The following is a 57,671-nucleotide window of genomic DNA, read 5'->3' as shown; positions in this document are numbered from 1 at the left end:
ATGACAACAATAGACTAAAGGATCAGGGAAATGGATGAAGACAGTGATGAAATGGAAACGAGTAGCTCCTAAACGAAAAGAACAAAGAGGTAAACGTAAAAAAAGTATCGGACCAGTGATTTTTGGAATCTTATTATTTATCGGATTATTGCCATTAGTCATTACTACAGTAAAATCATATCAACAAACACGTGATTTATTGATTCAACGAAATGATATCGCTAAAAGTGGTGCGCTACGTTCAGTACTACGCCAAAAAGAGATCTTACATGAAGATGCCGAGAAGAAGCTAAGCGCGATATTAAAATTACCTGCTTTTAGTGAAACAATCGATATCGATGCAATGCGCGAAGCTTTACAAAATGCTATCGCAGGTGACGGGATCATCGAGAATGTTACGGTTGGATTTGATGATGGGACACATTTAGCACTGAACCAGCTTCCAGCAGATTACGATCCTCGTACTAGACCTTGGTATAAAGGCGCGATCCAAAAGAAGAATACACCTTTTTGGACTGAACCTTATCAAACTGCTGGTGGTAAAAATGAATACGTCGTAACGATCGCTCAATCTAAAATGATCAATGGAAAAGATTTTGTGTTAAGTTTAGATGTTTCTTATAACAATGTAAATAAAGCATTGAGCTCTTTAAAAATAGGGCGTACTGGTTCAGCAATCTTAGTATCTTCTAAAGGGATTATCGTAGCTTCAAAAGAACAAATGGAAGTCGGAAAAGATATTAGCAAAAGCGAATACTTTAAAAAAATCAAAACTGCAGAAGCTGTTTCAGGATCAGTACGTTTAGAAGGTGGAAATAAGATCAATGATGTCGTTTATGATCGTGTGACTAACAGTAGCATTACTTGGGCTGTGGCTAGTACCGATGCAACAGAATTGGATACGGAATTACACGCACTGATCAAGATTTCATTGATCAACGGTTTGATCATCTTAGTCATTGTTATTGTTTTAGCATTTATCATTACCAAATTAGTACGTGAGATCATTTCAGTATTTAATCAGAATTTCGCTGAAGCAGGTGAGGGAAAGCTTGCTGCAATCTATCGACCAAAGAAAAAAGAAAAAGGTCGTTTTTCGATTCAGCAAGGAGCGAAGATTGTAGCCTCACCGAATGCGCAAGGACATGAAATTAACCAGATGGTGACAAACTATAATCAAATGTTGTCAAAAATCGGCACATTGATTGGTAGTGTCCAAAAAGAGAGTGATCGTGTAGCGAACATGTCTGAATCTCTGGTCGAATTATCGAAGCAAACAAGTATCGCAACAGAAGAAGTGTCAGAAACTATTACTGGTATTGCAGAAGTAACAGGAACACAAGCGCAAGAAACTGAGCAAAGTGTATCACAGTTGCAAAACTTGGCTGCCTCACTGCAAGAATTACGCGCAAATGCAATCGAAATGAATGAAAAATCAACGGAATCAACAGTAATCAATCAAGAAAACCTCACAATTATGAATCAAGTCGATGAGAACTGGACAAGTGTCATCGCGCAATTACAACAATTGATGGGGAATATGTCTGATATGGATGGTAATGTCCAAAATATTACAAAAATCATTAATGTAATCAATGATATTTCTTATCAGACAAATTTATTGGCACTAAATGCCTCGATCGAAGCTGCTAGTGCAGGTGAATTCGGAAAAGGCTTCGCAGTAGTAGCTGCAGAGATCCGTAAATTAGCTGAACAAAGTAAAACATCAACTAAAGAAATCGCAGAAATTATTGAAGAGATCCAGATTCAATCCAATCAAATGGTCGCTAGAACATCTGATTCTGTGGAATCGAGTGATAAACAAACGAAATTGATTACAGAAGCAATTCATTCATCAAACGAAGTGTTCACTCGTAGTAATTATATGATCGAGCGTATCCATCAGTTTGAGGAAACTATTGAAGTGATTGTCAAGATTCAAAATACTGTATTAGAAAATCTTGAAAATATCTCAGCTTCGACTGAAGAAAATGCTGCTGGAACACAAGAAGTTTCGGCAAATGCTGAAGAAGTCATGGCATCTATGGAAGAATTTACAAATCATGTTGAAGATCTTCGTGGAATCGCAAGTTCCTTGAAAGGTATGGCAAATCAATTTGATGTGACAGAAAAATAAAAACAACGCTAGGAAATATTTCCTAGCGTTGTTTTTATTTTACAAAAAGCAATAAGTAAACTAGACGAAAAAATAGTAATCCAATTACGATACTAAAAATTAATGGATTTTGTAGCCAAATCATAAGGTAACCAATCAATGGAATATGAAATGCAAAATGACCGATAACATCTTTTTTCTCTACTTGTTTCGTATCTTGGATTGGATTATTGTCGCCTTTGGTAGTAATTTTGTCTTGATCAATACTCACGATGCGATGCGTCACAAGCATATTTTGATCTTTAAACGTGATGATTTCTTTTGGAGCAAGTTTGCTCGTATCAACAGGTTTAATGACAATATATTCTCCCACTTTAAGCGTGGGATACATACTTTCACTAATGACTGTATACCCTCTAAATCCAAAAATCCCACTACGATCTGGACTGGAAAAAATATTTAGAATACTGATAGATAAGACAAAAGCTACGAATAATGTACCGATAAAACGCGATATTTTGGGGAACATAGACATTAGAATATCTCCTATCATGATGAGAGTGTACAATTTAAATAGACTGAAATTGATTAAAATAACGTTTATTTGAATTTTTATAGAAAGTTTTTCCATTAAAAAAGTCTTCAAATATATGTAAAGACAGTTAATTTAATAACTATAATTATATAAAAAAGCGTACAAGTTATCTAAGTAATTGCTAAGAAATAATGAATTTTAAAAAATGCTACGTGTGTTTTCTAAATTTTCATCGTATAATGAAATAAAATTAGGTGTAAGAGCCTAAAAAACGGAAATATTGAAAGAACCCGCATCAAGTGGGTGCTTTTTTTTGTGGCATTAGGAGGTTTGTAATGAAGAATCGAATGTTGATCGTTGCGTATGTCAATTTGTTTTTAGTCTTTTTGGGTGTTGGGTTAGTCATTCCAGTTTTACCGTTATTAAAAAATGAAATGAACTTTTCAGGAACCACGATGGGGATGATGGTCGCGATCTTTGCATTTGCTCAATTGATCATCTCACCGATTGCAGGACATTTATCTGACGTCTTTGGTCGAAAAAAAATGATTGTGCTTGGGATGTTGCTTTTTTCACTTTCTGAGCTGATCTTTGGTTGGGCACAATCAGTAGAGTGGTTTTATCTATCACGTGTGATCGGTGGTGCATCAGCTGCTTGTATCATGCCTTCTGTGACGGCATTTGTAGCAGATTTGACCACATTAGAAGAGCGACCAAAAGCAATGGGGTACGTTTCTGCTGCGATTAGTGGAGGCTTTATTATTGGGCCTGGTATCGGTGGATTATTAGCTGTTTTTGGGACGCGCGTTCCATTTTTTGCAGCTGCTTTTATGGCTTTACTAGGCTTCTTTTGTTCATTGTTGTTTTTAAAAGATACGCCAAGTGTCGTTGCGGAAGAAAAAGCGACAAGAGAGCACAAACCGGGAATGGATGTCTTTTTGGAAGTCCTTTTACATCCTTTGTTCCGTGCCTTTTTTGTGGTAATTCTGATTTCATCGTTTGGCTTGCAAGCATTTGAATCGATGTACAGTATTATGGCGACACAAAATTTTGCCTTTACAACTACTGAAATCTCATTGATGATCATGATCAGCGGAAGTCTGGCATTAGTCATTCAAATTTTCTTCTTCCATCGCATCGTACAATTGATGGGGGAGATTCGCTTGATGCAATTGACCTTTTTTACTAGTGGTATCTTTGTGTTAGTGATCGCCATGACGAGTCAACGTTGGCTAGTTGTGTTGTCTACATTTATTGTCTTTTTATCGTTTGATCTATTCCGCCCAGCAGTGACTACTTATCTATCACATCACGCTGGCAGCCGTCAAGGAGTGATCAATGGATTGAATTCTACATTTACAAGTGTTGGAAATATCTTAGGACCGGTCTTAGCAGGTATGTTGTTTGATATCAATCCATTCTCGCCATATTTCGTGGCAGGAATCATTTTGTTAGTTACGGGTGTTGTTTCTTTAAGCTTAAGTCGTAAATCAAGTATCATTACAGAATAAAAAAAGATGCTGTGACAAAAGTGGGCAGCTCCAAAAAATAAGCCGAATCATTACCAAAACCGGTGAAGCGAGTATCGGAATGATTCGGTTTATTTCGAAAGGAGTTACTTTTGGAACGCCGTTTATTTAGTTTTTAGGGAGGATGACAGAAATTTGTCATCCTCCCTTTTTTAGATATGCAGATGTTTTAAGAAATTAAAACCACTACTGATAAAACTGATCAATGCGATATACAGATAGACGACAAGATAAGGAGAGTCGCTACCGGCAATTGATAAGATGCCGGTTAAGATTGACCAAAAAATCAGTGCCGCAATACCTGTATTAAAACTGATAAAGCCAAATCTTGTCACGGCTCTTGGTGTTAGTTTGTTGAAAACTAGTAGCAAGAGCCCGCTGGCAAATGCGATCACCCAAGCGTAAGATAAAAAGACCGAAGTTACGCCATGACTAAAATAATTATAAAGTAATTGGAACAAATACAATAAAGCGGCAATGCCAAAATAAGGTGTTGCTCGATGTTGTGACATAAAAGACCTCCTAGTTATTTGAAATAAACAATATCGCTTACTGCGCGTTCAGAACTTTGTCCGCTACCACCAACTGTTTGGTTAACGACCTTACCATTGAAGTAAAGTGTAGTGGAACCGCCACCGTCTAGGTTATAGCCGGTTTGGACACCGTTATCTTGCATGACTTGTGCTAGTTGATACAACGATAACCCTTGACTATCGTCCGTGCGACCTTCAGAAACGACGATCAAATAGTGATTTGTACCAATTTGTCCGATGGCTGTTCGAGGATTACTTGCAGCTGATTGGCCTACTTCGCTATTTTCATCGACTACGATTGATCCACTTTCGACTAAGGCTGGACCAAAAGAGAGAACTTGTTGTGCATCGAGAGTATTTGCATCTGTAGTGGCTTCATTGACGATTGAAAAATCACCGTTTTTATCGATGACTAAGGCATCAGTATCTCCATTTGCACTGTCACGATAAAGCGTACCATTTCTTACAACGAATCCTGTACTTCTAAAGCCATAAAAATCACCATTGATCGCTAAGACAGCATCATTGGCTTTAGCAATCGTCGAAGTGGTTTCTTTGATATTTCGCCCATAGCTATTATCGGCTAGAGCAGTCAGTAAATGACTAGGATCATCTGTTTGTACATCGACCAAATAAACAGTCGTGTCATCTATTCGTTGTTCCGTAAGTGAAATGGTCAAGCCATTTCCGCTATAACTGGTATCTGTTTGGACGACTTCTTCACTTTCTGTAGTCGATGTGTCCGTAGTTGTAGTAGTTGTTTGAGTTGTTTGGATCGTCGTAGCAACGATTTGACGATCCGGTAAAATAAATGCTTTTAATAAAATAAAACTAGTGCTTGCAAGTAAAAAAATACTGTAAACAATAGCCCAACGAAAGGGACGTTTGAAAAATTTTTTCATAATTATTTTTCCTTTCTAAGAATGATGATTGAAGATAAAGTATTTTTGAATCTGGAAACTAAAGAAAAATAAACTTAGATCAACGACTAATTTGATGATCAATAGTGAAGAAAAAATTGTAGACAAAGCAGAAACGCTAACACCGCTGATCACTAATTGAGCAATAAAAAGTACAATATATTTCCAGCTTGATTTTTTGATCGGAGCGTCATCGGAAAAGACAAAATGTTTATTCAAGTAATAATTGCACATACCTGCTGTAATGCGAGCAACGAGTGTGGCTAGAAAAATCATTTCGCCAGCTTTACCTAAAACTAAGGAAAGTAACATAAAAAATCCAATATCGACAAATGAAGAAGTCAATGAAGAAAGTAAAAAGCGTAAGAATGGAAAATACACCAAAATCGAATCTTTGATCGGTCGAAAATGTGTTTGTTCATTATTATCTTCATAGATCGTTTCGATTGGAAATGTTTCTAATTGCCACTCTTGATCTTGTAAAGCGAGTAAGACGTTCATTTCATATTCAAAACGATTGCCTTTGATCGCAACTAGTGTCGGAATTTGTGAAAAGGCAAAAATTCTTAATCCTGTCTGCGTATCTTCTAATTTTAATTTAGTCGCTAAACGAAACAGTTGACTTGTCAGACGATTTCCATAGTAGCTTTTTTTAGGTGTTTTTTCTTTTGTAAAGGAGCGAACACCTAAAATCACTTCGTCGTCCTCAATAAAGCGAGCTTTTTGTAAGGCTGTTGTGATATCTGCAATCGTATGTTGGCCGTCACTATCCGCTGTGACAAAGCCAGGAGCATCAGGAAAATGCTTTTCAATATACCGAATTCCATAACGTAATGCGAATCCTTTTCCTTGATTGATTGGATAGCTTAGAAAACTGACATGATCATATTGGATAAATCGATCGAAATAAGGTTGATAGTCTGAGCCGCTGCCGTCATCAACGATTACGATCGGTGTGGTAATCATTTGTGCTAATTGATTCATAAACGTTACTGTTTTTTCAGATGGTTCATAGATTGGAATCGATAAAATTGGTTTCATTTCGTTCACCTCAATGTAGTTGTTGGCATCATGATAAAATATGTGACTTAAAAAAAGCTTAACGAGTCAATAGAAAAAAAATCTCTAACTTAAGTTTGATTTAAGTTTGTTTTTTTAAGATGGAGCCAACGACAAAACAGAAAGGATGAAACAAAGATGGGGATTAAAAAAGTCTTTGAACGTAAAGAAACTAAATATATTTTAACGAATGAACAATTCGCTGCTTTTTTTGAAGACCTCCAACAGTATATGAAAGTCGACCAGTATGGCTTGCATACGATTCAGTCACTTTATTTTGATACAAAACAAGATGAATTCATTCGTCATTCTATTCAAAAACCAGAATATAAAGAAAAATTTCGGGTTCGTAGTTATGGAATCGCAAAAGAAGACGGGTTAGTCTTTTTAGAGATTAAAAAGAAAGTGAAGGGAATCGTCTATAAAAGAAGATTACCCATGACGTATGCCGAATTTTTGAATTGGCAAGAAACGAATGAGCTGCCAGAATCGATCTTACAATCTCAAATTGGATTAGAGATCCAATGGTTATTTAAAAAACATAATGATCTGGTACCAAGAGTATGTATTGCATATGATCGCTATTCGATGTTTTATGAAGAAGACGATCAGTTTCGTGTGACGTTTGATCAAAATATTCGGTTTTCTGCGCAAGAGATGTGTTTGCATGAACCAAAAAATGAACAATTAGTCGCACCAGAGATGAGTGTCTTGATGGAAATCAAAGCAATGGGTGCATATCCATTGTGGTTCGTCGAGTTACTCAATCGTCATGGTGTTCGTAAGAGCAGCTTTTCAAAATATGCTCAAACCTATCAACGTCATCTATTTATAAAGGAGGATACAGCACATGTTATCTAGTCTCTTAACAGACACGCAACCCGCTGTTTCAATTTCAGGAATTTTTATTTGTTTAGTGATTTCATTAGGATTAGGGATGCTAGTCGCACGCGTCCATATGGTGCGCAATGTGTATACGAAAAACTTCGTGATCACATTAGCAGTTTTACCTGTTTTAGTACAATCGGTTATCTTATTGGTGAACGGAAATCTCGGAACAGGAGTCGCGATCCTAGGAGCTTTTAGTTTGATTCGTTTTCGTTCAGTTGCCGGTGGTTCACGAGAAATCGCTAGTGTATTTTGGTCGATGGGAATCGGATTAGCTACAGGAATGGGCTATGCCGTCTATAGTATTGTATTTTCGATCATTGTTGCTGCCTTTTTAGTACTACTTTATACGACTAATTTTGGTTCTAAACCAATCGTGGCAGAACGCGAATTAAAAGTTACGATTCCGGAGGATCTAGATTATCCAGGATTATTTGATGATTTGTTTCAAAAGTATGCTTATCAAAATCGGCTACAATCTGTACGTACGACAACGATGGGGAGTTTATATGAACTACGTTACGTCGTATTATTAAAAGAAGAGGAAAGCGAAAAAGCGTTAATCGATGAAGTCCGGATCCGTAATGGCAATTTACCGGTAATACTAGGAAAAGTGACAAGTAACAAAGACGAATTATAATCAGATGCTGACTTGTAACAGGAGGCTACGATCATTCGTAGTCACAAGTCGCATATGTGACAGAAGTGGGTAGCTCAAAGAAACTACTTCTGAAATACCAGTGATTCATCTTTTTAGGATGTGGCAAACTTTTGTCACATCTTTTTTTAGTTTATTTGTTAAAAAAAGTAACATGAAGATTTAGTTTTAACTAATAATCTATTGTTTCAATTGTAAAAAAGCTTATTTTCATCTGAATTTCAATGGAAGCGCTCCAATTCAACTCGAATTATGAAAAAATAGCTAGTTTTTTCTCATTTTTAATGTTAGGATATCTTACATGAAAGAGAAAAGTTAGAGAGGGGAATGAAATATGGAAGCAGGAAATATTGCATTTATCATGATTTGTACCGCATTGGTGTTTTTAATGACACCCGCATTAGCCTTTTTTTACGGAGGATTGGAACGTCGCAAAAATATTTTGAATACAATGATGATGTCGATCGGCACGATGGGATTAGCGTCAATTATCTGGATCGCAGTAGGCTATAGTTTGTCGTTTAGTGGAGATGGTTCATTTGTTGGGAACTTGAATCATATTTTCTTCCAAGGCGTTTCGATGACAGAAGGCGATGGAATTCCTGAAGGATTGTTCGCTTTATTTCAAATGATGTTTTCTTTAATTACAGCAGCGATCTTAACGGGATCAGTTGTTGGAAGAATGCGATTTCCTGCTATTTTATTATTTTTAGCTTTTTGGTTAGTCATCGTATATGCACCAATGGCTCACATGGTTTGGGGCGGTGGCTTGATTGCAAGTTTAGGTGCCATTGATTTTGCTGGAGGAACAGTAGTCCATATCAGTTCAGGGATTTCTGGTTTGATTTTATGTATCGTATTAGGTCAACGTCGTGAATTTAAGCAAGCAGAATATCGTCCACATAATATTCCATTTGTGGTATTGGGTATGGGATTATTATGGTTTGGTTGGTTTGGATTTAATGCAGGCTCAGCTTTAGCTGCTGATGGTCTAGCGATCCAAGCATTCTTGACAACGAATACTGCAGCGAGTGCGGGAATGTTATCTTGGATGTTGGTAGAGCGGATGTCTACAGGTAAACCAACAGTTGTTGGAGCATGTACGGGAGCAGTTGTGGGATTAGTTGCGATTACACCTGGAGCAGGATTTGTTTCTATTTGGGCATCGATCGTCATCGGTGCATTAGTTAGTCCATTTTGTTATTATAGTATTTCGATCATCAAACAAAAATTTGGTTTCGACGATTCATTAGATGCTTTTGGCTGTCACGGTATGGGTGGAATTTTTGGATCGATTGTTACGGGAATTTTTGCTGATCCAGCAGTAAACGGGAGTGCTGGATTATTATACGGTGGTTTCGATCTTTTCTGGGCACAAATCGAAGCGACAGTGATTACGATTGTATTTGCTGGTGTTGCAAGTTTGGTCATCATTTACATCGTCAAAGCAATTATGCCGATTCGTGTATCTGCTAAAAATGAAGCATTAGGTTTGGATCATAGTGAACACTCAGAAAATGCCTATCCAACATTTGTTGGGTTAGATTCTTAAAAAGGAGCCTAGGACCAATGAAAAAGATTGAAGCGATTATTCGTCAAGAAAAATTAGAAGACATAAAGGAAGCGATCCAACAAAAATTTGACGAGCAGCCGACAGGAATGACAGTCAGCCAAGTGTTAGGTTTTGGCCATCAAAAAGGGATGAAGGACTACGTTCGTGGACAAGCAGTGATCCCAGCTTTTGTTTCCAAAGTGATGATCAGTTTTTTAGTAGAAGATCAACAAGTCGATCCGATTTGTCAATTGATTGTAGACATCTGTCAGACAGGTATAGTCGGTGATGGGAAAATCTTTATTTATCCAGTAGAAGAAGCGATCCGTATTCGTACAGGGGAACGTGGAGCAGCTGCGATTTAAAACGAAGCTTTAATAGAATTAGATAGCTCTAAAAAATAAGCCGAATCATTATCGAAATAGGTAATCCTATTATCGGAATGGTTCGGCTTATTTTTGACGAAGTTACTTCTGGAGTATCAATTATTCGTTTTTTTACGTAATCTTCATCGAGAATTAATATTGGCATGCTACCCTAAAATTACCAAACGATTTAGGAGGTTAGGGATCATGACAAAGATTTTTGCCCATCGTGGTAGTAAAGGAACGCACCCGGAAAATACTTTAGCTGCATTCCAACGTAGTGTTGAACTAGGTGTCGATGGTATCGAATTAGATGTTCACTTAACTAAAGATCAACAGCTAGTCGTCATACATGATGAAAGATTAGAACGTACAACAAATGGGACAGGCTTTATCTATGAATACACTTTGGCTGAATTGAAGCAGTTGGATGCTAGTAGTTGGTTTTCAATCTATGATGATGTTCAGAGAATTCCGACACTACAAGAAGTTATTACACTTTGCAATCGTTTGGGATTTACTGGAATAGTGAATATCGAAGTCAAAACAGATCAGATTCATTATCCATTGATCGAAGAACGACTTGTTGAGCTGTTACAACAAAAAAAGACCTTTATACCGATGTACTCGAGTTTCAATTTACTAACTTTAGAACGACTTTATGAATTAGATAAGACGACAAACAAAGCTTGGATTATGGAGGGCACTGCGAGTACCGTCGATTTTGCAAGTTATTTTCAAGCGATTGACAGTATCCATCCCAATTTTGAATGGGTGATCAAAGCGCAAGAAGAGTTGTTTGAGTTTACGAAATTGATCCGACCTTGGACGGTCAATCAAGAATCTGAAATGTGGATGTGTTTTGAGAAGCAGTTTGAAGCTTTTCACACCGATTATCCAGAAAAAGCATTAGCAATAAAAGAACGTTATCAACAATCGCGACTGGTGACTCAATGATTATGGCGAATTTGACATTTATTTCTCTTTATGTTTTAATATTTTTAACATTTAAAGCAAATAAAAACGTTGAAGAGAAAAGTACGAATCAAGTTGCGGATCATAGAGAGCTTTGGAAATGGTGGAACAAAGTAGCGTAGCGATTGGGAAAATGGTCTCGGAGTTGTTTTTTCGATAAGTAGAAAAAAACGTATGCGCCCGTTATCGCGCTGATGCATGATCGTGCAAAAGAGTTGTCGTTAAGACAATAAAGGTGGTACCGCGGAGTAGAGACTTCGTCCTTATTATAAGGATGGAGTCTCTTTTTTTATTAAGCTTAAATGAAAAAAAGGGGGAAAAGGCGTGAAAAAATGGATAAACAGCGCAATTATAGTAGGAATCGGGTTAGTTTTAAGTGGATGTTACGGAGCAAAGGCACAAGAAACCGCAAAAGAAGAAACAGCACAAAAAATTGCAATCAGTTTACCAGCACCGTTATCTACGTTAGACACGACACAAATGACGGATAAAAATACATTTACAATCGCGCAAAATATTTTTGAAGGATTGTATCGTTTAGACGAAAGCGCAACACCAAAATCAGGATTAGCAAAAGATGTTACGATTTCTGAGGATGGAAAAACGTATACGTTTACATTGAGAGATGATCTTAAATGGAGCGATGGAACTAAACTGACTGCTGCTGATTTTCTGTATGCTTGGACACGTCTAGTCGATCCAAAAACTCAAGGACCGAATGCTTATTTGCTTGATAGTGTAGTGAATAGTTATGATATTCGTACAGACAAAAAAGATATCTCGACGATCGGATTATCGGCACCTGATGACCAAACGTTTATCGTTCAATTAGCTCAAGCGCAACCATCGTTTTTATCTGTGGTATCGATTGCTTGGTTAGCGCCACAAAAACAAAGTTACATTGAAGAACAAGGAGAAAATTATGCACAAACGAGCGAAAAATTACTATACTCAGGTCCATTTATCGTCAAAAATTGGTCACAAACAAGTGATACATGGACATTATTACCCAATAAGGAATACTATGACCACGACAAAGTGGAATTAGAAGAAATTGATGGTAGTACAATCAAAGAAGAAACAACAGGAATTAACTTATATCAAGATAAGCAACTCGATTTAGTGAGAATCAGTGGTCAAAACGTTCAACAGTACAATCAAGATCCAGGATTTGTTTCGCATAATGACATTGCAAACTATTTTTTAGACTTTAATAAAAAAGAAGGTACACCATTAGCTAATGTTCATTTACGACAAGCGATCGCGCATTCAATTAATAAAGAAGATCTAGCAGAACAAGTACTAAACGATGGCTCTAAACCGTTAAATGGATTGATCCCAGAAAATCTCTATCAAAATCCAGAGACCAAACAAGATTTTCGCGAGTATAGTGGTGACTATTTGGTCTACGATCAAACACAAGCACAAAAAGAGTGGACGTTAGCGCAACAAGAATTGGGATCCAATGTAACAGTTGATTTGTTGGTATCAGATGATGATAATGGTAAGAAGATTTCAGAATATATCCAAGCTCAAATCCAAGACACTTTACCCGGTGTGAAAATCGTGATTACACCACAGCCAAAAAATAATCTTAATCAAGCACGTCGCGACAAAAATTACGAGCTGTCGTTATCGGGATGGATCGCGGGAAGTAGTGATTTAGATTCGTATTTTAATTTATATCAAACGGATTCAGCGTATAACTATGGTGGATATGAAAATGACACCTATCGTACATTGGTTGAAGCCGCAAAAACGACAGATGCTAATGATCCAGATAAGCAATTTTTAGATTACAAACAGGCTGAAACACAATTATTAGAAAAAGATGCCGCGCAAGTGCCACTTTACCAAAGTGCTTCAAATTATTTGATCCGAGATACGATCAAAGGAATTCAGTATCCTTTATATGGTACTTATTTTGACTTAAAAACAGCGAAAATTACAGAAGGTGAAAAATAAGATGACTTATGATATATTAACGAATTTTTTAGGCTATGTTCGATTGAATACACGATCAGATGCCACGTCGACTACTGTACCAACAACGATTGGACAAGTTGAATTTGCAAAGATTCTTGAAAAACAGTTGCATGAATTGGGATTGGATGAGATTCATTATGAAGAGCGCAATGGATTTTTAACAGCTGTACTAAAAGGTGATCCGACAAAGACAGCGATTGGGTTTATCGCACATTTAGACACAGCAGATTTTCCAGCTGAAAATATCAATCCACAAGTTCATGTTGAGTATAACGGACAAGATGTACTGTTAAATCAAGAAAAAGGAATCGTATTACGGACAGCTGAGTTTCCAAATTTGAAAGACTATCAAGGGCAGACGTTGATTACAACAGATGGGACGACCTTACTGGGTGCAGATGACAAAGCCGGGATCGTTGAGATTTTTAGTTTATTAGATCAAATCAAAGATTGGGATAAAAAGACTCGTGGAGATGTTTATGTTGCATTTGGTCCAGATGAAGAAATCGGTCGGGGAGCAGATTTGTTTGATGTTACACGTTTTCCAGTTGCGTTTGCGTATACGATCGATAGTGGTCGCTTAGGTCATTTTGAATACGAAACATTCAATGCAGCACAAGCAAAGATTCAAATCGAAGGAACTAGTGTCCATCCAGGAACTGCTTACAAACGCTTGGTTAATGCTTTAAAGATTGCTCAAAAGATCGACCAAGCACTTCCTCAAGATGAAGTACCCGAAGAAACACGCGACCGTGAAGGGTTTTATTTATTACATGATATTTCTGGAACGATTGCAAAAGCTGAGATGACGTATATTATTCGCGATCATGATCGTATAAAATTTACGGAACGTAAACAAAATTTGTATGAAATCATCAAAAAACTAAATCAAGAATTTGATTATGAGCGAATCACTTTGACACTTGAAGATCAGTACTACAATATGCGTGAAATTATAGATCAACACCCACAAAGTGTAGAGTTAGCACTAGCTGCGATTGAAGCAGTAGGATTAAAGCCAATCGTTACGCCATTTCGTGGTGGAACAGATGGGTCCAAAATTTCTTACTTGGGGATTCCAACACCGAATATTTTTACTGGTGGCGAAAATTTTCATGGTCAATATGAATTTATTACCAAAGAAGCGATGGAAAAAACTGCGGAAACACTTGTTAAAATCGTTGAATTAGCAGCTAAATAAAGCCGTTGTGACAGATTTCTGTCACAACCTCTAAAAAAATCGAATAAACGGTATTTCAGAAGTAGCGCCTTCAAAAATAAGCCACATAATTATCGAAATAGATCAATCTATTATCGAAATTATGTGGCTTATTTCTTAGAGCTGCCCACTTCTGTTACAACCTCTTTTATGTATTAAGTTAAATCAGTCAATCGTGCTAGGTACAGTTTGTGTTCTAGTTGATTGTTATGTATGATTTCGACCACTGCAGTATTTGTGAGTACAGTGACGATTTTTACCCGGTATCGTCCTTTTAAGCCAATAATTTTTGTTTGGTAAGTTTCATTTGTCGCGATCGTCAAAAAAATTCCCCCAGTAAATGAATTTGATAAAACGTTTAGTGAATGTGCTTTTTTTCACTAAATTTTGATATGAAATAGCAAACAGGCCAGATCAATAAAGGATTATAATGAAATTAAAATGATTATAACACGATATGAAAAGTTTTCAATACTTTTTCAGAAAATAAATTTTTGTTTGATTGAAGAAATTACTCTAAATAGAATCTACTAGATATGAAGAAATCCAAAATGATTAAATAAATGATAAAAAAATTCAATAAATACATATGTTATGCATATCATGTCTCATTTCATTCCATTTTTTTGTTATACTAGGAGCAACACAAAAAGAGAGGTTGACAATTTTGACAATAAAAGCAATTGTAGTAGATATGGATGGTACTTTTTTAAACGAGGAAAAGACGTATGATCGTGAACGTTTTTTACGCTTAAAAAAGATGATGAATGAACGTGGTATGCATTTTGTAGTTGCATCTGGTAATCAGTATGATCGGTTGATCGAGTATTTTCCAGATTTTGGGGAAAACTTGTTTTATATTGCCGATAATGGTGCCGATATTCGCTACCATGGAGAAACACTCGCCGCTCAGACGCTACCAAAAGAATTGTATCCTGTCCTAATTGCCTACATTAAAACGCATTTTAAACAAGCACATATGATTTTGACTGGAAAAAATGGGGTTTACGCTGCAAAAGACGAACAAGCTCAATTTTTGGAAATGGCGTATTTTTTCTATCCTAAGATCGATTTGATCGATTTTTCAGAACCGATCGAAGACGATATTTTTAAATTTGGATTGAATTTTCCAGCTGAGATCGTACATGAAGCAGTGGCTGAATTGCAACAGGTATTTGGGGATCGTGTCCAAATCGTAGCTAGTGGTCATGGAGCGATTGATGTTGTTTCCAAAGAAGCTGGAAAAGAAGTTGGCATTCAAAAAATGCTTGAGTTCTTTGATTTAAAACCAGAAGAAATCGCAGTTTTCGGTGATAACTATAATGATATCGGTATGTTTAAACAAACGAAAAATAGTTTCGCACCGTCAAATGCAGTACGTGATATCAAAATATTAGCTAAAGAGATCATCGGTTCTAATGAACAACAAGCCGTATTAGAGAAAATGGAAACCTTGATCAACTTAGTCCCAGTATATGCGTAAAATACCGCTATTGTTTTCTACAAAGAAAGCAATAGCGGTATTTTTTTAAAGGATGTGGGTGATAAAATTTTGTGTAATTGGAAAATCTTTTGGTTGTTCCAATGAAAGAAGTTCTTCTGTGAGTGTTAATTGATAGGTTTCAGATTGTGTATAGGATCTAAAGAAATAACTTCTTTTTTTCGTGTCATAAAATGCTTTGTATTGCGTGTAGTCAATGCTACCGTCATTTTTGACATTGACACCTTTAGGAATTGTTATGGTCTCTAGTAAAGACAACGTATTTGTCAGTAATGCATCATATCCTTGATTTTTTTGGATATTTGCACGTAAAAAAGCCATACGGACAAAGCGTTCCGGTCCAGTAAATCCTCCAGGTAAGCCGAATGTACCAGAACCTTGGCCAAATGGATGTGCAGTGAACTCATTGAATGCACTATTTGAGAAATTTTGAGTTTGTAAGCCAATATAATTATTTAGATTTTTTAAATGCCATTCCATTTCGGGGCTATTCGTCATAACGCGAACAGGATTTTCTTTTAAATGTAAGCCACTAGCAGAGCTTTCCAAAACGATCGTGTCCCCAGTTTCATCAGAAACAATAAAATGTAATGGCAATACGACTTGTAATATCGGATTTTTTAAAGCGACTAGCTGGATCTGATCCAGTTTTTGACGTAAGGTGGCAACAGAATCAATCGTACCCAATACCCACATCAAAAATTCATGAGGTGCTAGGTTCGTTTTTTGTGGATCGGGTTGATCAGCATAAATTGCTTCATTTGGAAAATAAAGCTCCATCACCGTTACACCATGTTCATTAATCCCATCTGCGAGTAAATCCCCCATTTTAGGATTTCCTGTTCCCATAAAGCCATAGGGAAACGAGATCTCATGACCAAGTTGTGTATGAAAAAGATAGTTTTTCGGAAATACAACAGGTCGGCCATCTAGTTCAAAGCCAAAGTCCATTGTACGTGCAACAATCGTTGTATCAGCATCTTGTAAAGTAAAACTTGTACACATGTAGCATTCCTCATTTCTATTCGATTCATTTCACCGTAAGTGTACCACTTTTTGAGAAATACCGATCAAAATGTAGTGGGATGTCTTCTAGCAAAATCATAAAAACGAAATTTATCCACGCGATGGCGACTTTCTGTATATTGAAATTGTTGGGCATTGGCTAAAAAAACTCGACTTTGAATCGACACGATATTGACGTCATTATGGTTTAAATCGAGATATAGTCGATCCGTTTCTTGTAAGTGATCGATTCGGATTTCTTTTTCGGCAAATGAAATATTAAGATGCAGTTCTTGTTCAAAGTATTTATAAATCGAATCACTCGCAATCGATTCATCTAAATGCTTCACGTAACGACATGCGATATAGTCTTTATCTAAAATTACTTTTTGATGATCGATTTCACGTGTACGTAACAAGACCCAAACCTTTTCGCCGATATCAAAACCAGTTGTGAGACTAGTGGCTTCATTGATCGTATCTTCAGTCAATAACACCACTTTAGTATGACCACTATACCCATAAGAGTTTTGAAGTTCTTTATAGCTAGTTAGTCCAGAAATCGGGAAACGAAGCTGTTCGCGTTTTAAAACGATGGAACCTTTCCCTTGGATTTTTTGGATATACCCATTTGCCATCAAACGAGCTAATGCCTTACGCACAGTATCACGAGATACATTGTATTGTTGACTGAGTTGGTTCTCACTTGGTAAGTATTCTCCAGGTGCAAATTCTTCTTTTAAAATATGGTTTTCTAAAAGTTGATAGATCATTTCATAGGCTTTCATTATTATGACTCCTAACTTGTACGTATTTCTTCAATACAAGTATAAAATAAATCAAAAAAATCTACAACGAATAAAAAGATTAGAAAAATTTAATAAAAATAATAGAATATATGCTACTTGTGGGATGAATTACCAACAACAATCTGTTAAATAATGGATTTTCTTAAGAAATAGACAATAAAATGAGAAAAATTTAGTAAATGAGAAAAATAAGCGCTGTTGTTATTTTGCAAGCGCTTTACAAACGGTTTTTATTTTCGTATAGTGGACTTAAGATGACTTGTACCTACAAGTGGAAGGAGAACAGATCATGGGGAAATTTGAAAAAGATGCAACTAAGTTACTAGAGTATGTTGGTGGTCGTGATAATGTTTCGGCGATTACACATTGTGCGACGCGGATGCGGTTTGTATTGGTTGATCCTAAAAAGGCAGACGAGAAAAAAATCGAGGATCTTGATTCCGTTCGTGGGATCTTTACCAACGCAGGACAATTCCAAGTCATCATCGGGAACGAGGTCCCGACGTTTTACCAAGAATTTGTGTCGATTGCTAAATTAGAGGGCGGTTCAAAAGATGATGTGAAATCAGCCGCTAAACAAAATCAAAACCCCGTACAACGTGCAGTCACTTTATTAGCAGAGATTTTCACGCCATTATTACCTGCAATTATCGTCGGTGGTTTGATTTTAGGATTCCGTAATGTTTTAGAAACTGTTCCAATGGGCTTTTTGGATGGCAAAACAATTACCGAAAGTTCCGTTTTCTGGAATGGTGTCAATAGCTTCTTATGGCTTCCTGGTGAAGCAATCTTCCACTTCTTACCAGTTGGGATCACTTGGAGTATCACGCGTAAGATGAAGGCGACTGAGATTTTGGGGATCGTATTAGGGATCACCTTAGTTTCACCACAATTATTAAATGCGTATGCGGTAAATAGTACTAGTGCAGCAGATATCGCACAAAACTGGACATGGGACTTTGGATTTTTTACAATGGAAAAAATCGGATACCAAGCACAAGTTATTCCAGCGATGTTAGCCGGTTTCCTATTAGTTTACTTAGAACGCTTCTTTCGTAAACACATTCCAGAAGCAGTCTCAATGATTTTTGTCCCATTCTTCTCATTGATTCCAACGATTTTAGCAGCTCATTTGATTTTAGGTCCAATTGGTTGGAAAATCGGTTCAGCGATCTCAACTGTTGTAAATGCTGGTTTGACGTCATCATTTAGCTGGTTGTTCGGTGGGATTTTTGGAGCCCTCTATGCACCACTGGTAATTACTGGTTTGCACCATACAACACTTGCGATCGATACTCAATTGATTGCTGACTTTAGTTCAACGAATTTATGGCCAATGATCTGTCTATCAAATATTGCGCAAGGTGCGGCCGTATTAGCAGTCGTAGTTGCGCACCGTGGCAACAAAAAAGAAGAACAAGTATCTGTTCCATCAGTAATTTCTGCCTGGTTAGGGGTTACGGAACCTGCGATGTTTGGGATCAACTTAAAATATGTGTATCCATTTGTTGCAGCCATGATCGGTAGTGGGATCGCGGGAATGTTTGTTACGATCTTCGGCGTACGTGCATTATCAATTGGAGTCGGTGGACTTCCAGGAATTTTAGCAATCAAAGCCAATTACTATGGCGTTTTTGCAATCGCGATGTTGATTGCCATTACGGTACCATTCTTCTTAACATTATTCTTTAGAAGAGCAGGCATCTTTAATAAAATCGATCGTGTCGGGGAAGCATTAGATCCAATCGATCCAAGTTTAGAAACACCAGTGACACCAGTTAGTACCGTCAAAGAAACGACTTTATTTTCACCATTAAACGGTCAATTGTTCCCACTTAGTCATTCAGTAGATCCAGTATTTGCACAAGGTGCGATGGGACAAGGGGTTGTGATCGAACCAAGTGAAGGAAAACTCTATGCTCCACTAGATGGGACGATCAGTTTATTGTTCCCAAGTAAACACGCGATTGGCTTAGTTGATGAAATGGGAATCGAATTGTTGATGCATGTAGGATTAGATACCGTACAACTAAATGGTGATCATTTCACGGCACATGTCAAACAGGGCGATGCAGTGAAAAAAGGTCAATTGTTATTAACGTTTGATAAAGCAGCGATCGAACAAGCGGGCTATCAAACACAAACACCGATTATTATTACCAATCCAAGTAACTATCAAGTCGATCCCTTGATGCAAGAAGGATCAGTTAAAGTGAATGACGCGATCATTCATGTGACTTCACTTTAAGGATCGAAAAAAAGAAAGAAGGCTACGTATGAAAAATACCGTAATCTATCAAGTGTATCCAAAATCATTTTACGATACGACAGGCGATGGAGTCGGCGATCTAAATGGTGTCAAAGAAAAATTACCTTATCTACGTGAATTAGGTATCGATATGATTTGGTTAAATCCTTTTTATCCAAGTCCACAACGAGATAATGGTTATGATATTTCAGACTATTGCGCCATTGATCCTCGTTTTGGTACGATGGCTGACTTTGAAGCATTAGTCAAACAAGCAAAAGCACTTCATATCGAGATCATGTTGGACATGGTATTAAACCATGTCTCAACGGATCACGAATGGTTCCAAAAAGCTTTAGCTGGCGAGAAAAAATATCAAGACTATTTTATCTTGCGTGATACACCAACCAACTGGCAATCTAAATTTGGTGGCAATGCTTGGGCGAAGTTTGGCGATACGGATCGCTATTATCTACATTTATATGACCCAACGCAAGCAGATTTAAATTGGCATAATCCGGAAGTCCGCGAAGAATTATTTAATGTAGTTCGTTTTTGGATGGAAAAAGGTGTAAAGGGTTTTCGTTTCGACGTGATCAATGTTATCGGCAAAGATGTTGTCTTAAAAGATGCTGCTGATCAAGAAGGTAAATTTGAATATACGGATCGCCCGATCGCACATGACTTTATCCATGAGTTGAATCGTCAGACCTTTGGCGCGGATCCTACGATCATTACAGTTGGTGAAATGAGCTCAACAACGGTACCAAATGGGATTTTATACACCCGTCCTGATCGTGAAGAGTTAACGATGATCTTCAATTTCCATCATTTAAAAGTCGACTATGAAAATGGTCAAAAATGGACCGATTATCCTTTCGACTTTAAACAACTGACCTCGATTTTACATGAATGGGGCGAAGGAATGAGCGAAGGCGATGGTTGGAATGCCTTATTCTGGAATAACCACGATCAACCACGTGCGTTAAATCGCTTTGTCGATGTCGAAAATTATCGCATCCGTGGAGCGCAAATGTTGGCAGCGACCATGCATTTAAATCGCGGTACACCATTTATTTACATGGGTGAAGAGATCGGGATGGTCGATCCGGACTATCGTTCGATCGATGATTTTGAAGATATCGAATCAAAGAATGCGTATCAAATGCTGATGGATCAAGGGAAAACAGCTGAAGAAGCTTTGCATATTGTGAGCTTGAAGTCACGTGATAATGCACGGACGCCGATGCAATGGGACAGCAGTACACATGCTGGATTTAGTAAAGGACAACCTTGGTTAAAAGTTGGCAATCATGCTGATATTACGGTGGAACATGAGCTGAATGATCCAAAAATCTTTGGTTTTTATCAAGAGTTGATTCGTTTGCGTAAGACATATGAAGTGATTGCTGAAGGGGATTATGAAGCATATGCTAAAGATCATGATCAAGTGTTTGCTTACGTGCGCCAGACAGAAGATGCTGAGCTATTAGTCCTGAATAATTATTATGGCGATCAAACGACGATCGAGATACCAGAACGTTTTGTAGCTGGTGAGATCTTATTGACGAATGTTGACAAGACGACACTTGAATCAAATCAGCGCTTAGAACCGTATCAAACATTAGCGATTTTAGTGAAAAAATAAAAAGATCCCCTCATCAAATAGGTGAGGGGATTTTTGGTTTAGCTAGGAACTTATTGGATTGGAAAATGATTTAATAGAAAAAGTAATAAAAATGGTGCTAAAGCTGTACCGAATATTAAGCCATATAAAAAATAGAATCACTTTTTTGAGTAAAAAATACCTAACACAATAGTAATCAAACTATAGAGGGCTGCGATACTAAAATAGATGAGCGTACCATAGCCGTTGAAATCATAGCTTGACTGTATTCATTAGATAGATTCCTTTCATCTATTTTTGATATCAGTATCCGATGTGTTGTAAATTCTTTATAATGCAAATCTGTAATCTAGTTTATCGATCTAGACAGTATAAGAGCATAAAAAAAACTCACTAGCGAGGACTAGTGAGTCAGGGAGAAAGAAATGAAAATCATTGGTTTGTTTGGGTATGCTTAGACTGTACAGGGGATAACTTAAATCAGGCTTAAATGAAACTATTTTTGTACATTTACGATCGTCCGACCTAAATGACGTCCTTCTTTTAGTTGTGCGAGTACTTCAGGTAATCCTTCTAATGTCGTTTCATTCACCAAAGTAGTACCGGTGGTGTTCCAGTCTGTCGCCATTTTCTCCCACATTGCAACCCGGCGTTCATTGGAAATATTCACAGAATCGATTCCTAAAAGGTTAATCCCACGTAAAATAAACGGCAATACCGTTGTCGTCAATTTGATCCCACCAGCATTTCCACATAGCGAAACGCTACCGTCGTAAAAGACGTATGGCAGTAAATCCGAAACGAGTTCGCCACCGACTGTATCTAAAATATAATGGAATTGTTGCTTGGCCAATGGTTTTTTCTCAAAGTTGAACTCGCTTAACAAGAGAACATCAGTAGCACCCAATTTTTTTGCGACTTCGACCTGATGTTCTTTACGCACTAAAGCTATGATCTGTGTATAGCCAGCTTTTGCGAGCATTTGTACGGCTAGGCTACCGACACCACCTGTTGCACCAGTGACTAAAATCGTTTGTTCTTTTTTAGCATTTAGCCCATTTTTTTCTAAAGCGTCGATCGATAATGCTGCAGTTAAACCAGCTGTGCCTAAGATCATTGCTTCTTTTGGCGTTAAGCTTTCGGGTAAAGGAATGACCCATTCACTGGGTACCCGTGCAAATTCAGAAAATCCACCAGTATGGCTCATCCCCATTTGATATCCAGTCACTAAAACGTTTTGTCCTTTAGTAAAATGAGGATCTGTTGATTCAACAATTTCACCGCTTAGATCGATTCCCGGAATCATTGGATAGTTGCGGATCACACCGCCATTTTTTTGAACAGCCAACATATCTTTATAGTTTGTTGAAGAGTAGTGGACTTTGATAATCACCTCTCCAGCAGAAAGATCGTCAAGTGTAAGTGTATCTTCAACCGTATACTGAATCTGATTTTGTTCTTCTTTTACCACTAGGGCTTTAAATGGGTTCATAAATAATTTCTCCTTTAAAATAGTTTTGTAACAAAAATATTCTCAAAGCGAATTTAGCATGTTATGATACGTTTGTCAATTATAGTAAAAGGAGCTTGTTATGTTAAACGATTGTATGAACTTTTTGTTGAGTGTATCCCAGCATAAAGTATTTAAATATTATAGTAAACTTTTAGAAGAAGCCGACTTGACTCCAGCCCAAGCTGGAATTTTGAATTGTGTGTTTGAACAAGAAAAAATTACGCCAAAAGAAATCGGACAATTACTCGTATTGGAGGCACCTACTGTATCTGGTATTTTAAATAAAATGCAAGCACAAGGGTTGATCACGCGAATGACAGATGAAACCAATCGACGAATCGTTTGGGTCGAAGCGACAACGCAAGGAAAGTCATTGCAACATGAAATAGAAAAAGCAATGACTACATTAAATCAAGAAGTATTAAAAGAATTCACACCTATTGAGCAGAAAACGATCAAAGTGCTATTAGCTAAATTAATTCAAGCAGATTTTTAAAGACTATGATGGTGCTCTAAAAAAGACATAGAATGCTGCAATAAGATAAATAAATGTACTGAATAGCTTTTTTTATAAGGGGGCTTACTAAAATGAGTATTGATCGCTTTTTTAAAGAAAAGAAATTATTAACAATCCCTAGAAAAAATAAAGATAAAAAATTGATTTTTGACTATCTTAGTGCGCAATTTTTAGAAGATAAACTGTATACCGAAAAAGAAGTAAACGACGTGTTAAAAGCGTTCTATCCAGATTATGCGATTTTATGACGCTTCTTAGTCGATCATCATTATTTGATCCGCGATGCTTATGGTACGGTTTATCAAAAAAATACAGCTAAAGCAATTTAGTCAGGAGCGTGTCGACAGATGAGGATTACGTATTATGTAAAGGTATCTGATGAACTTATAGCGCAACCAAGAATTTTTAGGATTCCAAGCACTTCATGAAGATACTATCTTTAAAAAACAGTATGAATAGCTAAAAGGAAAATCCTTGATTACAAATCTATTTTTCGTAGAAACCGATGCCGATTTACCAGAAACATTCACTTTGGAACAGTTACATGTTGTGGAAGTAGATCACGAGATCATCAAGATGAATGGATTGCTCACTTTAGATGAAGTATCAGAGTTATTGGATATCGTGATATCACTTCAGTTTGAGAATAAATTATAAGGAGTACAAAAGATGCGAAAAGTTTGTTTTTATGGAGCTATTAGTCTAGATGGTTATTTAGCTGATGAACACGATAGTTTGCAATGGCTATTTGATACTCCAACTGGCGAAAAAACCACATATGAAGAGTTTGACGCACAAGTAGACACGACGATCATGGGGCGTGTCACGTATGAAGAAGTTAAAAAAGAAGGAATCGAATTTGGAATCTGTCCTGCGCCGTTAGGTAGGAATTTTACTGAATAAAAGACAGGTTGACAAGAAAAATAAGTTTCGTTAAAATAAATCAACATTAAAAATAAATGAAAAAACGATGAACAGTAGAGATGAAGAAATGACAGCTATAGCGAGTCTAAGAATGGTGGAACTTAGATGCTGGTTCTTTATTAGATGAACTGGGAGTTTTTTGAACGATTCAAACGTGTTGCTACGTTAACAGCTTGAGCCCAAATAAAAGGTGGTACCGTGAATTTATTCGCCCTTTTCGCAATTGCGAGAAGGGCTTTTTTGTATTCTAAAGGAGGAAATATATGAGACAAAATGTAGTGTTAATACAAATGGATATTGTGTTTGGTGAGCCTGATAAAAATTATCAAAACGTGAAGACATTGTTTGCTAAAGCAGATTTACACCAAGGAGACCTTGTTGTCTTGCCGGAGATGTGGAATACCGGCTATGACTTGACTCGTTTAGCTGAAATTGCAGATGTCGAAGGTCAACAAACACAAGCTTGTTTAACAGCTTTAGCTAAACAGTATCACGTGACGATTTTTGGTGGATCGGTCGCAGTACGAGTGGCCGATCAGTATGTCAACCGTGCTTATATCGTGGATTCGAATGGAACAGTCATCACGTATTACGACAAAGTTCATCTATTTGGACTGATGCATGAAGAAAAATATTTAAGTGCAGGCAATCAAACTGGGCACTACCAGCAAGATGGATTTAATTATGCTGCACTTATCTGCTACGATCTAAGGTTTCCAGAATGGTTCAAAGTACAAGCAAGTTTAGGAAGTAATGTATTTATCCTATGTGCACAATGGCCAAAACCTCGAATCGAACAATGGAAAAAATTACTAGTAGCACGTGCAATCGAAAATCAAGCCTACATCATTGCCGTCAATCGTGTGGGCTGTGATCCAGAAAATGAGTATAACGGACATTCTTTAGTCGTTGACCCCACTGGTGAGATCATACTTGAACTGACCGATAATGAGCAAATTGCTCAGGTGGAGTTAGAGTTAGACAAAATTCAACAAGCTCGTCAAGCGATGTCTGTATTAAGTGATACGCGTCCAGATTTTTATGAACAAATTCGCAAAGGAGGAAACAACGATGCCAATTAAATTCTCAAAAACCGTCGAAGCTTTACCGACACAATTTTTTGCCACACTTGTTGCCAAGGTCAATCAAAAAATCGCTTCTGGTGCAGATGTGATCAATTTAGGTCAAGGAAATCCTGATCAACCCACGCCCGATACGGTTGTAAATGCTACGATTGCAGCATTAAAACACGCTGAAAACCATAAATATTCACAATTTCGTGGCGGTATTTCGTTTAAACAAGCCGCAGCAGATTTTTACAAAAAAAAGTACGGGGTGACATTGGATCCGGAAACAGAGATCGCCGTGCTAGCTGGAAGTAAGATCGGATTAGTCGAATTGCCATTAGCGCTATTAAATCCTGGTGATACCTTAGTTTTACCAGATCCGGGCTATCCTGATTACTTATCTGGTGTGACGCTAGCAGACGTAAAACAAGAATTGATTCCACTAAAAGCAGAAAACGGATATTTGCCAGATTATCGTACATGGTCGGCCGAGTTAAGACAAGCGGCTAAATTACTCTACTTAAACTATCCCAACAATCCCACTGGTGCTCAGGCTACTCCAGCATTTTTTGATGAAACTGTGGCTTTTGCAAAAGAACATGATTTGGCAGTGGTACATGATTTTGCCTATGGTGCTTTAGGTGATGGTATCGATGCACCAGTTAGCTTCATGCAATCAGAAGGCGCAAAAGAAGTTGGTGTTGAACTGTATACTTTTTCAAAAACTTACAATATGGCTGGTTGGCGTATTGGGTTTGCAGTAGGAAATCCCACGATCATTGAAGCGATCAATCGCTTGCAGGATCATTTATTTGTCGGGATCTTTCCGGCTCTTCAAGAAGCTGGAATCGCAGCTTTACAAGACGAAGTGCAGTTAGCTGTAATTGCTAAACAATACGCAACACGCAGAAAAGCATTTATCACAGCAGCTGCTAAAATCAATTGGCAAGCATATCCTTCTGATGGCGCATTTTATTGCTGGATGCCAGTACCAAAAGCGATGACTAGTCAAGAATTTAGTGATCTATTATTAAACAAAGTAGCTGTGGCGACAGCACCGGGGATAGGCTTTGGAATAGAAGGAGAGGGATATGTTCGTATTGGTTTGACTGTTTCAAGCGAACGTTTAGTTGAAGCGGTCGAACGAATCGGAACATTGAATTTATTTTAAACATGAGTTTAGAAAGCCTCTGATAGTTTAGGAGGCTTTTTTTTATCAAAAAACCTCACTAGCGGGGACTAGTGGGGTAGGGAGAAAGAAATGAAAAAAATTGTTTGGGTTTGTTTGGGTATGGATAAAGAATACAATGTCTAGCTTAATTGAAACTTAAAACCATAAATTAATTGTACGACCAAAATCATTTACAAAATTTGGCTCTTGCAGCATAGTGAACAGTTCAAGGCCTTCTTTAGAGATCTGCTGTTTTACGGCAAGTAATCTAAGGTTAGCGCATAATTCAGAAAGAACCTTAGTTTCGTCTTGCTTTAGTTCTAGCTGATGTAAGGCGTGATCAATTAACTGGTTTTCCTTACTCGAAGTAAAGGTCAAAGATTGTAAATACGATGCCACAGTTTTTGATGTTTTCATAAAAAATTCCCCCAAGATATTTAATTTAAAATCCATGATGAAACATTTTGTTTTAGTTCTTGTTGAATTTTTAGATTAGATGACCAAACATCTGCAAAACGATCATCATAAATTGTAAGCAGTGTATCTGTTTGGTTATTATAGAAAATAATTGGAATCTCAACAGTTAATTTTCCATATTTTGGAAAATCTTGATAGCAGATACCTTCAATTAATTTAGTTAATCTAAGGTTGTTGATGGAGGTTTCAACGACAAGCACAGTAACAGGCTTGTCGTAATATTCTTGCCATGAATCCGTACAAAAACTATCGATAATAGTAAATGTATAACGACGTAATAATTTTTTTAGAATATTTTTTTTGAAATTATCTGGCAATATCATGATCAGTTGTAATTTCTGATTTTCTGGAAAAATCGTATCAACTAATTTTTTTGCACGTTCAATACTCGTTGTGATGCGTAATGTTTCATTGTCTTCATCATCTGAAGATAAGTGAAATGATATAGTTTCATGAAGTGTTACGGTATGATGATGTTTTTTATAAATCTTGCGTTGCGTATTGTCGAGGTCATATTTCCATCCTCCTTTAACATCTAGTATACACCAAAAAAACTCACTAGCGGGGACTAGTGAGGTAGGGAGAAAGAAATGAAAAAATTAGTTTGTTTGGGTTTGTTTGAGTATGAATAAAGAATACAACGTCTAACTTAAATGAAGCTTGAACGAAAGCAGAAAAATCAAAAAACGTGCTGATTTTATTTCAGCACGTCTCTTTTTTAGATTTTCGCAAGTTTTGCTAAAGTTTCTTCTTGTTCTTTTTGGATTTTAGCGAGAACTTCTGGTTTTTCTAATAGTTCTAGAATCGTGAAAGATAATCCTTTGGCTGCATCGATCAGTCCTTGTTTACCTTCAGGAGAAATCGTCGCATTGGCCATTTCAATCGTATGCGCACCGACTTCTTCACCAGCGATTTTGATGAATCCTTGAATCGTCGGACATTTATAACTTACAGCACCTACATCGGTCGATCCTGTTGCAATCTCATCGACAGGAGCAATATCAGTCAATCCAATTTCTTGATATTTCTCTGTTAATAATTCCGCTAGACCGTAGTTGATGACTGTATCGTCATAAGGGCATTCATAGACAGAGGTCTTCATTGTTACGTCATTTGCTAGACAAATTCCTTCAACGGCTTTAACTGCACGATCTTTCAAATAAGTCGCATAGGCCATCGTAGGTGCTCTAAAGTAATATTCTAATGAAGCGTAGCCTGGAATGACATTTGCTGCTTCACCGCCATCTTTAATGATACCGTGGATGTAGCTATTTGGTGCTGCATATTGGCGCAATAGATTGATTTGAACATAACTCATAACCGCAGCATCAAGTGCAGAACGGCCAAGATCTGGATGGCAACCGTGAGCTGTTTGGCCAAAGAATTCAAATTTCAATGGATATAAGGCACTTGAACGACTTCCCACACCGTGATTTGTTGCCGGATGGACCATCAACGCAACATCAACATCATCAAAGACGCCCGCATCAGCCATGCTGACTTTTCCACCAAAGTTTTCTTCTGCAGGTGTTCCGACAACCAATAATTTTCCACCGTAATTGTCGATAACTTTTTTCACGGCTTCACCAGTTGCGATACCGATTGCAGCAATCAAGTTATGCCCGCAGCCATGACCAACTTCAGGTAGCGCGTCATATTCACACATCACAGCGATTGTTGGACCAGGTTTGTTGGTATCGTACGTTGCTAGAAATCCAGTAGGTACGACATAAGCCGATTGTGTCTCAAAACCAGCTTTTGTCAAATAGTCAACAAGTAGTGCCATTGTTTCAAATTCTTCGTTTCCGATTTCAGGATTGTTGTACATGGTTTGAACTAGATCCATATAGGCATCGATATTGGATTCGATCGAGTGGGTTAGGGTTTCTTTGACTGTCATTTAAGTTCCTTCTTTCTCATTTACTATTCAGTAATGGCTTTTTTCGCTTGTTCAGTGGCTTCGGTTTTCCATTTTTCTAAATTGCCGTTCTCTTTATTTTCTTTGATGACTTCATTGATGAGTTTAATAAATGAAGCATTGTTGTCATTTTTAGGAATCCCGATGACGTTTGTAGCGTATTTATCTTCAGGGTCTAAGTTAAAGCTATCTTTTGGCAAGATCGTCAAATCTGGGAATGAAGCCAGTAATGGTTCCACAGATGAAGTCGAAACAGTTACCGCATCGATATCACCAGAATTTAAAGCCAATACTGCTGCATCCATCGTACCATATTGTTTGATATTTGCGTCTTTCGTTATTGTACTAGCGAGTTCAAATTGAATCGCACCGGATTGTGCACCAACTTTAAGATCCGCTTTTTTCAATGCTGCTAAATCTTTGTATTTTTCTGCGATTTGTTTTGTTGTCAAGATCCCTTGGTAGCCGTCCGAAACTTCTTGAGCATATCCATCAGAGAAGTCCATGATTTTTTCTCTTTCTTTTGTACCGACAAATCCAGAAATCCCCATATCCACACTACCTGTTTGGATATTCGCTAATACACCGTTAAAGTCAGTCGCTTTGATATCGAGTTTTACACCAATCTTATCGGCGATCGCTTTCGCTAAACTAATGTCACTTCCGACGATTTCTCTTTCACCTTTATCATTTAAAATATAAAATTCTGATGGTGGAAAGTCAGGAGAAGTCCCAACAACTAATTTTCCTGATACTTTGATTTTATCTAGGGTATCTTTATCACTTGAACTTGCATTAGTTGAAGAACATGCTGCAAGTGATAATGTAGTCAATGTAGTGAGGGCGAATGTTAACGCGAATTTGAATGATTTTTTCATAATAAAAGCTCCCTTTTTTAAAATGTAATTTTATCTAGAAATAGTTTTGTCCGTTCTTCTTTTGGATAATCAAAAATTTCTTCTGGTGTGCCTTCTTCAATAATTTGACCATGATCGATAAACAATACGCGCGAAGCTACTTTTTTCGCAAAATTCATTTCATGCGTCACGATAACGGTAGTCATATGACTTTTCGCTAAATCTTGAATTACAAGTAACACTTCTTTGACCATTTCTGGATCCAGTGCTGACGTCGGTTCGTCAAACAACATCATCTCAGGTTCCATGGCTAATGCTCTAGCGATTGCGACCCGCTGTTTTTGACCGCCAGATAATTGATTTGGATAGGCGTCTTTTTTGTCTAGTAAACCAACTTTTTTTAGTAATTCTTCAGCTTTTAGTAAGGCCTCGGCAGGAGTGGCTTTTTTTCGCATCACTGGTGCAAGACAGATATTTTCCATAACCGTTTTATTAGGAAAAAGATTGAAATGTTGGAATACCATGCCGATATCTTCACGGATCACATCGATCTGTGCTTCTTTTAATTTTGGATCAGTCAGGAGCGTGTCTTTGAATAAAACTTCACCACTTGTTGGAGTTTCCATTAAATTGAGACAACGTAAAAAGGTCGACTTTCCCGATCCAGAAGGGCCAATGACAGCAACAACTTCACCTTTATTGATTTGTGTTGTGATTCCTTTTAATACTTCTAAGTCATCGTAAGCTTTTTTTAGCTTAGTTGTTTTAATCATAGACATGCATCCTCTTTTCTAATAGATTCATTAAAGCAGTCAAAGCGGAGGTCAGTAGGAAATAGATGATCCCCACGACGATCAACGGTTCAAAAATTGAATAAGTTGAAGCTTTGACGATATTGTAGGTATACATGACATCAAATACACCGACGACTGATACGATCGAAGATTCTTTGATCATCATGATAAATTCATTTCCAAGTCCAGGCAATACGACCCGGACGGCTTGAGGGATAATGATAGCACGCATTGTTTGCGCACGACTTAATCCAAGTGAACGACCAGCTTCCATTTGTCCTTTATCGATTGATTGTAATCCACCGCGAAGTAATTCACAGATGTAAGCACCTGAGTTGATCGATAAGGCTACGACTGCGGTCAAAAATTCACGTGAACCTAAGATATCTCCTAAAAAAGGTAAGGCTGGTAAGCTAATGCCGATGATCGGAAAACCATATAACCATAAAAATAATTGCAAAAGCAACGGGGTGCCACGTACGACTTGGGTATACGCTTTTGCGATGAAGCGTAAAAGTTTAAAGCGTGATTGTTTCATTAAAGTAGCAATCAGGCCGATAATCGAACCTAAAACAACCGTCATCAAAGCTAAGGCGATCGTCACGAGTGTACCTTGCCAAAATGTTGGCAACCATTTGAAGATCTTACTAAAATCAAGTGCAACTCCTAATGTATAATTCATAAAAAACCCTCGCATAATTCATTTATTTTTGTATTTAAATTCAATTTATATACAGTATGATACAAAATAAAAGGTATAAAGTAAAGAGTTTTTATGAATAAAAATACGATTCGTTGAGAAATAATTGAATTTTATTCCAAAAATATAGATTTGATAACAAAAAACCGAGACGATTAGTCGCTAATTTAGGTGAAATAACGTAAGCTATCTAAAGATCAAAAAGAAAAGAGTGAACACCATGATATTAGATGATTATTTTGCACGTTTCGATGAAGCAAGAAAGGGGACTGCCCAAAAAGAAGCACTCCACGAATTATTCAGTGAAAAGCTCGTTTTTGTATTAAATGGCCGTAAAATCAAAGGTAAAGAAAATTGGCGTGCGTTTATCGAGAAAGTCTATGAAACGAATGAACAATTAGTGCATATGTACAATGGTTGGGAACAACAAGCAGATGGAACGTATCAAACACACTGGGCTATCTGTGGCAAACGTTTTGAAACGGGCGTCTATACTGAAGAAGGTATGGACATTGCGCGTTTAGATGAACAAGGCAAAATTGTATATTTAGAAAATGTTCCTGATAATACAAGTTTTTTTAATTAATATGCAAAAATAGAAGATGAATAAAAACCTGTACTCTTCTGAATGGAAGGATACAGGTTTTTTGTTTAAATAATATACTGTATATACAAGAAAGAGGTGGGTTTATGGGAGACAAGGAACGTAAATTAAGAAAAGTATTGTACATTTTCCACTGACGAAGGGATTGAAATTGTGTTAAGCATTACGGGTTGTGATGACAATCAGTTCGATTATCTGAAATTAGAAATTTCTCAAATCATTGCATAGAAACTAAACACTTTGTCCTAAACTATACATGGTATCAAAAGCCAATCGTTTGACATATTGTTATTATATTTTTTTGATAACGGTTACATAATGAGTGTAATGTTGGTCTACATAATTTCAGCTGTGCCTAGTTAGAAGGAGCAAATGTAGAATATTGCTATTTATAGGTATTATAGTGTTGTCTGGTTTTGCATGGTGGTGTTTTGAGTCTTTAGGAAAGCAAACTAAAAAGAAATAATAGAAAAGAGAATATGAGGTGAGGAGATGCATAAATTAGTCGGTGTGATCCATTTTGTAATATTCGTCGTATTACTTGCAGCTATCCTATTATTGATGTCTTCTGTGTTTATCTACCACAAGGATCGATTATTTATTATCAGCAATGGACTATTGATTTTAGCGGTACTATATAATTGGTATTTGTTCTCACGCTTAGCTAAAAAAATCAAATGACAGGAAACTCAATCAATAGTTAGTGTGATGGATTTTCATATCATAAGGAGAGGATTCAGATGCTACTACTTTTATTCATTTTAGCTATGACGGGATTTGCTCTATGGGGATTTACGTTGCGGGCAAAATGGTTGGAAGATCAAATCAAGAAGAAATAAGAATATTTAGTAAAAGATATCTTAGGCTGATTGCTAGGATATCTTTTTTTATGTGCTGCTAATGTGTACAATGGATGAAAGAAATCCATAAAGGAGATAGAAAATGAAAAAATTTTTGATTGCACTATCGATCTTCTTTTTAGGTAGTATAGCCGTACTCATGCCTGTCGTTTCCTATACTTCTTGGAAACAACAACAAGAATTTTCAAATGGAGAGAAAGTAAAGACTGAAGCATTGATAAAAGTAGACGATGGGGTAAAAACATATAACTACAAAGAAAATAATTATGGTGTAGATGCCTCCAAATCTTCATTTGAGGCTGGTGATACTGTGCCGGTCTATTTTTTGAACAATAAGCCATATATCGTAGCTGAAAATCCTTATGTGTATCAGTCCAAAGCAGACATTTTCCTGCCACTATTCTGGTTTGTATTCTTAGGATGGGCAACTATAAATCTGGTTCGGATGAACTATTTACCTTTATCCAAAAATAAGCAAGAATAGTACTGAGAACATAACGATGGTAAATATCAACAAGCGTAAAGAACTTTCGAAAAATCGTGAATGATTTTTGAAGAATATGCCGGGAGCTTTTTTGGAGAACGTACGAAATTTTCTAGGAGCAGAATATCCGTTAAATGTTTCAACACACAATAAATAAAAAGGGAACATATTTTCAGATCCACGAATCAAAAAAGCCCCAATTACTACAACGATCCAAGTAATCAGATCGATAGCTGTTACGATATAATATCTTTTTAGGTCTTTATCCATTTTTGAATTATTTGGCATATACATTCTCCTATCCATTTATATCGTTAGTCTAATTTCTGAGCTAAATTTGTTTTACCAGTGTGTGTGGCTCCAGCAATCAGTATACTCATAACCTTTTTCTCCCTTGGTAATGGATTATCGCACTGCAATAGTCACATCGTTTCAATAAGTATACTCTATCTTAACTATTTTGGTTCATTCACGAGTAAAAAATCCAATGGCTGGTGTGAAGGCTTTTATCTAACTGTTTCTTACTGTCATCGTACAACGTCCAACTGCGATTTTTTGTTGCTGTTCATCATAGATTACTGCTTGCCACACGTGCATCGTGCGTCCGATGTGATCAGGTGTCGCACGAACGGTCAAGTTGCCAGTTGTGACGCTTCTTAAGTGATTGACATTTAGATCGACTCCGACAGCAAATCCTGTGTCTAATTGTTCATTGGCGCCCATACTACAAGCTGTTTCGATCAAGACTCCATTGATCCCACCATGCATGATGCCAAAGGGTTGTTGATGGTCTTCTTTGATCTCCATGGTCAGTTCGACGGCTTCTTTTGTGAGGATTTTCGTTTGAATATGAAATAATTCTAATAAATTCATCTGATTTGCTCCTAAATCTTGAGATTTTCTTACTTCACAAACGGGTTTTTTGGGAAAAACCTAGTGATTGTGTATAATAGTAACGTAAATAATCAAAGGAGGTCAATTCTGTGAGAGAATGGCAAACGATTAAAGAATATGATGAAATTTTATTTGAACAACATGGTAAAGTAGCAAAAATTACAATCAACCGTCCGGAAGTGCATAATGCCTTTACCCCAAAAACGGTTTTTGAAATGATCGACGCGTTTTCAATTAGTCGCGATAAACAAGATGTTGGTGTAATCATTTTAACTGGACAAGGCGACAAAGCATTTTGTTCTGGTGGTGACCAAAAAGTACGTGGCCATGGTGGATATGTAGGGACTGATGACGTTCCACGTCTAAATGTATTAGACTTACAACGTTTGATCCGTGTGATTCCAAAACCAGTTATTGCGATGGTTAAAGGATGGTCGATCGGTGGCGGAAATATTTTACAATTAGTATGTGATATCACGATCGCAGCAGATAACGCTAAATTTGGCCAAACAGGACCGAATGTGGGTAGTTTCGATGGTGGATATGGTTCTGGTTACCTAGCACGTGTTGTTGGGCATAAAAAAGCCAAAGAAGTTTGGTTTATGACAAAACAATATACTGCCCAAGAAGCTTTAGATATGAACTGGATCAATACTGTCGTTCCTTTGGATCAAGTAGAAGATGTGACGATGGAATGGGCAGCAGAAATGCTAACGAAAAGCCCTCTTGCTTTACGTATGATCAAAGCGGCATTAAATGCAGATACTGATGGTCTTGCTGGAATCCAACAATTAGCTGGAGATGCGACATTACTATATTATACAATGGACGAAGCCAAAGAAGGTCGTGATGCGTTCAAAGAAAAACGCCAACCAGACTTTGACCAATTCCCTAAATTCCCGTAATGAATCAAGCGAGTTGGCTTCAACGTCAAGCGTTGCTTCATCCAAAACGACCAGCTTTTTTGAACTCAAAAGAAAGCTGGTCGTTTTCTTTGTTAGCGCAATATGCTCAAAATACTGCCGCATATTATCATGAGCGATTGCCCAAGCATACGACGCGTGTGGCTATCTATAGCCAAAATAAAACAGATCTCTATTTAACGATTTTAGGTTTATGGGAATTAGGGATCGAGATCCAATTTTTAAACCGTAGACTTACCAAAAGCGAGATAGAATTTCAGTTGCAAGATGCGAAGACTTCATTAGTAGTAACCGATGATCCTGAGTTGGTACTTGAACAAGCTGAAGTATTTTTATTGCCAGATTGCCAGCAACTACCCGAGACAAAATTACAATTTGATTTAGGCTATCAACCTTCTCAGATTGCATCGATCATGTATACATCAGGTACAACCGGTAATCCTAAAGGTGTACCACAAAGATTTTCAAATCATTGGGCGAGTGCAAAAGCTACCCAGATCAATATGCAAGTAACTGAAAAAGATACGTGGGGCTTAGTGTTGCCATTGTTTCATATTAGTGGGTTATCCGTGCTGTTACGCTCGGTTGCATTAGGAATGACGGTGCGTTTTTATGATGAGTACGACATTACAACGATTTTAGATGATGTAAATGCACAAAATGTGACGATCTTATCGTTTGTCACCAAAATGCTCAATGATTTTGTGACAAAGACAACAAAACCCTATCCAACACTAAAAGCGATCTTATTAGGTGGTGGACCGGTGAGTAAACAATTATTGGAGCAAGCAAAAGACAAACAAATTCCTGTATTGCAATCGTTTGGCATGACAGAAACTTGCTCACAGATCGTCGCTTTACCTTTTGATCAAGCGACTAAAAAACTTGGTTCAGCTGGATATCCATTGGAAAATGTCACGATCCAGATTCATCAACCAGATGCGAACGGCATTGGTGAACTTTATGTCAATGGACCTTCTGTTGTAAAAGAATACTTGAATGGTCGGGCTAGGGAAAGCTGGACGACAAACGGCGAATTAAAGACAGGGGACTTAGCTTATTTAGATCAAGATGGCGCTTTATATTTAGTTAGTCGACTCAGCGAGTTGATTATTTCCGGTGGCGAAAATATCTATCCGGCTGAAGTCGAGCATGCACTGTTACAAATTCCGGCGATCATTGAAGCAGCTGTTGTGGGGATGGCTGATTCTAAATGGGGGCAAGTGCCTGTTGCGTATTTAGTTTTAAACGAGCAAACGAGTGTCGCTCAGATCGAAGCGCAGTTGACAACACAGTTAGCGAAATATAAACTACCTAAAGCGTATTACATTGTACGAGAGATTCCAAAAACAGCGAATGGGAAGCCGTTAAAACGCTTGTTTTTGACGAAAGAAAGAGTGAACACTATTGAGTATCAACTTACCTAATACTTATCAAAAAATCGAGACCCAGCATATGATTAGTTACGACTATCCGATCACAATCGAAGCAGGTACTTCTTTATTTGCCTATCTGCCACAAGAAGAGACGCGCTTTTTCTGGCAAACACCAGATCAATCAGTAACGTATTATGCGAGTGGCAGCTGTCTGGATCTACCTATCAGTGAAGAATTACCTGAACAACTAGCGAATGCTCGTAAACATTATCAGTATCATCATACGCCAACTAAAGTGATGGGAGCGTATCCTTTTGATTTAGAAGATGCGCGAGAATCAAAAGAATTTGGTACATTAGCGACTGGTGGCTTTTTTATCCCAAAATATTTGATCGAACAAACAGCTGAGCAGACGACAGTGATCTTAACGACGACCAACCAGTCATCGCTTGAATCACTAACAGCTACGTTTGAGCAAATGGCGCAACAAGTGTGTCTAAGAACAACTAAATCCAAAGCCAATCAACTGATGTTAAAACAAGAGATCGGCGTGCGTGCTTGGAAAGAAACCGTCCAAGAGGCAGTCGATGCGATCGTCAGACAAGATTCACCAATCAAAAAAATCGTCTTAGCCAGACAAATGCAGATCTTGATGTATGAACCGATCCATGCGCAAAGCGTATTGACACGTTTACATCAGCAACAACCCAATACCTATTTGTTTTTCTATGAGCGACAAGGATATAGTTTTTTAGGTGCAACACCAGAACGTTTGCTTTCGGCAACAACAGAGGTCGTCTACACCGCTGCAGTTGCCGGTTCGATCGCACGTGGTGAGACCAAGGAAACTGATGAACAACTCGGTCAAAGTTTATTGGATTCTGCAAAAAATACGCATGAACATCAAATCGTGGTCGACCGGATCACCCGTGAAATGACACCTTTTGTCAAAGAAGTAAAAGTCCATGAGCGGACGTTATTAAAAAATCGTGATATCCAACATTTATATGCGATCATCGAAGGCCAACGATTACCAGAGTTGTCTTTTTTAGAGATGATCAAACAATTACATCCGACACCAGCATTAGGTGGAGAGCCAAAAGCTTTAGCTGTCAAATGGATCCGTGAACATGAAGTCATCAATCGCGGACTATATGGTGCACCAATTGGCTGGATGTCACTCGTGGCAGATGAAGGCGAATTTGCCGTAGGGATCCGTTCTGCGGTGATGCACAAAAACCAAGCGATTTTATACGCCGGTTGTGGGATCGTGGCAGATTCGATTCCTGAAGAAGAACGTCAAGAAACGCAAATTAAATTTCAACCAATGATAAGGGGGATTTTAGGCGATGACACATCAAGAAACCATGACTGATTATATTTTGTCCTTGATCGAAGGATTTGTAGCCGCTGGAATCAAAAAAGCAGTCATCAGTCCGGGCTCACGCTCGACACCAGTTTCATTACTTATTCATCGCGATGCACGAATCGACACCCAGATTGCAATCGATGAACGTTCGGCGGCTTTTTTGGCTTTAGGTTTAGCTAAAGTTGACTTAGAACCAGTTTTACTTGTCTGCACGTCTGGTACGGCAGCGGCCAATTACTATCCAGCGATCTGTGAAGCAAAAGCAAGTCAGATCCCATTAGTGGTATTGACGACAGATCGCCCACCAGAATTACGCGATGTTGGAGCGCCCCAAGCGATGAACCAGCAAGATCTATATGGCAAACAAGTCAAAGGCTTTACCGAATTGTCTGTGCCAGAAAATACGCCAAATATGTTGCAGTATGTTCAATTTCAAGCAAGCCAACAAACGCGTTTAGCCAAAGCTGCGCCAAAAGGACCGGTCCATCTTAATGTGCCATTACGTGAACCGTTATTACCTGATTTTTCACGAACGGTAACAACTACGACTCAGATCATCAGCGAACCTAAGATCGATCGAACTAGTCACCAAGATTGGGAGGCTTATTTTTCGAAAAAAGGGATCGTTGTAGTAGGTGAGGAACGTACCGTTGAAGAAGCACAGCAATTACTGCATTTAGCAGACGCTTTGGGTTGGCCGATCGTTGGCGATCCGTTGACGAACTTAGCGAATGCGGGTGTCGAGAGTTCGATCTACATCCGACATGCTGATTTGATTTTTTCAGCAGGTGTTTCAGTCGATTTCCAACCTGAAGTCGTCTTGCGCTTTGGCCGCTTACCGGTCACAAAATCGGTGATGCAATGGTTGATGGCTTTGCCAACAGAAACGATATGGCTCTTTGTCGATGAAGGACAACAATGGCATGATCAATTGCAAAATGCACAAGTCTTTTTACCTTATCGGGTGACGGATTTTGTGCAGGCAAGTCTACCGATTGCGACGTTAGCGACTCCAGCTTGGACGAAGCAATGGCAAACACGACAAGCACAAGCAGCAGATCAGATTGCGACTTTAGCTGGCCTAGCAACATTAAATGAAACCAGCGCAGTCTATGAAGCACATCGATTATTGGTTGAAGAGGAGCAATTATTCGTATCCAATAGTAATGCGATTCGCTTATTGGATCGCTACATCCAAATGAAACCAAAACAAGCGAAAGTCTTTGGGAATCGTGGAGTCAACGGCATCGATGGCATTACCTCAACGGCAGTGGGCGTGGCGATGAGTGGACCGACAACGCTTATTACCGGAGATCTAGCCTTCTTCCATGATATGAATGGGTTACAGTTAGCTAAAGCCTTAAATGTGCCGCTAACGATCTTATTGTTGAATAACAATGGCGGGGGGATCTTCTCCTTTTTAAGTCAACGTACATTAGACAAAACTGATTTTGATCCGTTATTTGCGACACCGACTGATTTAGATTTTGAAAAAGTAGCTGCATTGTATCAGATGCCCTACCACGTGCCAGATACGTTAGAAGCGTTACGTGATGTGTTGAGCCAAACGACAACTGGACCGAGAATCATCGAGGTCAAAGGGCAATTTGCGGACCCAGTCACGTTATGGGAAGATTTGGTCGCTGAGTTTAAAGAAGTGGTTGCCGATGAATAACTATCACTACGAATGGTTGAATGGCTTTGATAAAACCCGAGAAACGTTGGTGTGTTTACATGGTTTTACTGGAACGTTACAGACATTTGCGTTCTTACGTAATGAAACATCTTATAATCTTTTAGGAATCGATCTAATGGGGCATGGAAAAACCCATAGTTCAAATCCCGATGATTATGATATGATTCAAGTCGTTAATGATCTATCGGCACTGAAAACAAAACTTGTACCCGATCAAAAAGTGGCGGTAGTAGGGTATTCAATGGGCGCACGCGTGGCGTTAGCGTGGGCGATCACGTATCCAGATATGCTATCAAAATTGATTTTGGAAAGCGGATCCCCGGGGTTAAAAACCGATTTGGAACGAGAAACACGCCGGATACACGATGCAACATTGGCTGAGCGTTTGCGTAAAAAATCGTTAGTCGAGTTTGTTGATTTTTGGCAAGCATTGCCTTTGTTTGCCACACAAAAATCTTTGCCACAAGATGTCCAAAATACGATTCGACAAGAACGACTAGCCCAAGATCCTAATGAACTTGCCAATAGCTTAGTCTATATGGGAACTGGAAGCCAGCCAGAATACTGGTCGCACCTTGAGACTTTAAGTGTGCCGACATTGTACCTAGCTGGGAAACAAGATCCTAAATTTTGTGAGATTGGTCGCAAGATGTGTGAACAAGCACCTAAGATGACGTATCAAGAAATCGATGCCGGACACTGCATTCATCTTGAGCGACCAGTTGAGTGCCAACAAGCAATCAAGACATTTTTAGAAAGTCGGTGACGCAGTGAAGATCGTAAAGGTCCAATACAAAAGAGGCGAATTGCCGTTTTTAGAACCGTTTCAAACGAGCTATGGCATCACCAAAACAAAACCATTTGCGATCGTCACGGTCGAAGATGAACATGGTCAGATCGGTATTGGTGAACTGGACGCTTTGGCAACACCAGATTATATTGAAGAGACGTTTGACACATCATTGATGGCGTTAGAAAAATGGCTGATCCCAAGTTTAGTCGATCAAAAATGGCAACACCCTAAAGAAGTCTTTGCCTTACTTGCCCAGACACAAGGCTTTTTCATGGCAAAATCGGCTTTAGAAACGGCTTGTTGGGATCTTTTTGCCAAAACACAACAAGTGAATGTTGCCAGTTTGATCAAAGGACAAGCAGTAACGAAAAAGTCGATCGAAGTCGGTGTGAGCATTGGGATCATTCCAGATCTACATGAGTTAATCGAAAAAGTGGGAACATATGTCGCACAAGGCTATCGACGTGTCAAACTAAAGATCAAACCAGGCTATGACTATGCACCATTACACGCTATTCGCCAAGCTTTTCCTGATTTGCTCTTGATGGCAGATGCCAATTCAGCCTATGCTGACCTAGAAGATTGGGCGCTTTTTCAACAACTCGATACATTAGATCTTGCGATGATCGAGCAACCTTTAGCGAAACACGACTTTGTCGAACATGCGACATTGCAACAACAACTGACAACCAGGATTTGTTTAGACGAAAATATTCGCTCGCTTGATGATGCGAAAACAGCGATCGCATTAGGTAGTTGTCGTGCAGTAAACTTAAAAATCCCGCGTGTGGGTGGCATCACACCAGCACTTGAAATCTTAGCGTATCTGCAACAACACGATTGTTTAGTGTGGCTTGGCGGGATGTATGAAGCTGGAGTTGGGCGCGCATTAAATCTCCAATTTTCAGCCAGTACAGACTTATCATTTCCAGGTGATCTATCTGCTTCGGACCGTTATTTTGCTGAAGATGTCGTCACCGCTAAAGCCATGATCCAAAATGGCACATTATCTATTCCGCAAGGATTTGGTATTGGTGTGGTATTGGATCATGCGATGTTAGAAAAATATCGATCACAATAAAAAAACAGCGATGACTGAAAAAGTCATCGCTATTTTTTATAACGCATGGATTCCGGTTTTTAATTGATCAATGATCTCGGCACAGCGTAATGAATCGCTTAGGGGCATCACGGGACTTTCATATAAGCCGTTTTCATAACAGGTCATGACATGGGTGATCTCGCCATAAAAATCATCGACCGTATACGGACAATCGATCGTTTCGACGTCCAGATCGTCACGTTTGATTTCAAATCGTGTTGGACGGTGAAAATCCGGGATCGTGATCGTACCGGTAGTGCCATGAAAAATCGCTTTTGCATCTTTAAATACATCAAATCCAGATTCGATCGTGACAGTGATTGTATCGTTTGCTAAAGTCGCCTCGACTGCCGTTTCGATCCCATTTTCGTGTACCGTAGCACTTAGTTCTTCTAGAGATAATGGTGTCTTGATAAAATCTTCGATCAAACTGACGTTGTAGATCCCCATATCTAATAAGCAGCCACCTTGAACAGGTAAATAATGATAGGTCGTGCCTTCTTCGGGCATATGGCGGCGTAAAGAAGTTTCGATTTTTTGTAGTTCACCAATTTCACCAGCTAAAATTGCTTGTCGTGCTTGTTCGTAGGCAGGTGTAAAGCGGCTTTTCATTGCTTCCATAAAAAAGATCGGTTCTCGCGTCCAAACGGCATGTAGTTCTTTCAGTTCGTCAGCAGTCAGCACTAGTGGCTTTTCGCATAAGATAGCCTTTTTGGCATGGATCGCTTGTAAGATCCATTCAAAATGATAACGATGTGGCAAAGCGATATACACGAAATCGACCTTGGGATCATCTAATAATGCTTGATAATCTGAATAAGCGATTTCTGCCTGATGTTTGGCTTTGAAGGCTTCTGCTTTTTCTTGTGTACGGTTAGCTACGGCATATAAACTTGCTTGTTCTACTTGAGCAAGACTTTCTGCAAAGCGATGTGAGATTGTTCCAGCTCCAATTATTCCCCAACGAATCATGATCGTCCTCATTTCTCTTTTTTTGTTTAGTATAACAAAGAATAACCGTTTACACGATAAAAACCGATAAGATCAAAGATCATTATCGGTTTTAGGTAAGATATAGGCTACGTAAGCGACTAGGATCAGTGACGATACGCACAAACTATTTTTGACGGTTTCCATCAATAAAATCGTTTTAGTCGCGGTCGCATCATAATCGGTCAATCCAAAAAACGTATCGAGTGGCAAACGATAGATCAAAATAAACGCTAAAATCAAGATCATCGATAAAAATTGATGTGTCATACTCCCTTTATTTTGCGTTGCGAATTTAATGGCAATTCTACGATCGCTTGGAAGCTCTTTGGTGTCGTAGTATCGTTGATTTAGCCAAGAGCTTGTACCATTTCGGAAAAAACTCAATATCAATAAAGTGAATGGAAGATAGATGGGTAATAAAAAGGCTATAAAACCTAAAGCGAGTCCAGCTAGTTGGACATATAGTGGATTTAGTCTAGGCAATAGACGATGGACTTTTTTAGTTAGAAACATTGCTAAAAATAAGCCAAGAACATAAGGTAAGTACAGATAAAGTGTGACTTTATCCCCACCATAAACGGCCTTGATGTAAAGCGAACAAAATAAAAAGAGCAGATTTCCAAACATGCCATTTAGGAAAGTGAGGAGATTAAGCCAAAGTGGCAATTTCCAGTAGCGCTTGGATTGACTTAATGACCAAATGCTGATCATAAACAATAAAGTGATCCCAATCAACGTAAGCAACAAGACATCTTGATTGACCAATAAACGACTACTGCGTAACAGTAATAATAAAACAAAAAAGCCAACAAACAGACTGAGTTCTTTCTTAGCAATAAGTGCATGTTCAGTTTTTTTCATCGGAAATTTCTGATGTGGGTAATGTCTGATCGGTCGATAGGCAAGGATAAACAAGAGTGTATAGACACCTAGTGTTAGTGGAATCTTTAATCCACCATTCGTACTCATAGGAACCAACAGAGCGATCAAAAAGATCAATACCCATAAATAATTTGGATTGGAGTATCCTTTTAGCTGTTGTGCTTTGTGTTGATAGCTCATTGTTAGGTACGCTGGAGTGAACCATGCGGCACTAAAACCAAGAAAAGCCCCCGATAAGGTATAAAATAATGGATTGAGACTTCCGAGTACGCCTAAAAAAGCACCTAGACCTCCAAGACCTAAGGAAAACACTAAAATCGTATAGTTGTTTAAAGTCGTTTGCAAACCGCGAACTAAAAAAATGGCGGTCATGCGAAACGTATAAAATAAAACGAATGGTAAAATCGTATAAATGTGCTCGCCGTCACTTAAACTAAGATATAAGATAAATGGCACAATGATCAATGTATTGCTGAGTAAAAAAGGGATAGAACGATCGAATCCTTTAAAAAGCGTTGCGATAGTTTTCATATGCATACTCCTTGATTATGGTATAACTTAGTCTATCACTAAATAAACAAGTTGCAAAAATATTCTCTAAAAAAAGCGAGCAATCATGAATCCGCCTTCATTTTAAAATCTGAACGTTCGTGAAATAAAATTATAAAATGTTCATATTTTTGTTTTTATTTATACTTCTTTACCGTATTATAAAGAAGTAATTATTTATTTTACGAATAACAAAACATATTTTGAGGAAGAATCGGAGGGGTTTTAGTGAAACATCAGCGTTATATTGTCGCAACAGCAGGAATCTTATTACATTTGATGATTGGATCGGTCTATGCATTTAGTGTATTTTCAGTACCAATCGCGATGAAAACAAACTGGTCGGAATCTTCTATTTCATTTACGTTTAGTTTAGCTATTTTCTTTTTAGGGATGTCGGCTGCATTTATGGGAAGATTAGTCGAGCGCTTTGGTCCAACTGCTACGGGGACATTATCTGGGATTTGTTATGGTCTAGGAACGATTTTAACTGGTGTGGCAATTTATACGAATGAATTATGGTTGCTGTATCTAGGTTATGGAATTATTGGAGGTCTTGGGTTAGGTGCAGGGTATGTAACCCCAGTATCTACGATCATCAAATGGTTCCCAGATAAACGAGGATTAGCTACGGGTCTAGCAATTATGGGATTTGGTTTTGCGGCTTTACTTACAGGGCCCATCGCACAACAGTTGATGGAAAGTATTGGCTTAGTCAATACGTTTTATGTCTTAGGTGTGGTTTATGGGATCGTGATCATCGCTGCCGCTCAATTTATCAAACAACCGCAAACGAAAGCTGTCGATCAAAAGAATGCTTCACACGAAATGACCGCCAATCAAGCAGTACGTACACCAGCATTCATTTATCTATGGTTAATGTTGTTTATCAATATCAGTTGTGGTATCGGCTTAGTATCTGCCGCGTCACCAATGGCTCAAGAAATGACGGCGATGTCACCGACTGTTGCTGCTTTTATGGTTGGGATTTTAGGGTTGTTTAACGGCTTTGGCCGCTTGATCTGGGCGACATTATCAGATTACATTGGTCGTCCGATGACATTTACTGTGATGTTTATTGTCAATATCGCAATGTTCTTTAGTATTTTGACATTAGGAAATATGTATCTATTTGTGCTTGCATTTTGTTTACTACTTTCTTGTTATGGTGCAGGATTCTCAGTTATTCCAGCGTACTTAGGGGATGTTTTTGGTACGAGAGAATTAGGCGCGATCCACGGCTACATTCTGACCGCTTGGGCAATGGCTGGTTTAGCAGGTCCGATCTTACTCTCTTATATGCATGAAAAAACAGGTAGTTATCTGAGCTCACTAGCTATCTTTATTGGTCTAAATTTGATTGCAGTGACGCTTTCGATCGTGATTCGTCGTTATTTACCAGAAACGACAAAAACAGTATCTAAAAAAATGATTTCTACAAACGATTTGTAAGCAAAAACGCATGATTTAGTGTACACTAGGTCATGTGTATTTTTTTGAGTAAATTTAGCTGAAAAGTAGTAAAAGGGTTTCATCACACAGATTATTTTACTAGAATAAGTTTATAAAGCTTGAATGCCTCTATACTCTAATGAAAGGATGTTAACCAATGAATAGTCAAAAACGAATTTTAACGATTTTTTTCGATTTATTAGAAGGAAAAACATTAACGAAAAGTGAGTTAAAAGAAACCTATGAAACAGGGGATTCGACTATTCAGCGCGATATCCGTTTGATCAATGAGGTACTAAACGACCAGACGTATACAGAGGTAGATGAGATCTCTGTCACTCAACTAGAACGTGGTCGATATCAATTAAGTGAAGGGCTCAAATTTCATAAATTATGTTTTACTGATAATGAACTATTAGCGATCTTGGCAATCTTATTATCTAGTCGCGCTTTAGGTCGAGAAGAGATGAAGCCGATCGTAGACAAGTTGATCAAATCAGCGAATGATTCCAAGCGTTTAGAAGAACTATTAAAAAATGAAAAAATTTTTTATGAAGGTGTCCCTAAAGAACCGATCTTAGAAAAAATTGCCTTTATTGCTGATTGTGTGATCGAAGGCAATGAAATCGAATTTAGTTATACTAAAAATAGGCAAACAGAAACATTAAGACGTGTACCAAAAGCAATCTATTTTTCTGATCTATATTTTTATATGATCAGTGCCAAAGAGACCGCACAAGATGATAATGATCTATTGGCATTAAATAAATTTCGGATCAACAATATGGTCGATCCGCAAATCGTCGAATTGCAGTATCCAGGTTATGAAAATTGGAATGAACGGTTTGAAGGGAGTATTTTACGTCGTCGAACCAATTATCCTTTTTTTGGAAAACCAATCAAACTGGTCATCGAGTTTTATCATGATCCAACCTACGTATTGGATCGTTTCCCAGATTCAAAAATCGTCGAACAAAAACCAGGTATGTGCAAGATCGAAATGGATGTCAACGATGGCTACGGAATGCGCATGTGGTTGATGAGTCAAGGGCAAATGGTGAAGATCATTCATCCACTTTATATGCGACAGTATCTATTAGATGAGATGAAAGCTGCATTAGCCCATTACGATCGTGCTATCGTTGAACAGCACAAAACAGAAAATTTGCGACTACTTTAAGTGAAAGAAGAGAATCTAGATGATCAAACGGTATTTTTGGTATTGGCTACTGGGTTTTGTAGCAGTAGATTTTTTGACACCATATGTTTTAGCATTTTTTTATCCTGGGTATCAGCCCTTACGACAAGTTATCAGCGACCTAGGTGAAAATGGTAGTCCGGTCGAAGCAACGTTTGGTTGGCTATCGGTTGTCGCAGGTATTTTATTATTGCTAAGTTTACCTGGACTGACGACTTATCTAAAGCGCTTTGCTTCGACTAAAATCAGCATATTGATCAGTTTGTCCTTAGCTATTTTTTCAGTTGGACAATGTCTGTTATCGGGTATTTTTAGTGTCGATCGCGATGCGCAAACCCTACAGTTTTCAATGGTCGTCCATCAAGTCGGATCAGCCTTAGGAAATGTGGGGATGCTTGGCTTTCCTTTACTTGTCGCAATCGTTGCATTTAAGTTTAATCGCCAACGCGCGTACTGGTTTATTGCTTTATTTGTTTTTTCAATCGCCTGTGCTTCATTAAATGGTTATGCCCAAGCACAAGGGTTGATCTATAAAGGAGTTTATCAGCGCTTGTCGATGATCGCGATGTATTTGCCAATCGTACTGGTGCTAGTCGATACGTATACTAGTCGTACCACTTTTATAAAAAAATAAAACTGTGACAGCAATGAGCAGCACAAAAAAATAAGCCAACTCATTCCGATAATAGGTTCATCTATTTCGGGAATGAGTTGGCTTATTTAGCTATTTCTGGAACATCGTTTATTCATTTTTCAAAGATTAAAATAACACTTCAGTCGCGGTAAATGGACTAACCAAGCGACAAGTAAACAAGAGATGACTTTATCTAGTCCATTTTCTAAAACAGAAGACCAGTATGTAGCCATAAACATATTTTCACCTGATTGATGCAATAATGAAACGACTAAATTTGTCATCGTGCGTGAAAAAGAATAGCCACCATAAATCATTAAACGTAAAATCGTACTCACAAATGAGGCTAAAACCGCTGCGACTAATCCAGTAATGATCGCCCTAGGATAAGTAAATTCTTTTTTTGCAAACCAAGAAACGACAATGGCAACTACTGCACTAAATAAAGCAAAAGGGATCACTGCTGGTCCAAAAAAGATCCCAGCGACTAAATTCGTTACAACACCAGTCAAAATCCCATAGCGCATCCCTAAAGTTACAGAAATAAATACGGTCCCAATACAATCTAAAAATACTAAAGGTAACTGCAAGGCAACGGTCGTTAAACTAAGAACGATGTTAAATAAAACTGCAAATGAGCAAAAGATAATTGCTCGTAACTGTTGATGTTGGTTCAATAATAGGCTCCTCTATAGTGAAATGATGTGTAAATAATATCAAATTTTTTTTAAAAAGAAAAGTAGCATGTGTACAATTTTATTTGAAATCAGATTTTTATCTTCAAGCGAATAGCTATAGTTTTGAAATAAAATTTGTTATAATAATCCAATAGACTAGAAAGAGAAAGAGGGAACATACGTGGTAAAAAGTAAAGCTGCTGTCGCTTTTGCGCCAGGAAAACCATTAGAAATCGTAGAAATCGATGTTGCCGAACCAAAGGCAAAAGAAGTGATGGTCAAAATTTTATACACATCCGTTTGTCATACAGATGCTTTTACGCTATCAGGAGACGATCCAGAAGGTGTCTTTCCAGCCGTTTTAGGACATGAAGGTGCGGGAGTTGTTGTATCAGTAGGAGAAGAAGTGACTTCTGTCAAACCAGGAGATCATGTAATTCCTTTATATACAGCAGAATGTGGCGAATGTAAATTCTGTTTATCTGGAAAAACCAATCTTTGTTCAGCTGTACGTGAAACTCAAGGAAAAGGTGTTATGCCAGACGGTACGACTCGTTTTTCTTATAACGGTGAACCGATCTATCATTATATGGGAACAAGCACATTTAGTGAATATACAGTGGTTAATGAAATCAATTTAGTGAAGATCGATGAAGAAGCACCTTTAGATAAAGTTGCTTTGTTTGGCTGTGGCGTTACAACAGGACTGGGTGCTGTGAAAAATACTGCTAAAGTCGAAGAGGGCGCGATCACAGCAGTATTTGGTCTAGGCGCTATCGGGTTAGCGGTGATCCAAGGACTAAAAAAAGCGAATGCAAAACGGATTATTGCTGTTGATACAAATCCACGTAAATGGGCATTGGCGAAGAAAATGGGCGCGACTGATTTTGTAAATCCAAAAGAATTCGATCGTCCAATTCAAGAAGTGTTAGTCGAAATGACCGATGGTGGTGTCGATTATAGTTTTGAATGTATTGGAAATGTCGATGTGATGCGTTCTGCGCTTGAAGCTTGTCATAAAGGTTGGGGCGAAAGTATCATTATCGGTGTTGCCGGGGCGGGTAAAGAAATCAGTACACGTCCTTTCCAATTAGTGACTGGTCGCGTTTGGCGTGGTTCCGCTTTTGGTGGAGTGAAGGGTCGGACTGAACTTCCTGGAATGGTCGAAGATTTTATGAATGGTGAGATCGATTTAGAGTCATTTATCACAGGACAACTAGATTTTAAAGAAATCAATCGAGCATTTGATTGGTTACATCAAGGAGAATCGATTCGTACGATCCTAACGTATGAAGGAGTTGAAGCTAGCGATGAAGCCTGAAATAATCGAGCAACATCGTGTATTTGATGGTATCCAAACACGTTATCGTCATCACTCTACAACGCTTTCTAGTGACATGGCATTCACGATTTTTTTACCAGAAAATCCAAATAAAAAAGCGATTCCTTTGATCTGGTGGTTATCTGGTTTGACATGTACCGATCAAAATTTTAGTCAAAAAGGGCAGTTTCAGCGATATGCAAATGAACAAAATCTAGCTATCGTGATGCCAGATACCTCACCACGTGGTGAAGCGCATGATGTCGCTGATTGGGATCTAGCACAAGGAGCAAGTTTTTATATCGATGCGACACAAGAACCTTATCGTGCCAACTATCAGATGTATACTTACTTGACTGAAGAATTACCAGAAATCGTCTACGCGTTGGTCCCGTATTTTTCTGGTAAAGAAAGTATCATGGGACACTCGATGGGAGGACATGGTGCGCTGATGATCGGTCTGAAAAATCCTCAGCGGTTTCAAGCGATCTCAGCTTTTGCACCAATCACAAATCCTAGTCAAACGCCTTGGGGAAAAAAAGCATTCACCGCTTATCTAGGTGATAAAGATTGGGCGTCATGGGATGCGACGAGTTGTTTAGAACACGCAACGCACGTTCCTCCGATGTTGATCACACAAGGAACTTCAGACGAATTTTACGAAGTACAACTAGACGAAACTGCGTTTGTTCAAGTAGCTACGGACAAACAGGCAAAACTTACGTATGAAAAAGTAGTAGGTTATGATCATAGTTATTATACGATTGCGACGTTTATTGAAACGCATCTTGCTTTTCATCGTCGTTATCTTTAGAAAAAAGGGTGTGGCAGATTTCTGTCACACCTTTTTTTATAGGTACTGTTTAAAAAAAGCAAGTTCATCTAGATTACACTGTTTTCCGATCGCTAATTTTTGATCGACATGAAATACGTGTCCTAAAGGAGAACCGTCGTCTTGTGCATAACAAGTATAAAGCGTAGGTATGGATAATTTCACTAAACGTTCATTTAATCGAGGTGCAAGATCTTTTAGAAAATCATCTGTAGCTGTCATTAAAAAAGTTGGAGGAAAAGCGCTTGTTAAATGGGCTTCAACTGGAAATTGTTGGATGATGTTTTTAGGATCGACACCTTCAAAATAGTAATCAAAAGCTTCTTGAGGGGTATCGTCTTCTCCCATAAAGTAATGGCCGCAATTTAAGCCAACTGCTTTAAATTGGATATTAGGTACTGTGAACTCAAATAAAGCAGCATACTTAGGGTTCGTTACGATAGTGGCATATTGCTCTGTTAATTGCCCACCAGCACTATCTCCTAATAAAAACAAGCGGTCCGGATCAATGAAATAGGTATCATGATGCTTAAGCAAAAAATGGATCAAAGCATTAGTATCTTCTAGTGGAGCAGGATAAGCATGTTCTGGTGCCAAACGGTAATTAAAGTTGATGACGGTAAATCCTTGAGTCGCTAAAAACATCGTGTAAAAACGATACAACTCTTTATCTCCGTAGCAAAATCCGCCCCCGTGGATACTGATGATGGTCGGCAAGGCCTGAGTGGTTCCTTTTGGATAATAGATGTCGCATAAATTATCAACACCATGTGGTCCGTAACTAAGATCACGACAAATCACTAACGTATCAGGTTCTATCAAACCCGCATCTCTTAAGGCATCGTGTTTTGTCGCTTGTGTGCGAAATTCTTCAATCTCCGTTCGATTCATATTAGTCTTCCTTTCTTTTTGCAAACGCTATCTTTAGTATACTAGACTTTTTTTCAGAACAAAAGCCGAAAGAAATCGTGAAAAATTTCATTAAATGTAAAATAACACTTGTCAAATGAATGAATTTCTCCTACACTAAGAACAATGATATTGAGAATCATTCTCAATAAGAGACGGAAGTGAGGGAGTAGATGAAAAAACTAGTAGCGATTATCGGGTTGCTTTTATTGAGTTTCCTTTCATTGATTATTGGAACCAAAGATCTTTCGCTCAATGAACTATTTCATAGCGATCCTACACAGTGGTTTGTCTTGTTACAAACGAGGATCCCACGGACGGTCAGCTTACTGTTAGCTGGTGCGATGATCAGTATCGGCGGACGTGTCATCCAACATCTATTTCAAAATCGATTTGTTTCCGCAAATACGATCGGGATGATGGATAGTGCGCGTTTAGGAATGCTAGCCGTCATGCTTTTTTTGCCAAATGCTTCGATTTTTTTAAGAACGAGTGTGGCATTTCTATTTGCCTACGCAGGTGTCTTAATCTTTTTGACACTGACACGTTTTCTCCCGCGAGGAAATACCTTGATTTTACCACTGACCGGTATCATGTTCGGCAATGTCATCGGTGCAATCGCTTCGTTTTTTGCCTATCAATATCAACTCGTTCAAAATGTGACCTCATGGCTACAAGGAAATTTTTCGATGGTCATCAAAGGACAATATGAATTGATCTATCTGACCTTACCCGTGTTGGTTCTTGTTTATCTTTTAGGCTATCAAATCACTGTGGCCGGACTTGGAGAAGAGACTGCGACGTCCTTTGGTTTAGCTTATCAGCGATTAGTATGGCTCATTTTAGCGCTCGTGGCGCTAGGCAATACAGCTGTCTTATTATTAGTCGGTAGTGTTCCTTTTTTAGGGATCGTCGTTCCGAATCTAGTGGCGCTATATTTTGGTGATCATGTCAAGCACACGCTATGGATCACGGCAGTTATCGGGAGTAGTTTGCTGATGATCTGTGATTTGCTTGCACGTCTGGTGATCGCGCCTTACGAATTACCTGTGAGTGTCGTTGTTGGCTTAGTTTGTGGAACATTATTTTTATTTTTGTTATTTAAGAAAGGGGTTCGTACATGAAAAAAAACCTCTATCTCTATCTTGCGCTAACCTTATCAGCGATAATATTGATCCTTTTTTATGTATCGTTTCATACTTACGGCAACTGGGCTTTCGCGCTCTCCTTACGCGGAAAACGCGTTTTCGCATTCCTCTTAGTTGCGATTGCGACAAGCATCAGTACGATCGCCTTTCAAACGTTGACACACAATACGTTACTAACGCCTGGAATCTTGGGATTTGATCAAATCTATGTCTTGATCCAAACACTTTTTTTCTTTTTTTTAGGTGGTAGTACGGTACTTCAAAGTCACTCGTTACCACAGTTTTTAGGGACGATTGCATTGATGGTCGCCATGAGCACAGGACTGAGCTATACGTTATTAAAAAAAGCTAAAGGAGATATTTTTTTAGTATTAATGGTCGGGATCGTGGCAGGGACGATCTTTTCTAGTCTGAGTACAGCGTTACAAGTCGTCATGGATCCGAATGAGTACGATCTGTTGCAAAGTAAGTTATTTGCTAGTTTTGGTCAAATCGATACACAGCATTTTTTCGTTGCAAGTGGATTGATTACATTAGGTAGTGTTTTTTTATGGTATTTAGCTCCAGAATTAGATGTGGTCCATTTAGGAAGAGATCATGCGACGATTTTAGGAGTCGAGATGCAACGGTTACAAGTAGTTGTATTGGCAAGTGTCGCGCTCCTTTCTGGAACAGCGACAGCTTTAGTTGGTCCGACGATCTTTTTAGGGTTTATCGCCGCTACGTTGAGTTATCAACTTTTTCAAACCTATCGTCATCGCAGTTTATTTTTAGGAAGTACCTTAATCAGTATTTGTTTGCTAGTCGGTGCGCAAATTTTAGTCGAACAACTTTTTGGCTTTAATGTCACCATCAGTACCGTTATTGAATTTACAGGTGGTCTTTTATTTTTAGTAAAAATCATCCAAGGAAGGAGCCGCCAATGATCCACAGTGAACAACTTTCAAAACAGATTCAAAAAAAAGAGATTTTAACTAACGTCACAACGACGATTCCTAAAGGGAAATTAACGGCTTTTGTCGGTCCAAATGGCGCAGGGAAAAGTACGTTTTTATCCACGATCAGTCGGTTGACAGACTATGATTCCGGTGAGTTATATCTAGAAGAAGAGATGATCCAACGCGTCAAACCTAAGCAATTAGCTAAACGCTTAGCTTTTTTAAAACAAAGCAATCATATCGCGTTACACATTACGATCGAAGAACTTGTAGGCTTTGGTCGCTATCCTTATACTCGAGGCCGTTTGACGAAAGAAGATCAGCGTTTGATCGAGTGGGCATTAGAAAAAATGACATTGACTGCAATCAAGGATCAATCGATTCATGCTCTTTCAGGAGGACAGTTACAACGGGTGTATATCGCAATGATCTTAGCCCAAGATACCGATTATATCTTACTTGACGAACCGTTGAATAACCTCGATATGAAGCATGCGAACCAATTGATGCACGTCTTAAAAGAATTAGTCGAGGTCGAGCAAAAGACGATCATCGTCGTCTTGCATGATATCAATTTTGCCGCAAGTTTTGCCGATTATGTGATCGCTATGAAAAACGGTACGATTATGGCAGAAGGCAAGACAAGTTCTGTCGTGACGTCTGCTTGCTTATCTGATTTGTACGAATTACCAGTGACCGTCCATCAATTAGATGGTCAGCTTATCTGTACGTATTTTAATTAAAAAAGGGGAGAATCAGTATGAAAAAAATTTGGAGTTTAATAATCGTCATGAGTTTGGGAATGATCATGGCAGGATGTCAAAAGCAAACGAGTGCTGCTACAGATAGTAAGGAAAAAACGATCGAAATCGTTGATAGTACGAAACAAAAAGTGACCGTACCCGTTAATGCGAAAAAAATCGTGGTATTTGATAGTAGTTTATTGGATACAGTCGATGCCTTAGGCGAAGGGGATAAGGTCATTGGTGTGCCAGTAAAAAATTTACCTACTTACTTAAAACAATACGGTGATCGTGAATCTGTCGGGGGAGTTAAAGAACCTGATTTAGAAAAAATCAATGCACTAAAACCGGATTTGATTTTGATTGCTTCTAGACAAGCAGATTTTAAAGATGAATTAGCTAAAATCGCACCAACTGTTTATTTGGCAACAGACACGAAAGACAGTTGGAATTCTGCACAAAAAAATATTGAAACGCTAGCAAGTTTATTTGGTAAAGAAAGTGAAGCCAAAGAGAAAATCGCGAAGATCGAAACAAGTATCGATGTCTTAAAAGCGAAAGATCAAGCATTAAATGCACGTTCACTAGTCGTCATGACCAATGAAAATAGTTTATCGGCATTTGGTCCAGGATCACGTTATGGAATCGTATATGATACATTTGGATTGACGCCAGTCGATGAAACATTAGAACCTTCTACTCACGGATCAAGTATCTCGTATGAATATCTTTTAGAAAAAAATCCCGATTATATTTTTGTAGTCGACCGCACAAAAGCGATCGGCGGCGATCAAAGTACAACCAATCTAGCAGATAATGCATTAGTCAAACAAACGAATGCTGGAAAAAATCACCATGTGATCACATTAGATCCACAAGTTTGGTACTTAGCTGGATCTGGATTAGAATCTTTACCGATTATGATCGATGAGGTTTCAAAAGGATTAAATTAAATTAAACCAGATAGGATAGATTAAAAAATCTATCCTATCTGGTTTTTTAGTTTAAAGGATTTTCGATATACGCGCACAATAAATCAAAAGTGTGTTTTAGCGCATCAACATGTGTGCGTTCCATACCGTGACTACTTGCCACACCAGGTCCGATCAAAGCTGCGCGGATATTGGCACCGCCTCGTAAAGCTGCTGAACCATCACTACCATACATCGGATAGATATCCACTGCATAAGAAACTTCTTTTTGTTTGGCTAGTTCGATCAAATGCGTTGTCAATTCATAGTCATAAGGGCCAGAAGAATCTTTTGCACAGATCGATACATCATATTCTGTACAAGCAAGATCCAAACCGATACATCCCATATCCACAGCCAATAATTCTGTGATTTCTTCAGGGATCCAAGACGCACCGTGACCGACTTCCTCATAAGTTGAAAAGATAAACATCAAATTTGTTTTAGCGCTCAATGTTCCTTTTTTGATTTCGCGTAAAAGACTGACAAGCAAGGCAACTGAAGCTTTATCATCTAAGAAGCGTGATTTGACAAAACCACTATCTGTTACGATAACTTTAGGATCATAGGCTACGATGTCACCATTTTGGATACCTAAAGCGTCAACATCTTCTTTACTAGTGACTTTTTCATCTAGTTTCACAAAAAGGTGATCGATATCGCGTTCTTTTGTAGCCGCATCCGGAAACACATGAATTGAAGGCGCATCAGATAAGATCGTTCCTGTATACACTTTACCGTCACGCGTAATGATATCACAGTATTCGCCATCTAAAGTAGGGGTTAGAGGACCACCTAATTTCGTTAACGCTAATTTACCTTCTGGAGTAATCGAGCGTACCATAAGCCCTAATGTGTCGACGTGACCACTTAATGCACGAGTTGTCTGTTGATCATCGCCAGTTACGGAAACAATTAAATTTCCTTTAGGTGTAGTCGACGTCTCAAAACCGATTTCTTCAATCGTTTGACGTAAAAAGTCAATCGCGTGTTTCGTATAACCTGTTGGACTATTGATTTTTAGTAAATTTGTCAAAAAATCCAGTGTTTGCTGTTGTTCAAACATCTTCTTACCTTACATGGATACTCCATGCCTTCCATTTTGATTCGACAGGTGTCGTTAGTCAAAATATAGCACAACCAGAAAATGTGTCAAACTCATACCAGAGAACGAGGAAATATTGGTCTAGGATTGGTATAGTCTAAAAAGAAAAAATGAAGGAGTTAGAGAGATGGAAAAAAGTTTGACGCATTATCAAGTGAACTACTCCCCACTTAGCTAAACCTAGCGGTTTGTAACGCTTGAAGTGGGAGCTTCTTGGGAACAGAGCATACTTGATAGCGTATTTCTTTACTAACAGCGGTGTCTCTTATTTACCAAGCTATCCCCGTAATTCCTACGGTTCTTGACTTTTTCTAAGCTAACGCTTGTATTCTTAGACCTTCACTCAAAATATTGATACTAGCGTTGATATCTCGATCGTGATGGGTATAGCAAATAGGACAAGTCCATTCTCGAATACTAAGTGGTTTCTTACCGTCTTTATGTCCACACTCTGAACAGATTTGACTAGATGGAAACCACTTGTCTACTTTGATGATTTCTCGCCCGTACCAGTCAGCTTTGTATTGTAATTTAGCCACAAAACTTGACCAAGATACATCAGATATACTTTTGGCTAATTTATGATTACGCAACATACCTTTTGTGTTTAAGTCCTCAATACAGATCATATCGTGATTTTTGATAATATCTGTACTCAACTTATTCAGAAAATCAGTACGTTGATTCACTACTTTTTCGTGTACTCTAGCCACTCTACGTTTTTGTTTTTGATAATTTTTAGCTTCAAACAAATTGATACCATTCTGTTTAGCCAATAAGGCACGCCTTGATACCTTACGTTGTTCGCGCTTGAGTTTCTTTTCCATTTTGGACGTGAATTTATTATTATCAACTTTTCGTGTTAGTCGGCATTATACAAAAGCGATTCGTCAGTACTTATTACAAGCACAGATAGATAGAGGAGGAGAAAACAATGAAACAATTTAAAGGACAGGTCGTATATATTACTTTGATGACGTTTGTTTGGTTGATGGTTTTACTAAGTGTGGGTTGGGGAAATATGACGATTACATTATTTTATATTTGGCGTCTTCTAGCGATTTCAGTGTTATTTGGCGGATTATTTGGTTTCATGTATCCATATGTTTGGTCATATTTAACTTGGTCAGCAGTACGAAATAGTATTGTAATGACGCTATGCAATACTATAGTTGGATTTAGTTCACTCTATTTATTTTCAGCCGAAATGTTTCATTTTGTTTGGCCTTACTTTTGGGCTGTACTGCTCGTCACATTGGGTTTACATTTACTGATGTATCAATGGTACCGTAAAATCGAAAATAAAAAATTAGCAAACGAATTGAACCGATTGACGAAATCTTGATTGTTTGGTTCGTATCGGTGATGCTTATTATTGACGTAGCGCGTGCATCATGTTCTACTAGTCAAAAAGGAGTTCGCTGATGAAAAAATTGATTTTAGATGTAGATACAGGGATCGACGATGCTTTTGCGATTCTCTATGCGCTAGCACAATCGCAACAAGCTGAATTGATTGGGATCACCACAAGTTTTGGAAATGTACAAGTGAAGCAAGCAACACGAAACACGTTGCAAATTTTAGAATTATTTCAAGCTGAGATTCCAGTCTATATCGGTGCAGATCGTAGCATCTCCTGTTAAGTTAAAGTACCCATGATTAGTTGGATTGAATAAAGTCGGTGTATCTGTTGTCGCATCATATGTGATCGTAAGTTGATTGGCTTTCGTTAACGTATAGGTCACTTTTACCAAA

Annotated in this window: 59 protein-coding genes, 3 pseudogenes and 1 other annotated feature (1 of these 63 running past the window's edge); of the genes and pseudogenes, 39 read left to right on the top strand and 23 right to left on the bottom strand. The window is 38.2% G+C overall.

The features are described from left to right. Positions 1-18, top strand: partial view of a flagellar export chaperone FliS gene (fliS, locus tag ACWOEC_RS00310; protein WP_455305331.1) — the final stretch only. 360 nt of this gene lie to the left of the window's left edge; 18 of the gene's 378 nt are visible here — the last part of the coding sequence; the start codon falls outside the window, past its left edge; the stop codon is at positions 16-18. Positions 19-34: 16 nt separating this feature from the next. Beyond that, the gene (locus tag ACWOEC_RS00305) at positions 35-2,137 is read left to right on the top strand and encodes a methyl-accepting chemotaxis protein (RefSeq protein WP_455305330.1); all 2,103 of its coding nucleotides are present in this window, start codon (positions 35-37) and stop codon (positions 2,135-2,137) included. Between the two features lie 34 nt (positions 2,138-2,171). Here the strand turns inward: ACWOEC_RS00305 and ACWOEC_RS00300 are convergent, their stop codons facing one another. Beyond that, positions 2,172-2,651, bottom strand: coding sequence for a signal peptidase I (locus ACWOEC_RS00300; protein ID WP_455305329.1), 480 nt, complete (start codon positions 2,649-2,651; stop codon positions 2,172-2,174). Between the two features lie 335 nt (positions 2,652-2,986). Here ACWOEC_RS00300 and ACWOEC_RS00295 point away from each other — a divergent pair, with 335 nt between their 5' ends. Then, the gene (locus ACWOEC_RS00295) at positions 2,987-4,162 is read left to right on the top strand and encodes an MFS transporter (protein ID WP_455305328.1); all 1,176 of its coding nucleotides are present in this window, start codon (positions 2,987-2,989) and stop codon (positions 4,160-4,162) included. Positions 4,163-4,332: 170 nt separating this feature from the next. On the opposite strand, the gene ACWOEC_RS00290 is transcribed toward ACWOEC_RS00295, so the two are convergent. The 3 genes from ACWOEC_RS00290 to ACWOEC_RS00280 are packed head-to-tail and all read right to left on the bottom strand — an operon-like array spanning position 4,333 to position 6,674. After that, positions 4,333-4,692: a hypothetical protein gene (locus ACWOEC_RS00290; protein ID WP_455305327.1), complete on the bottom strand. Its 360-nt coding sequence runs from the start codon at positions 4,690-4,692 to the stop codon at positions 4,333-4,335. 14 nt (positions 4,693-4,706) lie between these two features. Then, positions 4,707-5,615: a phosphodiester glycosidase family protein gene (locus ACWOEC_RS00285; RefSeq protein ID WP_455305326.1), complete on the bottom strand. Its 909-nt coding sequence runs from the start codon at positions 5,613-5,615 to the stop codon at positions 4,707-4,709. Positions 5,616-5,630: 15 nt separating this feature from the next. After that, a complete protein-coding gene (locus tag ACWOEC_RS00280) occupies positions 5,631-6,674 on the bottom strand; it encodes a GtrA family protein (RefSeq protein ID WP_455305325.1) in 1,044 nt (347 codons plus the stop codon). Positions 6,675-6,830: 156 nt separating this feature from the next. Between ACWOEC_RS00280 and ACWOEC_RS00275 the strand changes: the two genes are divergently transcribed. The 7 genes from ACWOEC_RS00275 to pepT all read left to right on the top strand — a co-directional run bounded on the left by ACWOEC_RS00275 (position 6,831) and on the right by pepT (position 14,317). Next, the gene (locus ACWOEC_RS00275) at positions 6,831-7,553 is read left to right on the top strand and encodes a VTC domain-containing protein (protein WP_455305324.1); all 723 of its coding nucleotides are present in this window, start codon (positions 6,831-6,833) and stop codon (positions 7,551-7,553) included. Further along, on the top strand, positions 7,543-8,220 hold the full coding sequence (locus ACWOEC_RS00270; RefSeq protein WP_455305323.1) for a DUF4956 domain-containing protein: 678 nt from the start codon (positions 7,543-7,545) through the stop codon (positions 8,218-8,220). Before ACWOEC_RS00275 ends, ACWOEC_RS00270 begins: the two co-directional genes overlap by 11 nt. Positions 8,221-8,572: 352 nt before the next feature. Further along, positions 8,573-9,790, top strand: coding sequence for an ammonium transporter (locus ACWOEC_RS00265; protein WP_455305322.1), 1,218 nt, complete (start codon positions 8,573-8,575; stop codon positions 9,788-9,790). A gap of 17 nt (positions 9,791-9,807) precedes the next feature. Continuing rightward, on the top strand, positions 9,808-10,155 hold the full coding sequence (locus ACWOEC_RS00260; RefSeq protein ID WP_455305321.1) for a P-II family nitrogen regulator: 348 nt from the start codon (positions 9,808-9,810) through the stop codon (positions 10,153-10,155). A gap of 207 nt (positions 10,156-10,362) precedes the next feature. Continuing rightward, positions 10,363-11,112 (top strand): glycerophosphodiester phosphodiesterase, encoded by a 750-nt coding sequence (locus tag ACWOEC_RS00255; protein ID WP_455305320.1) that lies wholly within the window; start codon positions 10,363-10,365, stop codon positions 11,110-11,112. A 60-nt stretch (positions 11,113-11,172) separates the two neighbouring features. Next, positions 11,173-11,398 (top strand) — a binding site (T-box leader). A gap of 56 nt (positions 11,399-11,454) precedes the next feature. Then, positions 11,455-13,095, top strand: a complete 1,641-nt coding sequence (locus ACWOEC_RS00250; RefSeq protein ID WP_455305319.1) for a peptide ABC transporter substrate-binding protein — start codon at positions 11,455-11,457, stop codon at positions 13,093-13,095. Position 13,096: 1 nt separating this feature from the next. Next, positions 13,097-14,317 carry a peptidase T gene (pepT, locus tag ACWOEC_RS00245; protein WP_455305318.1) on the top strand — a complete coding sequence of 407 codons (1,221 nt, stop codon included), beginning with the start codon at positions 13,097-13,099 and terminating at the stop codon, positions 14,315-14,317. A 173-nt stretch (positions 14,318-14,490) separates the two neighbouring features. Here the strand turns inward: pepT and ACWOEC_RS00240 are convergent, their stop codons facing one another. Beyond that, complete coding sequence (locus tag ACWOEC_RS00240) at positions 14,491-14,658, bottom strand: hypothetical protein (protein WP_297077359.1); 168 nt, start codon at positions 14,656-14,658, stop codon at positions 14,491-14,493. Positions 14,659-15,002: 344 nt separating this feature from the next. On the opposite strand from ACWOEC_RS00240, the gene ACWOEC_RS00235 reads away from it, so the two are divergent. Beyond that, positions 15,003-15,818, top strand: coding sequence for a Cof-type HAD-IIB family hydrolase (locus tag ACWOEC_RS00235; RefSeq protein ID WP_455305317.1), 816 nt, complete (start codon positions 15,003-15,005; stop codon positions 15,816-15,818). Between the two features lie 45 nt (positions 15,819-15,863). Here the strand turns inward: ACWOEC_RS00235 and ACWOEC_RS00230 are convergent, their stop codons facing one another. Both ACWOEC_RS00230 and treR read right to left on the bottom strand, forming a co-directional pair. Next, a complete protein-coding gene (locus ACWOEC_RS00230) occupies positions 15,864-16,841 on the bottom strand; it encodes a choloylglycine hydrolase family protein (protein WP_455305316.1) in 978 nt (325 codons plus the stop codon). A gap of 65 nt (positions 16,842-16,906) precedes the next feature. Continuing rightward, positions 16,907-17,629, bottom strand: coding sequence for a trehalose operon repressor (treR, locus tag ACWOEC_RS00225; RefSeq protein ID WP_455305315.1), 723 nt, complete (start codon positions 17,627-17,629; stop codon positions 16,907-16,909). Positions 17,630-17,939: 310 nt separating this feature from the next. Between treR and treP the strand changes: the two genes are divergently transcribed. Both treP and treC read left to right on the top strand, forming a co-directional pair. Beyond that, a complete protein-coding gene (treP, locus tag ACWOEC_RS00220; RefSeq protein ID WP_455305314.1) occupies positions 17,940-19,898 on the top strand; it encodes a PTS system trehalose-specific EIIBC component in 1,959 nt (652 codons plus the stop codon). Between the two features lie 28 nt (positions 19,899-19,926). Further along, a complete protein-coding gene (gene treC / locus ACWOEC_RS00215; RefSeq protein WP_455305313.1) occupies positions 19,927-21,546 on the top strand; it encodes an alpha,alpha-phosphotrehalase in 1,620 nt (539 codons plus the stop codon). A gap of 475 nt (positions 21,547-22,021) precedes the next feature. On the opposite strand, the gene ACWOEC_RS00210 is transcribed toward treC, so the two are convergent. Next, a complete protein-coding gene (locus ACWOEC_RS00210) occupies positions 22,022-23,017 on the bottom strand; it encodes a YhdH/YhfP family quinone oxidoreductase (protein ID WP_455305312.1) in 996 nt (331 codons plus the stop codon). Positions 23,018-23,117: 100 nt separating this feature from the next. Here ACWOEC_RS00210 and ACWOEC_RS00205 point away from each other — a divergent pair, with 100 nt between their 5' ends. The 6 genes and pseudogenes from ACWOEC_RS00205 (at position 23,118) to ACWOEC_RS00180 (ending at position 26,717) form a co-directional block, all read left to right on the top strand. Next, positions 23,118-23,534 carry a MarR family winged helix-turn-helix transcriptional regulator gene (locus ACWOEC_RS00205; protein ID WP_455305311.1) on the top strand — a complete coding sequence of 139 codons (417 nt, stop codon included), beginning with the start codon at positions 23,118-23,120 and terminating at the stop codon, positions 23,532-23,534. A gap of 92 nt (positions 23,535-23,626) precedes the next feature. Next, a complete protein-coding gene (locus ACWOEC_RS00200; protein ID WP_455305310.1) occupies positions 23,627-23,803 on the top strand; it encodes a DUF2087 domain-containing protein in 177 nt (58 codons plus the stop codon). Between the two features lie 226 nt (positions 23,804-24,029). Beyond that, the gene (locus ACWOEC_RS00195; protein ID WP_455305309.1) at positions 24,030-24,212 is read left to right on the top strand and encodes a hypothetical protein; all 183 of its coding nucleotides are present in this window, start codon (positions 24,030-24,032) and stop codon (positions 24,210-24,212) included. A 12-nt stretch (positions 24,213-24,224) separates the two neighbouring features. Beyond that, positions 24,225-24,401, top strand: a pseudogene (locus ACWOEC_RS00190) (dihydrofolate reductase family protein); the annotation flags it as partial. Positions 24,402-24,742: 341 nt separating this feature from the next. Then, entirely contained in the window at positions 24,743-25,561 is an 819-nt protein-coding gene (locus ACWOEC_RS00185) for a carbon-nitrogen family hydrolase (RefSeq protein ID WP_455305308.1), read from the top strand. After that, positions 25,551-26,717, top strand: coding sequence for an aminotransferase class I/II-fold pyridoxal phosphate-dependent enzyme (locus ACWOEC_RS00180; RefSeq protein ID WP_455305307.1), 1,167 nt, complete (start codon positions 25,551-25,553; stop codon positions 26,715-26,717). The genes ACWOEC_RS00185 and ACWOEC_RS00180 overlap by 11 nt, the downstream gene beginning before the upstream one ends. A gap of 156 nt (positions 26,718-26,873) precedes the next feature. Here the strand turns inward: ACWOEC_RS00180 and ACWOEC_RS00175 are convergent, their stop codons facing one another. The 6 genes from ACWOEC_RS00175 to ACWOEC_RS00150 form a co-directional block, all read right to left on the bottom strand. After that, positions 26,874-27,134, bottom strand: coding sequence for a hypothetical protein (locus tag ACWOEC_RS00175; RefSeq protein ID WP_455305306.1), 261 nt, complete (start codon positions 27,132-27,134; stop codon positions 26,874-26,876). A gap of 20 nt (positions 27,135-27,154) precedes the next feature. Beyond that, positions 27,155-27,736: a DUF3885 domain-containing protein gene (locus ACWOEC_RS00170; RefSeq protein ID WP_455305485.1), complete on the bottom strand. Its 582-nt coding sequence runs from the start codon at positions 27,734-27,736 to the stop codon at positions 27,155-27,157. Between the two features lie 176 nt (positions 27,737-27,912). Further along, positions 27,913-29,094, bottom strand: a complete 1,182-nt coding sequence (locus ACWOEC_RS00165) for an amidohydrolase (RefSeq protein WP_455305305.1) — start codon at positions 29,092-29,094, stop codon at positions 27,913-27,915. Between the two features lie 23 nt (positions 29,095-29,117). Further along, complete coding sequence (locus ACWOEC_RS00160; RefSeq protein ID WP_455305304.1) at positions 29,118-29,990, bottom strand: transporter substrate-binding domain-containing protein; 873 nt, start codon at positions 29,988-29,990, stop codon at positions 29,118-29,120. A gap of 17 nt (positions 29,991-30,007) precedes the next feature. Continuing rightward, entirely contained in the window at positions 30,008-30,742 is a 735-nt protein-coding gene (locus ACWOEC_RS00155; RefSeq protein ID WP_455305303.1) for an amino acid ABC transporter ATP-binding protein, read from the bottom strand. Beyond that, positions 30,735-31,445 carry an amino acid ABC transporter permease gene (locus ACWOEC_RS00150; RefSeq protein WP_455305302.1) on the bottom strand — a complete coding sequence of 237 codons (711 nt, stop codon included), beginning with the start codon at positions 31,443-31,445 and terminating at the stop codon, positions 30,735-30,737. The genes ACWOEC_RS00155 and ACWOEC_RS00150 overlap by 8 nt, the downstream gene beginning before the upstream one ends. A gap of 238 nt (positions 31,446-31,683) precedes the next feature. Here ACWOEC_RS00150 and ACWOEC_RS00145 point away from each other — a divergent pair, with 238 nt between their 5' ends. The 3 genes from ACWOEC_RS00145 (at position 31,684) to ACWOEC_RS00135 (ending at position 33,411) form a co-directional block, all read left to right on the top strand. Further along, positions 31,684-32,049, top strand: coding sequence for a nuclear transport factor 2 family protein (locus ACWOEC_RS00145; protein ID WP_455305301.1), 366 nt, complete (start codon positions 31,684-31,686; stop codon positions 32,047-32,049). A gap of 510 nt (positions 32,050-32,559) precedes the next feature. Next, on the top strand, positions 32,560-32,748 hold the full coding sequence (locus tag ACWOEC_RS00140) for a hypothetical protein (RefSeq protein ID WP_455305300.1): 189 nt from the start codon (positions 32,560-32,562) through the stop codon (positions 32,746-32,748). A gap of 261 nt (positions 32,749-33,009) precedes the next feature. Continuing rightward, positions 33,010-33,411: a hypothetical protein gene (locus tag ACWOEC_RS00135; RefSeq protein ID WP_455305299.1), complete on the top strand. Its 402-nt coding sequence runs from the start codon at positions 33,010-33,012 to the stop codon at positions 33,409-33,411. Here ACWOEC_RS00135 and ACWOEC_RS00130 read toward each other — a convergent pair. Both ACWOEC_RS00130 and ACWOEC_RS00125 read right to left on the bottom strand, forming a co-directional pair. Beyond that, positions 33,388-33,699, bottom strand: coding sequence for a hypothetical protein (locus ACWOEC_RS00130; RefSeq protein WP_455305298.1), 312 nt, complete (start codon positions 33,697-33,699; stop codon positions 33,388-33,390). The genes ACWOEC_RS00135 and ACWOEC_RS00130 overlap by 24 nt on opposite strands. Positions 33,700-33,921: 222 nt before the next feature. Beyond that, a complete protein-coding gene (locus ACWOEC_RS00125) occupies positions 33,922-34,284 on the bottom strand; it encodes a PaaI family thioesterase (RefSeq protein ID WP_455305297.1) in 363 nt (120 codons plus the stop codon). 110 nt (positions 34,285-34,394) lie between these two features. On the opposite strand from ACWOEC_RS00125, the gene menB reads away from it, so the two are divergent. From menB to menC, 6 genes are read left to right on the top strand one after another with little or no spacing between them, the layout of a single operon-like run. Next, on the top strand, positions 34,395-35,210 hold the full coding sequence (menB, locus tag ACWOEC_RS00120; protein ID WP_297079146.1) for a 1,4-dihydroxy-2-naphthoyl-CoA synthase: 816 nt from the start codon (positions 34,395-34,397) through the stop codon (positions 35,208-35,210). After that, positions 35,210-36,655 carry an o-succinylbenzoate--CoA ligase gene (gene menE / locus ACWOEC_RS00115; protein ID WP_455305296.1) on the top strand — a complete coding sequence of 482 codons (1,446 nt, stop codon included), beginning with the start codon at positions 35,210-35,212 and terminating at the stop codon, positions 36,653-36,655. Before menB ends, menE begins: the two co-directional genes overlap by 1 nt. After that, entirely contained in the window at positions 36,636-37,979 is a 1,344-nt protein-coding gene (locus ACWOEC_RS00110; RefSeq protein ID WP_455305295.1) for an isochorismate synthase, read from the top strand. The genes menE and ACWOEC_RS00110 overlap by 20 nt, the downstream gene beginning before the upstream one ends. Then, positions 37,954-39,648: a 2-succinyl-5-enolpyruvyl-6-hydroxy-3-cyclohexene-1-carboxylic-acid synthase gene (gene menD, locus ACWOEC_RS00105; RefSeq protein WP_455305294.1), complete on the top strand. Its 1,695-nt coding sequence runs from the start codon at positions 37,954-37,956 to the stop codon at positions 39,646-39,648. The genes ACWOEC_RS00110 and menD overlap by 26 nt, the downstream gene beginning before the upstream one ends. Further along, positions 39,641-40,435: a 2-succinyl-6-hydroxy-2,4-cyclohexadiene-1-carboxylate synthase gene (gene menH / locus ACWOEC_RS00100; RefSeq protein ID WP_455305293.1), complete on the top strand. Its 795-nt coding sequence runs from the start codon at positions 39,641-39,643 to the stop codon at positions 40,433-40,435. Before menD ends, menH begins: the two co-directional genes overlap by 8 nt. A 4-nt stretch (positions 40,436-40,439) precedes the next feature. Further along, positions 40,440-41,543, top strand: coding sequence for an o-succinylbenzoate synthase (gene menC / locus ACWOEC_RS00095; RefSeq protein ID WP_455305292.1), 1,104 nt, complete (start codon positions 40,440-40,442; stop codon positions 41,541-41,543). Between the two features lie 36 nt (positions 41,544-41,579). Here menC and ACWOEC_RS00090 read toward each other — a convergent pair whose 3' ends face one another. Further along, positions 41,580-42,548 carry a Gfo/Idh/MocA family protein gene (locus ACWOEC_RS00090; protein WP_455305291.1) on the bottom strand — a complete coding sequence of 323 codons (969 nt, stop codon included), beginning with the start codon at positions 42,546-42,548 and terminating at the stop codon, positions 41,580-41,582. Positions 42,549-42,608: 60 nt separating this feature from the next. Next, on the bottom strand, positions 42,609-43,970 hold the full coding sequence (locus ACWOEC_RS00085) for a hypothetical protein (RefSeq protein ID WP_455305290.1): 1,362 nt from the start codon (positions 43,968-43,970) through the stop codon (positions 42,609-42,611). Between the two features lie 246 nt (positions 43,971-44,216). Between ACWOEC_RS00085 and ACWOEC_RS00080 the strand changes: the two genes are divergently transcribed. The 3 genes from ACWOEC_RS00080 to ACWOEC_RS00070 all read left to right on the top strand — a co-directional run bounded on the left by ACWOEC_RS00080 (position 44,217) and on the right by ACWOEC_RS00070 (position 47,272). Then, complete coding sequence (locus ACWOEC_RS00080; protein WP_455305289.1) at positions 44,217-45,440, top strand: L-lactate MFS transporter; 1,224 nt, start codon at positions 44,217-44,219, stop codon at positions 45,438-45,440. Between the two features lie 157 nt (positions 45,441-45,597). After that, on the top strand, positions 45,598-46,620 hold the full coding sequence (locus ACWOEC_RS00075) for a helix-turn-helix transcriptional regulator (RefSeq protein WP_455305288.1): 1,023 nt from the start codon (positions 45,598-45,600) through the stop codon (positions 46,618-46,620). A 19-nt stretch (positions 46,621-46,639) separates the two neighbouring features. Continuing rightward, the gene (locus ACWOEC_RS00070; RefSeq protein ID WP_455305287.1) at positions 46,640-47,272 is read left to right on the top strand and encodes a DUF998 domain-containing protein; all 633 of its coding nucleotides are present in this window, start codon (positions 46,640-46,642) and stop codon (positions 47,270-47,272) included. A 119-nt stretch (positions 47,273-47,391) separates the two neighbouring features. On the opposite strand, the gene ACWOEC_RS00065 is transcribed toward ACWOEC_RS00070, so the two are convergent. Continuing rightward, positions 47,392-47,949, bottom strand: a complete 558-nt coding sequence (locus ACWOEC_RS00065; RefSeq protein WP_455305286.1) for an ECF transporter S component — start codon at positions 47,947-47,949, stop codon at positions 47,392-47,394. 181 nt (positions 47,950-48,130) lie between these two features. On the opposite strand from ACWOEC_RS00065, the gene ACWOEC_RS00060 reads away from it, so the two are divergent. Continuing rightward, positions 48,131-49,270, top strand: coding sequence for an S-(hydroxymethyl)glutathione dehydrogenase/class III alcohol dehydrogenase (locus ACWOEC_RS00060; RefSeq protein WP_455305285.1), 1,140 nt, complete (start codon positions 48,131-48,133; stop codon positions 49,268-49,270). Beyond that, positions 49,260-50,084: an S-formylglutathione hydrolase gene (fghA, locus tag ACWOEC_RS00055; RefSeq protein ID WP_455305284.1), complete on the top strand. Its 825-nt coding sequence runs from the start codon at positions 49,260-49,262 to the stop codon at positions 50,082-50,084. The genes ACWOEC_RS00060 and fghA overlap by 11 nt, the downstream gene beginning before the upstream one ends. Positions 50,085-50,120: 36 nt before the next feature. On the opposite strand, the gene ACWOEC_RS00050 is transcribed toward fghA, so the two are convergent. Next, a complete protein-coding gene (locus tag ACWOEC_RS00050) occupies positions 50,121-50,993 on the bottom strand; it encodes an alpha/beta hydrolase (RefSeq protein ID WP_455305283.1) in 873 nt (290 codons plus the stop codon). A gap of 191 nt (positions 50,994-51,184) precedes the next feature. Here ACWOEC_RS00050 and ACWOEC_RS00045 point away from each other — a divergent pair, with 191 nt between their 5' ends. From ACWOEC_RS00045 to ACWOEC_RS00030, 4 genes are read left to right on the top strand one after another with little or no spacing between them, the layout of a single operon-like run. Further along, a complete protein-coding gene (locus tag ACWOEC_RS00045) occupies positions 51,185-52,135 on the top strand; it encodes an ABC transporter permease (protein WP_455305282.1) in 951 nt (316 codons plus the stop codon). Then, a complete protein-coding gene (locus ACWOEC_RS00040) occupies positions 52,132-53,085 on the top strand; it encodes an iron chelate uptake ABC transporter family permease subunit (RefSeq protein ID WP_455305281.1) in 954 nt (317 codons plus the stop codon). Before ACWOEC_RS00045 ends, ACWOEC_RS00040 begins: the two co-directional genes overlap by 4 nt. After that, on the top strand, positions 53,082-53,840 hold the full coding sequence (locus tag ACWOEC_RS00035) for an iron ABC transporter ATP-binding protein (RefSeq protein ID WP_297079102.1): 759 nt from the start codon (positions 53,082-53,084) through the stop codon (positions 53,838-53,840). The genes ACWOEC_RS00040 and ACWOEC_RS00035 overlap by 4 nt, the downstream gene beginning before the upstream one ends. Positions 53,841-53,857: 17 nt before the next feature. Beyond that, positions 53,858-54,793 carry a siderophore ABC transporter substrate-binding protein gene (locus ACWOEC_RS00030; RefSeq protein WP_455305280.1) on the top strand — a complete coding sequence of 312 codons (936 nt, stop codon included), beginning with the start codon at positions 53,858-53,860 and terminating at the stop codon, positions 54,791-54,793. Between the two features lie 46 nt (positions 54,794-54,839). Here the strand turns inward: ACWOEC_RS00030 and ACWOEC_RS00025 are convergent, their stop codons facing one another. Continuing rightward, positions 54,840-55,877 carry a M42 family metallopeptidase gene (locus tag ACWOEC_RS00025; RefSeq protein ID WP_455305279.1) on the bottom strand — a complete coding sequence of 346 codons (1,038 nt, stop codon included), beginning with the start codon at positions 55,875-55,877 and terminating at the stop codon, positions 54,840-54,842. Positions 55,878-56,227: 350 nt separating this feature from the next. Continuing rightward, a pseudogene (locus tag ACWOEC_RS00020) lies at positions 56,228-56,776 on the bottom strand (RNA-guided endonuclease TnpB family protein); the annotation flags it as partial. A 74-nt stretch (positions 56,777-56,850) separates the two neighbouring features. Here ACWOEC_RS00020 and ACWOEC_RS00015 point away from each other — a divergent pair. Beyond that, a complete protein-coding gene (locus tag ACWOEC_RS00015) occupies positions 56,851-57,261 on the top strand; it encodes a hypothetical protein (RefSeq protein WP_455305278.1) in 411 nt (136 codons plus the stop codon). Positions 57,262-57,340: 79 nt separating this feature from the next. After that, a complete protein-coding gene (locus ACWOEC_RS00010) occupies positions 57,341-57,559 on the top strand; it encodes a nucleoside hydrolase (protein WP_455305277.1) in 219 nt (72 codons plus the stop codon). Here ACWOEC_RS00010 and ACWOEC_RS00005 read toward each other — a convergent pair. Next, positions 57,545-57,671 (bottom strand): annotated as a pseudogene (locus ACWOEC_RS00005) (aldose epimerase family protein); the annotation flags it as partial. The gene ACWOEC_RS00010 and the pseudogene ACWOEC_RS00005 sit on opposite strands and share 15 nt — an antisense overlap.

The sequence above is a fragment of the Enterococcus bulliens genome (assembly GCF_053761865.1).
This window is presented reverse-complemented; position numbering and strand designations above follow the sequence as displayed.

Bases quoted from the DNA above. Each gene is read 5' to 3' on its own strand.
- ACWOEC_RS00125 (WP_455305297.1), bottom strand. From the start codon at position 34,284: ATGAATTTATTAGAATTATTTCATATTCAAACGAAAATCCTCACAAAA.
- ACWOEC_RS00145 (WP_455305301.1), top strand. From the start codon at position 31,684: ATGATATTAGATGATTATTTTGCACGTTTCGATGAAGCAAGAAAGGGG.
- menH (WP_455305293.1), top strand. From the start codon at position 39,641: ATGAATAACTATCACTACGAATGGTTGAATGGCTTTGATAAAACCCGA.
- ACWOEC_RS00275 (WP_455305324.1), top strand. From the start codon at position 6,831: ATGGGGATTAAAAAAGTCTTTGAACGTAAAGAAACTAAATATATTTTA.
- ACWOEC_RS00140 (WP_455305300.1), top strand. From the start codon at position 32,560: ATGCATAAATTAGTCGGTGTGATCCATTTTGTAATATTCGTCGTATTA.
- ACWOEC_RS00085 (WP_455305290.1), bottom strand. From the start codon at position 43,970: ATGAAAACTATCGCAACGCTTTTTAAAGGATTCGATCGTTCTATCCCT.
- ACWOEC_RS00230 (WP_455305316.1), bottom strand. From the start codon at position 16,841: ATGTGTACAAGTTTTACTTTACAAGATGCTGATACAACGATTGTTGCA.
- ACWOEC_RS00035 (WP_297079102.1), top strand. From the start codon at position 53,082: ATGATCCACAGTGAACAACTTTCAAAACAGATTCAAAAAAAAGAGATT.
- ACWOEC_RS00290 (WP_455305327.1), bottom strand. From the start codon at position 4,692: ATGTCACAACATCGAGCAACACCTTATTTTGGCATTGCCGCTTTATTG.
- ACWOEC_RS00045 (WP_455305282.1), top strand. From the start codon at position 51,185: ATGAAAAAACTAGTAGCGATTATCGGGTTGCTTTTATTGAGTTTCCTT.
- ACWOEC_RS00010 (WP_455305277.1), top strand. From the start codon at position 57,341: ATGAAAAAATTGATTTTAGATGTAGATACAGGGATCGACGATGCTTTT.
- treR (WP_455305315.1), bottom strand. From the start codon at position 17,629: ATGAAAGCCTATGAAATGATCTATCAACTTTTAGAAAACCATATTTTA.
- ACWOEC_RS00090 (WP_455305291.1), bottom strand. From the start codon at position 42,548: ATGAGGACGATCATGATTCGTTGGGGAATAATTGGAGCTGGAACAATC.
- ACWOEC_RS00265 (WP_455305322.1), top strand. From the start codon at position 8,573: ATGGAAGCAGGAAATATTGCATTTATCATGATTTGTACCGCATTGGTG.
- ACWOEC_RS00300 (WP_455305329.1), bottom strand. From the start codon at position 2,651: ATGTCTATGTTCCCCAAAATATCGCGTTTTATCGGTACATTATTCGTA.
- menD (WP_455305294.1), top strand. From the start codon at position 37,954: ATGACACATCAAGAAACCATGACTGATTATATTTTGTCCTTGATCGAA.
- ACWOEC_RS00260 (WP_455305321.1), top strand. From the start codon at position 9,808: ATGAAAAAGATTGAAGCGATTATTCGTCAAGAAAAATTAGAAGACATA.
- ACWOEC_RS00160 (WP_455305304.1), bottom strand. From the start codon at position 29,990: ATGAAAAAATCATTCAAATTCGCGTTAACATTCGCCCTCACTACATTG.
- fghA (WP_455305284.1), top strand. From the start codon at position 49,260: ATGAAGCCTGAAATAATCGAGCAACATCGTGTATTTGATGGTATCCAA.
- ACWOEC_RS00280 (WP_455305325.1), bottom strand. From the start codon at position 6,674: ATGAAACCAATTTTATCGATTCCAATCTATGAACCATCTGAAAAAACA.
- ACWOEC_RS00255 (WP_455305320.1), top strand. From the start codon at position 10,363: ATGACAAAGATTTTTGCCCATCGTGGTAGTAAAGGAACGCACCCGGAA.
- ACWOEC_RS00075 (WP_455305288.1), top strand. From the start codon at position 45,598: ATGAATAGTCAAAAACGAATTTTAACGATTTTTTTCGATTTATTAGAA.
- ACWOEC_RS00050 (WP_455305283.1), bottom strand. From the start codon at position 50,993: ATGAATCGAACGGAGATTGAAGAATTTCGCACACAAGCGACAAAACAC.
- ACWOEC_RS00185 (WP_455305308.1), top strand. From the start codon at position 24,743: ATGAGACAAAATGTAGTGTTAATACAAATGGATATTGTGTTTGGTGAG.
- treP (WP_455305314.1), top strand. From the start codon at position 17,940: ATGGGGAAATTTGAAAAAGATGCAACTAAGTTACTAGAGTATGTTGGT.
- ACWOEC_RS00205 (WP_455305311.1), top strand. From the start codon at position 23,118: ATGTTAAACGATTGTATGAACTTTTTGTTGAGTGTATCCCAGCATAAA.
- ACWOEC_RS00025 (WP_455305279.1), bottom strand. From the start codon at position 55,877: ATGTTTGAACAACAGCAAACACTGGATTTTTTGACAAATTTACTAAAA.
- ACWOEC_RS00180 (WP_455305307.1), top strand. From the start codon at position 25,551: ATGCCAATTAAATTCTCAAAAACCGTCGAAGCTTTACCGACACAATTT.
- ACWOEC_RS00135 (WP_455305299.1), top strand. From the start codon at position 33,010: ATGAAAAAATTTTTGATTGCACTATCGATCTTCTTTTTAGGTAGTATA.
- ACWOEC_RS00070 (WP_455305287.1), top strand. From the start codon at position 46,640: ATGATCAAACGGTATTTTTGGTATTGGCTACTGGGTTTTGTAGCAGTA.
- ACWOEC_RS00165 (WP_455305305.1), bottom strand. From the start codon at position 29,094: ATGACAGTCAAAGAAACCCTAACCCACTCGATCGAATCCAATATCGAT.
- ACWOEC_RS00285 (WP_455305326.1), bottom strand. From the start codon at position 5,615: ATGAAAAAATTTTTCAAACGTCCCTTTCGTTGGGCTATTGTTTACAGT.
- ACWOEC_RS00210 (WP_455305312.1), bottom strand. From the start codon at position 23,017: ATGAACCCATTTAAAGCCCTAGTGGTAAAAGAAGAACAAAATCAGATT.
- ACWOEC_RS00305 (WP_455305330.1), top strand. From the start codon at position 35: ATGAAGACAGTGATGAAATGGAAACGAGTAGCTCCTAAACGAAAAGAA.
- ACWOEC_RS00030 (WP_455305280.1), top strand. From the start codon at position 53,858: ATGAAAAAAATTTGGAGTTTAATAATCGTCATGAGTTTGGGAATGATC.
- ACWOEC_RS00295 (WP_455305328.1), top strand. From the start codon at position 2,987: ATGAAGAATCGAATGTTGATCGTTGCGTATGTCAATTTGTTTTTAGTC.
- ACWOEC_RS00155 (WP_455305303.1), bottom strand. From the start codon at position 30,742: ATGATTAAAACAACTAAGCTAAAAAAAGCTTACGATGACTTAGAAGTA.
- ACWOEC_RS00040 (WP_455305281.1), top strand. From the start codon at position 52,132: ATGAAAAAAAACCTCTATCTCTATCTTGCGCTAACCTTATCAGCGATA.
- ACWOEC_RS00150 (WP_455305302.1), bottom strand. From the start codon at position 31,445: ATGAATTATACATTAGGAGTTGCACTTGATTTTAGTAAGATCTTCAAA.
- ACWOEC_RS00270 (WP_455305323.1), top strand. From the start codon at position 7,543: ATGTTATCTAGTCTCTTAACAGACACGCAACCCGCTGTTTCAATTTCA.
- ACWOEC_RS00015 (WP_455305278.1), top strand. From the start codon at position 56,851: ATGAAACAATTTAAAGGACAGGTCGTATATATTACTTTGATGACGTTT.
- menE (WP_455305296.1), top strand. From the start codon at position 35,210: ATGAATCAAGCGAGTTGGCTTCAACGTCAAGCGTTGCTTCATCCAAAA.
- ACWOEC_RS00200 (WP_455305310.1), top strand. From the start codon at position 23,627: ATGAGTATTGATCGCTTTTTTAAAGAAAAGAAATTATTAACAATCCCT.
- treC (WP_455305313.1), top strand. From the start codon at position 19,927: ATGAAAAATACCGTAATCTATCAAGTGTATCCAAAATCATTTTACGAT.
- ACWOEC_RS00130 (WP_455305298.1), bottom strand. From the start codon at position 33,699: ATGCCAAATAATTCAAAAATGGATAAAGACCTAAAAAGATATTATATC.
- ACWOEC_RS00175 (WP_455305306.1), bottom strand. From the start codon at position 27,134: ATGAAAACATCAAAAACTGTGGCATCGTATTTACAATCTTTGACCTTT.
- pepT (WP_455305318.1), top strand. From the start codon at position 13,097: ATGACTTATGATATATTAACGAATTTTTTAGGCTATGTTCGATTGAAT.